Below are 57,671 nucleotides of genomic sequence, written 5' to 3' on the forward strand. Positions count from 1 at the left end.
AGGCACGGACGCGCTACCACTCCGGTGATGCCTTGCGTTCTCTTCTTGAGCTCGGTGCGAAGGACGCAATCCTCGTTGAAGGAAACGGCTCGGATCGCCAGTTCCGCACCATCCCCGCAGCTGAACTTCGCGTCGGAGACCTCTTCCAGGTTCGCCCCGGAGACAAGGTTGCAACCGACGGCATTGTTGAAGAGGGCTCCAGCGCCTTGGATACCTCGCTCATGACGGGTGAATCTCTTCCCCGCGAAGTATCCCCTGGTAGCGCGGTCACCGGAGGGACCCTCAACACCTCGGGAGCATTGATCGTCCGCGCAACCGCCGTTGGATCCGAAACCCAGCTGGCTCACATCGGTCAGATGATTACCGAGGCTCAGGCAACAAAGGCCCCCGTCCAACGTCTTGCGGACCGTATTTCTTCGGTGTTCGTTCCGACGATCATTGTGCTTTCCCTACTGACTTTGGCGGGATGGCTCATTGCCGGAGCTGGCGTTCAAAGCGCAATCACCGCAGCCGTTGCCGTCCTGGTTGTTGCCTGCCCCTGTGCTCTTGGTCTGGCTACGCCAACCGCACTCCTTGTAGGTTCGGGCAAGGCCGCGCAGATGGGTATCCTCATTTCTTCCGCTGAGGTCCTTGAGCGCACGCGCAGCATCGACACGATCCTCCTTGATAAGACCGGCACCTTAACAAAGGGGGCCATGTCTTTGGAGTCCGTGATCCTTCCCGATGGAAGCGCAAATTCTCCCGATGCCCAGGCCAGCGAGGATGCGCTCAGCGTGACCGCCTCGCTGGAATCTGCCTCGGAGCACCCGATTGCCCGCGCGCTTACTGCGGCTGCCCACGAGCGCGAGCTTCCCTCGCACCCGGTTCGCGAGCTGCGCAACCACCCCGGACTTGGGGTTTCCGCGCTCGCCGAGGACGGCGCACTCCTTCTGGCCGGCCGCGTGAGCTGGCTGGGTGAGCTTGGCATTTCCCTTCCTCAGTCTGCGCTTTCCGCGATCTCCGAGGCCGAGGCCACGGGAGCGACCGTTGTGGCCAGCGCGCGCGTTGAGGGCTGGCAGGAAACTTCCTCCGCTGGTGATACGGACCCGACGCAGGCTTCGGAGCCCACGCAAGAGAACGAGGATGGCGGAATCATCGTCGATATGGCCGTGGGCGGCATGACCTGTGCTTCCTGCGTTCGCAGAGTTGAGCGCAAGTTGGGCAAGCTCGATGGCGTTCACGCCCAGGTCAACCTGGCAACTGAGAGCGCTCGAATCACCCTTTCACACGATTACAGCGATGCGCAGCTTGAAGAGGTTGTGAAGGCAGCGGGCTACGAGCCTCAGGTACGTTCGCGTCGGCTTGCTTCCGCTCAAGCACCCACAGCGACACTCACACCTCAAACGCGCGAACTTCCCGAGCACCTCGATGGCGTGCTTCTGGGTGCCTTCGTTGTGCGTGACACGGTGAAGGAGTCATCGAAGGATGCGATTGCCCAACTTAAGGCCTTGGGTATCACTCCGACCTTGCTCACTGGTGATCACGAATCTGCAGCACGTTTTGTCGCTTCGCAGGTTGGGATTGACTCGGTTATTGCAGGAGTTCTTCCCGCAGATAAGCGCGATGCGGTGATGCGCCTTCAAGAAGAAGGCCACCAGGTAGCCATGGTGGGTGACGGCGTTAATGACGCGGCTGCTCTGGCACAGGCCTCGACTCAGGGCTTGGGTATTGCCATGGGTTCGGGTGCCGATAGTGCGATCGCTGTCGCTGATATGACGCTGGTGAGCTCAGACCCAACGATGGCTGCCGCTGCGATTCGTATTTCGCGCGCAACGCTGAAGGTCATCAAAGAGAACCTCTTCTGGGCCTTCTTCTACAACGTCCTCGTGATTCCGCTCGCGATTTTCGGGCTTCTCAACCCGATGCTCGCTTCGGCTGCGATGGCCATGTCCTCGGTGTGTGTTGTCCTCAACTCCATGAGGCTGCGCCGCGCGCACTGAGGTGCCACTCTCATACACGGTGCCCCCGCGATTTCTCGCGGGGGCACCGTACGTCTTGACCGATATAACGCTCAATCAATTCCAGTCAAGCGCGTTAGCTGCTGCGTTTAACGACCTGGAAACCGCCCTGGTTATACACCAATTCGAAACTATGCCCTGGATGCGCGCCCTGCGCGTAGGCCACGGCATCGACATTCTTCTGATCTCCCCACGCGGCTCCACGTTGGTCGACAACGACATAGTCGACGTCAACATTCTTAGCGGATCCCACCCAATACACCTCGTGGCGTGGAACCAAGTAGGCCAGGAGGGTGAGATCAGTTTCGACCTGTGAATTCTCAGGGATGAGCTCATTGATCTCTTGAGCCTGGGCCATTCGAGGACTCAGAGTTCCAAAACCCGGATTCGTCATCTGCCACATCGGAAGCTGCGGAGCGGTCACAAAAGCCGCAGCGCAGGGCAGTGCCAATGCAATTGTTGCCACCACAGGACGCTGCGCGCTGGTTACCCAGCCCAAGCCTCGGGAAATCGAGGAATCCTGCTGCGAAGACCACCGGCGATGCACATCCAACAAGGCACCCAAGAGGATGGGGATCAAAATCGCGTTGTAGTGCCAGTGCTTCCAATCCCAGTAGTAGTCAACAGAACCCAAGAAACGCCACGCAATTGTCGGCATGATGACCCAGAACCAGGGAGATGCCATACCAATGATGCCGGCCCCCAAAATCACCATGGCAATCACGCCGTACTTTTGGGCAGGCCACAGCGCACGCTCGATCAGAGTGACATCCCCCTGATTACTGTTTCCATCCAAGCTGTAGGCCCAGGTACCTGAGGCATTAAAGGCGGGCAGAAGCAGCTTCACCGTCACGAAGAAGGCAAGAAGTCCAAAGACCGCGAAGAACAAGGGATAGGTGAAGGACTTTTCGCTCTCCCGGCCTCGCCACGCCAACACAATGCCAATCATCATGACGGTGAGGCCAAGGTCTTCCTTCACCAAGACCAAAGGCGCTGACCATGCCATAACGGCAACCCAGCGACCCTCAACAAATGCGGCAGAGGCCCAGGCAAGAAGGGGAACAGCAAAGGCAACCTCATGGAACTGCGAGGCAACAGCACCCTGGAATCCCCATGCGGTGACATACCCAATCCCAACGAATGTTCCAAGAAGCCACCCGGCTTGCTTGCTGGCTAGACGAACCAGCGGCCACGCCGAAACCGCAATCAACAGATCTTGAACGATCAGAAGGGTCAGTCCCGACGGGAAGAAGCGATAAACCAGGCCCAGAAGAACCAAGATGGGGTGGAAGTGATCGCCCAGAAGGTTGTAGCCCGGTCCCTTCACGGGAACGATCGGCGCAGAGAAGTGAGAATAGGACTTCGCCGCCTCGGTGAAAATAGCCAGATCCCACGAAGGGACGGTCAGCGAACGCCACTGGCCAACCGAGAAGGTGATGTACAGGCAGGCGCCCAGGACAACGGAAAGGGCAGCGGGAAGATAGGCCGCAAGCGCGCGGGATGTACGCAAACGGGTACCTTTTTCAGACATTAACTGGTTTCTCCTGCAGGTGATTGGGATACGGGAGTGTGCTCGGGATCAGGGTAGGGGGCACCCAAGCGTTGAAGAGAGACAGGGGTTCGGAAGCGACGGCGCAGGCGCACTTTGCGCAGCGCAAGCATCGTCGAGGTCCATACGACATCGGCTAGGCTCGCCGACCGGTTGAGAGCGACCAAGCTGTGATCATCACCTGTGTGCTCAAAAGCGCAGGGCAGTTCAACAGCTGTCATCCCCAAAGCGAGCAGCCGGACCTTCATGTCCAATTCGAGGCCGTAGCCATTGGCGAAAGGCATGATCGCGTTGAGTGCCTCGCGGGTAATACACAGCTGTTCGGACAGGGGTGCTTGACAATTCCAACCCGTTTGGCGCCGAATCGTATTGTGTGCGAGGCGTTGCGCGGCGATCTCTTTGCGCGCACTGCTCGGATCTTCACTGCCGAGGCCCGCGGGAACAGCGCAGGCAAGGTCCGCGCGGCCACTGCTGATAGCCTCGACAAGGAAAGCCGCATCCACGGCGCTCTCCCCCAGGTCTCCCGAGAGGAAGAGAATGTGTCGACCGGGTGCATCCACGCGATCGCGCATTGCTGCGACTTTCACTCCCGTTTCGCGTGCCGAGGCCCGGCCTCGGGGAACGGAATGACGAACGACAACCGCACCGGCGGCGCGCGCATACTTCCCGGTTTCGTCGTCCGAGCCGTCGTCAATGACAATCAGCAGGTCAACGCCAGGGATTGCACGGCATGCACGAACAGTTGAGGCGATCTGCCGACCCACATTGTGGGCACAGATGATCGCAGCGACCTTCTGGGAAGGTGAGGGTTCGACGGATTGAACGGGAGTCACTCTGTTAGTCTATCCCGCTTAAGTGCCGCCTCTCCTTAGCGAATCGTGACCTGGCGGGAAACGAGGCCTTGGCGCGCGCGACGTTCGTCTGCACTCAGCGGGGTGGTTTCCTTCAGCGCCTTCTCAACGCTTTCCGCAAGAGCCTTCGCATCTGCGGCAACATCTTCTGCAGAAGCGCCCTCAGCGAGCTCAAAAACCGGAATTGCCAGACCGCATGCGCGGAATGCACCGACGAAACGAGAGCCTTCTCCCAATCGAGCATTTCCCGCTGCCTGCAGGCGAGCCAGCGCATCAAAAAGCTTGTGTTCAGGGGCGGCAGACACGTAACGAACAAAGTTGCGGTTCATTTCGCACCAGTACATGCCTTCGGTACCTGGTACTGCAGCAGTGGGAACAACGTCAGCGCGGTTTTGCTCAAGAGCATCACGCATTTCGGGGGTGAGTTCCTGATTCGGATCGAACCAGTAACCGAAATCAGCAACGATCTCCATATCGCCAAATGCCTTCGGATCAACAATGTCCTGGAGGCGAGGGGCAGGCTCGCGCACATCAATATCGATGACGCCGTCAACACCGTCGGACTGTGCCTGAAGGGCAGCAAGAAGAGCTGCGGCAACATCGTGTGAAAGATCGCCCGAGTTCGAGCGAGTCTGCAGGCCGACGAGGATACGTCCATCGGGACGAATCATTGCGGGATGGCCATCGGGCAGCAGGGTAACGATGTCGAAGTCTGCACCGCCGTGTTCTTCAGTGGTGCGCCCGCTCAGCGTTGCGCAGGGGATGATTTCGCGCATTGCGACAAGTTCGACCTCGTTAGGAAGTCCTTCAAAAGGACGTTCCACGAAGGGGATCGGGGGGCGGTATGCCGGGCGATCTGCGCTGACTGCTACTTTTTTACGACGTGAGGCTTTTCCCATGGGGCTATCGTAGCGGTTTTCTTCCCCTTCACGAGGCCGTGGCTGCGCACCTGCGCAAAATTGCCTGCATGACGGCGGCCGCACCATCGTTTTCGACTGCTGCCGCAACGAAATCACTGTGGACGCGAATCTCCTCGGTGGCGCCGCCCATAGCAACCCCGAAGGCCGCCCATTCGATCATGGCAATGTCGTTTGTGCCATCACCAATGGCGACCGTTCCTTGAGTGGGAAGCGAAAGATCCCGTCGGAGTTCATCAAGCCCACTGGCTTTCGTCACCCCTAGTGAACTGATATCTGCCCAGGACGTCCAACCGACGAAAACCTCGTGAGTCTTCGCAAAGGGCAGGGCACACAAAATGCTTTCGAAAGAATCGCGATCCAAAGCGGGTTCACGAATGACAAGCTTAGGCGTGCGCATTGCTTTGAGTTCATCGATACTTACCAGCTCGGTGTCTTCAACGATTTCCCCTTCGGGAAAACCCGTTGAAATCAAGCGAAGGTCATGGTCTTCGACGGCGAAACGCGCATGTGGAAGAGTCTTTAACGCCTCGTCGATCACCTCGGCGGGGAAAAACTCATGGCGATGCACAATCTCGTACCCGGCCTCGTGAATGCGAGCAAGAACCGCACCATTGGACGCGACAATCCATCCGCAGCGGAAGCCCAGTAGTGGGAGAACGGGCAGGACCGCACCCATTGAGCGGCCGGTCGCGATAACGACCTGCGCACCGGCGCGGCTGAGCGCTGCAATCGATTCAACGACCTGCGTGCTGGCACCGCTGGGACTCAAAATCGTCCCGTCGATGTCTAGGGCGACCATCACCTGCGTGATATCACGCGGGAAAGTGGAAGGAAGCGCATCGTGCGCCTCCCCCACCAGCTCCTCGAAAGGACGAGGGGCTTCACCGCTCAGCGGTGCCGTTAAGTAGCTGGTCACGCAGCCTCATTACTTTGCGGCAACGGGCTCAAGAACCTCGAGGCCACCCAGGTAGGGGCGCATCGCTTCAGGAACGTAGATTGAGCCATCAGAGCGCTGGTGGTTCTCAAGGATTGCAACCAGCCAACGGGTCGTAGCAAGGGTGCCATTGAGGGTTGCAACAGCGGTCATGCCATCTTCGCGACGCTCACGGATACCCAGTCGACGTGCCTGGAAGGTCGTGCAATTCGAGGTCGAGGTGACCTCCATATAGCGTTCCTGAGTGGGCAGCCAAGCCTCGCAGTCAAACTTACGAGCAGCAGAAGTACCGAGGTCACCGGCAGCCGTATCAATCACGCGGTAGGGCAACTCAACCTTGGCCAGCATCTCTTCTTCCCAAGCCAGGAAGCGTGCGTGCTCTTCTTCTGCATCCTCGGGACGGCAGTAGGAGAACATCTCAGCCTTGTTGAACTGGTGGACGCGGATGATACCGCGAGTATCCTTACCGGCCGAACCGGCTTCGCGACGGTAGCAGGTCGACCAACCCATGTAGCGCTTGGGGCCATCCGACAGATCAAGGATCTCATCGGCGTGGTAGCCGGCGAGCGCAACCTCGGAGGTACCCGTGAGGTACAGGTCATCGGCGGGCAGGTAGTAGATCTCTTCGGAGTGCTCGTTGAGGAAGCCGGTACCGCCCATGACCTGCGGGGTTACCAGGGTCGGGGTCATCATGGGCACGAAGCCGTTGGCGAGTGCCTGATCCATGGCCATGGTCATCAGAGCCAGCTCGAGGCGGGCACCAATTCCCTTGAGGTAGTAGAAGCGTGCGCCAGAAACCTTCGCGCCGCGCTTGGTATCGATCGCATCAAGGCCTTCGCCCAGTGCTAAGTGGTCCTGGGGTTCAAAGCCTTCGGCGGCAAAGTCACGACGCTCCGGGCCTGCGTGGCGCAGGACAACGTAGTCATCCTCGCCGCCAACGGGAACTCCGTCGAGGACCAGGTTCGGGAGCAGGCGGGCCAGGCGATCGGCCTCGGCATCGGCAGCATTTGCAGCGGCCTCGGCTGCCTTCACTTCCTCAGCGAGTTCCTTTGCCTGCGCAAGAATGGCGGGGCGTTCTTCCTTGGACGCGCGACCCACGGACTTGGACACCTCTTTTTGCGTCGCGCGCAGGGCCTCAAAGTTCTGGAGGGCCTCGCGACGGGCAACGTCGGCTTCAAGAATCTGGTCAACAAGGGCGGGATCAGCTCCGCGAGCGCGCTGTGAGGCGCGTGCGGGCTCGGGGTTTTCACGCAGTGAACGCACATCAATCATGGGGCCATCTTAGTTCACCAAAGCATGTCAGTGCCGACAAATATCTGTGCTGTGAGCTCAGTGCCCTTTACACTTTGAGTATGCGAAAGTTTCGTGCACCATCACCGTACCTGATTGCCCTCGCTGGAATTGCCGGAGCAGGCGTCACAGCAGGTGCAAAGTACTTCATTCAGTCACGGTCACGTCGTGCGCATCGTTCGGCAATTTCACTGCCTCCGAGCATTGCCGAAAACATTCGCCCTTGGGTGGTTTTTAATCCTTCCAAGCATGATGATCCGCAGGAATTTCGCAACTCCCTCACAATGGATGCACGTGCGCTTGGCGTGCGTGACATTCATTTCATCGAGACAAGCATTGCCGACCCAGGTGTTTCTCAGGCGCGCAAGGCTGTGCGAGCTGGCGCAACGCATGTCATTGCCGCCGGCGGAGACGGAACGGTTCGCGCCGTTGCCGCCGGCTTGGCCCACACCGGAGTGCGCATGGGTATTCTTCCCGAGGGCACCGGCAATGTTTTGGCCCGTAATCTTGGGCTTCCGCTGGATTCCCCCCTTGATGCACTCGCGGTTGCGCTTGGGGAGTCAACCCACCGAGTTGATCTCGCCTGGCTTCGCATGGTTGATCCCGAGGAGCGTTTTGACCTTCCCTGTGAAGGAAAGCTGCTGGCAGGCGTGACCTCCTCGCATCCTTCCTCCTCTGACGAGGCCGCGCTGGCCTTAGACGATGAATTCCCCTTTGTGACCTTGGCTGGGATGGGCTTCGATGGTGAGACCATGTCGAAGACAGATCCTGAGCTCAAGAAGAATATCGGCTGGGCTGCCTACGTACTTTCGGCAATTAATTCACTGGATGTTCCTCGCATGGGTGCCCGTCTTCGTGGACAGGCCGCTCACGGTGGCGATGATTCTTCAGAGTTCACCGCCCGTTGCGTACTCTTTGCGAACTGCGGAGATCTACCGGTGATCACCTTGGCTCCCGAGGCCTCGTTGCATGACGGATTGCTTGATGTCATCGCTGTGGATACGCAAGCTGGTTTGGTCGGTTGGGCCGATCTGTCCTTGAAAGTCTTCAGCCAGAGCCTTGGACTTCCACAGGTTAATACACCTGTCTCCCCCGCTGACCTCTCGATCAGGCAGGTACGAGAGTGCGAGCTTGAACTGGATCAACCTGCGGTTGTTGAGGTCGATGGGGATGCTATTGGCCGCAGCACGAAGGTTGCTGTGCGCATCGATCAGGGCGCGCTGTTGATTGCGGGGTAAGCACCGGCTAAATGCCGCCTCCTCATATTCCTGGTTTAGCTCACATATTCCGGGTCTATTACCGTTTTAAGGCGGTAGGTGTGTGAGCTAAACCAGGAATGAGTGAGCTAAAACCGTCCGACGTGCGTGTGATCTCGGTGCGCGGCGAGCTATGCGCGATGCGCGTTAGCCGCGTGCGGCGTTAAACGTGGTACTACATGCGCGGTTCCCGAATACCAAGCAAGAAACCATAGACAACAAAAAGGTCCAGCCGAAGCTGGACCTTTGGTTGTGGAGCTAACGGGACTCGAACCCGTAACCCCCTGCTTGCAAAGCAGGTGCGCTACCAATTGCGCCATAGCCCCAAAGGGGTTCCCCCAAGCTTACGCCTGCGAGATGTCATCCGTAACGGATGTCCACAGTTCCTCATTGCCGGAAAGATCCTGGCAAACCTGCCGGATCACGAGCCCCACAACAGCAGCACATGCCACTAGCGAAAGAGTTTTCACAAACTTCTTCATGAGAGCCTCCGCTCAATTGTTCCTGCGGATGGTGGGCCTAGGTGGGCTCGAACCACCGACCTCAGTCTTATCAGGACTGCGCTCTAACCTACTGAGCTATAGGCCCATTGCCATGCCGAAAGGCACGCGTTAAATAGTACATGCGCATGGTGACTCACGCAAAATTGTTTTCTGGTGACGTCGCCCACTCATTAGCCTTCCCGCGTTGAACCACCATAAGAACGCCATTGAACCACCATAAGAACGGCCTGAATACACGTGTGGGGGTCGGTGCCGCGCACCAACCCCCACATAGTGGAACTTAAAGCTCACTCATCCATCAGTGTCACCTTGATGCCACCGACCAGCGAGGCGACCAAGTTGTACAGGAAGGTTCCCAAGGCCGACAGTGCAGTGAGCAGAACGACGTTCATGACCGCAACGAGAGTCGTGTAGGCCATGACCTTCGGAAGCCTGACATAATCCAGAAGCGAAACCATCTGTGATGCGCCAATGGACTGCAGGAAGCTTTCCGCTGAGGCGAAGACATGCATGGCGTTGAGCATGAGCCACAGGATCATGACTGCAACGACCAATGCGATACCCAATGCCACGCTGAGCAGGAAGGCAACCTTCATGACTCCCCAGGGGTCCACTCGCACGATGGCGAGGTCGACCTGGCGGGGAAGGTCATCGCGGTCGTTCGATGCGTGATCACTCATTCCTGGACCTCCTGTGAGTCGTCATGCTCTGACGCTACATCCTCAGCAGGGGTTTCGTCATTACTTTGCGAAGAATTGTCCTGTGCTTGTGCGTCTTCGGGCTCCTCTTCATCAATGTCGCGCTCGGGGTTACGAGTCACAGCAATGATGCGATCGTTCTCATCGGGACGAGCAAAGATCACACCCATGGTGTTACGCGCAGTCGGGCGCACATCCGAGGCATTGACCTGGACAAGCTTGCCGGACTCGGTGATCACCATGATGTCTTCTTCAGGATCAACAACCAACGCGCCAACAAGCCCGCCACGCTCTTCAACCAGACGACCCACGCGTACACCCATGGTTCCACGACCCTTGGTCGGGTATTCCTCAATGGGAGTGCGCTTGGCGTAACCGGAATCGGTCACGATCAGCAGGTCCGTTCCCTCGCGAGGAACATCCATGGTCAAGAGCTCATCATCGCCGCGGAACTTCATACCGCGAACGCCGGAGGTCGAACGACCCATGGGTCGCAGCTGCTCGTCCGTTGCGGCGAAGCGCACGGCCTGGCCATCGCGAGACACCAGCAGCAGATCGTCATCGGCATTAGCCAGCTGAGCCGAAACCAGCTCATCCGGCTTGCCCTCTTCGTCCTCACGCAGGTTAACAGCAATGATGCCGCCGCTTCGCGGAGAGTTGTACATCTCCAGCGGGGTCTTCTTCACGAGGCCGGACTTCGTTGCCAGCACCAGGTACTGTGCGTCCTCGTAGGTGCGGATTGCCAGGACCTGCGCAATGCGCTCTTCCGGCTGGAATGCCAGAAGATTTGCAACGTGCTGACCCTTGGCATCGCGACCGCCTTCGGGAATCTCGTAGGCCTTCGCACGGTAAACGCGACCGAGGTTCGTGAAGAACAACAGCCAATGGTGCGTGGTCGTGACGAAGAAGTGCTCAACCACATCATCGCCGCGCAGCTGAGTTCCGCGAACGCCCTTACCGCCTCGTTTCTGAGAACGGTAGTTATCAGTACGAGTTCGCTTTGCGAAACCATCGCGGGTGATGGTGACGACAACATCCTCTTCGGGGATGAGGTCTTCCATCGACATTTCCCCATCGAAGGGAACGATGGTTGTACGACGTTCATCACCGAACTTCTCAACGATTTCGCCAAGTTCTTCGGAGATGATCGCGCGCTGACGCTCAGGCTTAGCCAAGATATCCTGCAAATCTTCAACGCGTGCGCGCAGTTCCGCGTGCTCGTTCAAGATCTTCTGACGTTCCAGTGCTGCCAGTCGGCGCAGCTGCAGGGCTAGGATTGCGTCGGCTTGGATCTCATCAACATCCAGAAGCTCCATCAAGCCGCTGCGTGCCTCATCGACCGTGGGTGAGCGACGGATCAAGGCAATAACCTCATCCAAGGCATCGAGGGCCTTGAGGTAACCGTCCAAGATGTGCAGACGCTCTTGAGCCTTACGCAGGCGGAACTGCGTGCGGCGCACAATCACTTCGATCTGGTGGGCAACCCAGTGGCGGATAAAGCCGTCAATCGACAGGGTTCGCGGAACACCATCGACCAGCGCAAGCATGTTTGCTGAGAAGTTCTCTTGCAGAGAGGTGCGCTTGTACAGGTTGTTCAAAACGACCTTGGCAACCGCATCACGCTTGAGAACAATGACCAGTCGCTGACCGGTACGGCCCGAAGTTTCATCGCGAATATCCGCAATACCCTGGATCTGACCGTCACGAACCAGCTGAGCAATCTTATCTGCCAGGTTGTCGGGGTTGACCTGATAGGGAAGCTCGGTGACCACCAGGCACTGGCGTCCATGGATTTCCTCCACGTTGACAACCGCGCGCTGGGTGATGGACCCGCGTCCCGTACGGTATGCGTCTTCAATTCCACGACGTCCCAAAATGGTTGCGCCCGTTGGGAAGTCGGGACCGGGGATCAGCTTGAGGAGGGCCTCAAGGAGTTCCTCTCGCGAGGCCTCGGGGTGCTCAAGCGCCCACTGCACGCCGCGTGCAACCTCACGCAGGTTGTGCGGAGGAATGCGGGTCGCCATACCGACGGCGATACCTTCCGAGCCATTCACCAAGACGTTGGGGAAACGCGAGGGAAGAATGGTTGGTTCCTGGTTGCGGCCATCGTAGTTGTCCTGGAAATCAACGCATTCTTCGTCGATATCACGGACCATTTCCATGGCCAGAGGCGCCATCTTACATTCGGTGTAACGAGGTGCTGCGGGGCCCAGGTTACCGGGGGTACCGAAGTTACCCTGACCGGCGACCAAGGGGTAGCGCAAAGACCAGGGCTGCACCAAGCGCGCAAGTGCATCGTAGATCGCTGCGTCGCCGTGCGGGTGGTAGTTACCCATGACGTCACCGACGATACGCGATGACTTCGAGAATGAAGAGGTGGGACGGTAACCGCCGTCGTACATCGCGTAGAGGATGCGGCGGTGGACGGGCTTAAGTCCGTCACGAACATCGGGCAGCGCGCGTCCGACAATAACGCTCATGGCGTAGTCGAGGTAGGAGCGCTGCATTTCCTTCTGCAGGTCGACCTGGCGAATACGTTCGACGTCACGGATGTGTCCGGCATCGACTGTTTGTTCGTCGCTCACTTTGGTCCTTCGTTTCGTTTTCTACTGACGAAGCCGCACGTGGGTCGCGGCCTCATCGCTGGGCTTTAGATGTCGAGGAAGCGCACGTCGGTGGCGTTGCGCTGGATAAACGTGCGGCGCCTCTCGACGTCGTCGCCCATCAAAATGGTGAAGGTTTCATCGGCATCTGCTGCATCTTCGAGAGTGACCTGCTTGAGGATGCGGTGCTCGGGATCCATGGTGGTTTCCCACAGCTCGTGATCATTCATCTCACCCAGACCCTTGTAGCGCTGGATGCCACCTTCCTTGGGAAGCCTGCGATTTGCTGCGGCTCCCGCGGCAAGCATGTCGTCGCGTTCCTTGTCTGAGTAAGCGAATTCGTGCTCTGCATTGGACCACTTGATGCGGTACAGCGGAGGCATAGCAATGAAGGTGTGTCCCTGTTCAACCAGGGGACGCATGTAGCGGAACAGCAGAGTGAGCAACAGGGTTGCAATGTGCTGACCGTCAACGTCGGCGTCGGCCATGATGACGATCTTGCCGTAGCGCAGTTTCGCCAGGTCGAAGTCTTCACCGATTCCCGTTCCGAATGCGGTGATCAGGGAGCGAATCGTATCCGAGCTCAGTGCGCGGTCGAGGCGAGCCTTTTCCACGTTCAAAATCTTGCCTCGGATTGGCAAAATTGCCTGGTGTTCGGGGTCGCGTCCGCCGACGGCTGAGCCGCCTGCGGAGTCGCCCTCGACGATGAAGATTTCACATTCTTCGGGAACTCGCGAGGAGCAGTCGCGCAGCTTACCGGGCATCGAGGCCGATTCCAGTACGCCCTTACGACGAGTAGCTTCGCGCGCCTTTCGAGCGGCAACACGCGCTGCCTGAGCTGCCTGGCCCTTCTGGATAATTGCCTTGGCATCCGCCGGGTGTGCATCGAACCAGTCGGTGAGCTTGGAATAGACCTGCTGCTGAACGAAGGTTCGCGCTTCGGTATTACCCAGCTTGGTCTTGGTCTGGCCTTCGAACTGGGGCTCGGTGAGCTTGATCGAAATAACGGCCGTCAGACCTTCGCGCACGTCATCACCGGTCAGGTTGTCATCTTTTTCGCGGATGATGCCCTTTTCGCGACCGTAGCGGTTTACCAACGAGGTCAGCGCTGTACGGAAACCTTCTTCGTGCATGCCACCTTCGGTGGTATTGATGGTGTTTGCGAAGGTGTGAACCGACGAGGAATACGCCGTGGTCCACTGCATGGCAATTTCTACGCTCATGGTGCCTTCGTCGTTTTCCGCTTCGAAGTCAATGATGTCAGCGTTGATCGTTTCGATCTTCTTTGCCGAATCCAGGTATTCCACGTAGTCACGCAGGCCGTGCTCATACATGTAGGAAACCTGGCGGAATCCCTTGTGCTTTTTTTCTGAGGCCTGCTCGTCTCCGGCGATTTCGTCGCCTTCATCCGTGGCAGTTTCGCGCTCATCGGTCAAGGTAATACGCAGTCCCTTGTTGAGGAATGCCATCTGCTGGAAGCGCTGACGCAGGGTTTCGAAATCGAAGACGGTGGTCTCAAAGATTTCGGGATCCGGGTAGAAGGTTTGCGTCGTTCCGGTTTCAGTGGTTTCTTCACCACGAACCAATTCGGTAATGGGGTGGCCGCCGTTAGCAAAGGACATCCGCCATACGTGCCCCTGCCTGCGGATCTCCGTGTCAACACGCGTGGACAGGGCATTCACAACCGAAATACCCACACCGTGAAGACCGCCGGAAACCGCGTAACCGCCACCGCCGAACTTACCGCCCGCGTGCAGGATGGTCATGACAACCTCGACTGTTGGCTTGTGTTCAGTCGGGTGCTCGTCAACGGGAATACCGCGTCCGTTATCGACAACGCGAACGCCACCATCGGCCAGGATCGTGACCTCAATGTGGTCCGCGTAGCCAGCCAAGGCCTCGTCAACGGAGTTATCTACAACCTCATACACCAGGTGATGTAAGCCGCGCTCACCGGTTGACCCGATGTACATACCGGGGCGCTTACGCACCGCCTCCAAACCTTCGAGGACGGTGATATCTGACGCGCCGTAGCCGTCGGATCCGTCATCGACTGTTGGTTCTTGCGTTTCAGCCACCTAATGGCTCCCCTCATTCTTCACCCGCATGGGTGTGCACTGCCCGAAAATGGCGCAGTAGCAATAAAACAACCGTTACCATTCTACCGAAAAGGCAGGGGGAAAGCCCTGATTGACACCGCTATGAGGAAGATTCACTCACAGGAATTATCCGCGAAATATAGCCGTTTTTGAGGCTGTGACCAGTCACACGTTCAGAAACTAGGCGTAGGTATCGCGAGGACCCCTCCCGGGCACCGATAAACGGCCCTTTTTCCATGAAGGAGAGGCCGGTGGACGCAAGATCACCTGCTGCACGACGCCTTCACCCACGGCCTCGGCAATCGTACGTTCTAGGCGCGGCAGAAGTAGCTGAAGTTGCTTAAACCACGCGGTGGAATCACATTGAACAATCAGACGGTGATCATCAATTGTTTCAATGGAGCAGTGCTCAGCGACTTCATCACCGACGATATCGCTCCATCGCGCCATCAGATCTCCCGCCCGCGTGTGTTCCTGCCACCCGCGCGAGGCGATTAAAGAATCAATTGTCAGGCCCAGCTTTTTCGGCTCACGGTATTTTCGCCGCATCGGAGCCATTCCAGGCATTTTGATCCAACGACTTCCAGCCCGAGAAACGACCGTTGACAGCGCACTCAATTCGCCATCGGGATCAGCTTGAGGATCAAGGTTGACCTCCGAAGCTTCCTGCTCATCATCGAGCAAAATTTCCTCGGCAAATTCTTCACTTTGTCCACTTACGCTTCTGCGCCGTGAGCGCAGAGGAATGCGGTAGTGGCCCTGGGCCTGCGCTCTGGCTTGTACACGTCGTAGTGCAGCAGAGGCATATTCGAAATCGGAAAATTCACTCATCACCGACCACCGTTCCAAGCTCAGGATCCCAATGGACTGCATGAACCTGAGCATGTAATTCTTGCGGAACATCATCGGCGACCGCTGCCGTGATTAATACTTGCTCCGCTGCGGTAATCATACGGGTTAATCCCGCTCTGCGCGACGAATCAAGCTCTGCGAATACATCATCGAGAATAAGAATCGGGGTATCCCCATCTCGAGAAAGAAGCTCGAATGCGCCCAAACGTAGTGAAAGAGCAACCGACCATGTCTCGCCGTGGCTTGCATAACCTTTCACGGGCATCCCACCAAGGGTGAGCTTTAAATCATCGCGGTGTGCACCGAATAAATTCACTCCCCTCTCGGCTTCCTTCATGCGTGACGAGGCCAAAATTTCCCTGAGTTCGCCCGCAGTCGTGGCCAAATCCCCACCCACCGGGCAATTACCCTGGGAAGCAATGAATTCGATATCCAATTTCCGAGGCGATCCACCGATTTCCTCATAGGCGTGGGCCGCGGGATCACGAAGTTCGTCGACTAGTCCCACGCGCGCAAGACTGAGCTGCGCGGAGAGCTGAGCAAAGGTATCGTCCCAAACTTCTACTGTTGAAAAGTCGGGAGTAAAACCCCGGCGCAACTGCGATTGAGCACTCTTCATCAAGGCCGCACGTTGACGTGCAACCTTGTCGAAATCGTTTTTTACCTGCGCAATGAGCGGGTGCTGCTGAATGAGGAGATCATCCAAGAACTGGCGACGAACCTGTGGGTCGCCGCGAACAATTTGAAGATCTTCCGGCGAAAACACCACGCTTTTGAGTAGGCCAAGAACTTCGCGCGGTCGAACTTGAGTGCGATTGACCTTCGCCCTATTCGCTTTTCCACGAACAATCTCAAGTTCAATAACTGTTTCGCGTTCACCTGCCGTCACCAGCCTGACCCGAACAACCGCCCCACCGGGCTGAGGTTCATCAGGGGAAAGGGGTAAACGCACCAGGGCTTGTTCTGCACTCACGCGGTGAGAAGAGAACGCGGAAAGGTAGGAAACAGCCTCGACAAGATTGGTTTTCCCCTGGCCATTTGAGCCCAAAAGAACTGTCGTTCCCGGCGCAAACTCCACTACCGCATGACGGTATGAACGAAAGTCATCCAGCGCAACGTGCGAAACTCGCACACAAACTCCAGATCAGATTCCGTAGCGGATCGGCATCAGCAGGTAGCGGAAGTCAGTCGACTCTCCACCATCAGCCTTTTCTTGGCCGGTGATCACAGCGGGCTTCGTTGGGTGGGTGAAACCGAAGCGAACATACTCGGTATCCATAACCGACAAACCTTCGCTGAGGTACTGCGGGTTAAACGCGGTCGCAATGTCATCGCCCATGAGCTGCGCCTGAACAACTTCAGAAGCCTGGGCGTTATCACCTTGGCCGGCTTCAAGAACAAGCTGGCCATCGGAGAAGGACAGGCGAACACTGGTCTTGCGCTCGGCAACCAAGGAGACACGCTTAACTGCCTCGAACAACGTGTGACGCTCGACGATTGCTTGGATGGTGGTCGTTTCCGGGAACAAACGGCGAACCGGAGGGTAGTCACCATCCATCAGGGTCGATGTCGTGCGACGTCCACCGGCCTGGAAGCCGATCAGCGAAGAAGCGCCCGGCTGAGATTCCTGCGACAGACCGATCTCAACCTTTGCACCCGAGGTCATGGACTTTGCGACGTCCTGAAGAATGCGTGCCTTGACCAGTGCGGCTTCGGACATATCGGAAACCGAATCCCACTTGAGCTCGCGCATGGCCAGACGGTAGCGGTCAGTTGCCAAAAGCGTGATGTTATCGCCGTCAATTTCGACGCGGACAGCGGTAAGAAGCGGAAGGGTTTCATCGCGAGAAGCTGCGATTGATACCTGAGCAACTGCCTGCTGGAAAACCTGCGAATCTACAGAACCTGCAACCTGAGGCTGTGCGGGAAGAAGCGGGTATTCGTCGATAGGCATGACTGCCAAGGTGAAGTGCGAAGAACCGCAGGAAAGAGAAACTTTTTGTCCATCAACTTCGATGGTGACCGGCTTGTTGGGCAGGGACTTTGAAATATCTGCAAGAAGTCGACCGGAAACCAGAACTTCGCCTTCTTCATCAACCGAGGCGGGAATGCGCGAGTTTCCAGAAACTTCGTAGTCGAAGGAGGACAGAGTCAGTTCCTGACCCTGAGCCGAGATTCGCATACCAGCAAGGATGGGGCTTGCGGGACGGGTGGGAAGTACACGCGCTGTCCATGAAACAGCTTCTGCAAGCACGTCGCGGGCGACGGTGAACTTCATGGATTCTCCTTGGAACTGAATGTAGATATACCGTGGTCAGTTTACCTAGCTGTAGGCGTAAAGGAAACTGAGAATTACACCTTAACCAGTTAGAGCTCGAGGCCTATCTGATGTTGGTGATTTTTTGTTATTTGTCTTGAACTAAAGTTCATCGTCATCATCGGCTATGTGGATTGTGTGGAAAACCCATTTTTACCGTGAAATGACAGCACTTCTTTCGTGGATGAATATGTGAATCTGTGTGTGAACGAACTACATGTTTTTGTGGACGAAAATTATTCTGTTGTTTTTCTCCACAAATTGCTCTGCCTCATACACAAGCGATCGGAGGTGTTTCACCACAGTTTCCACAGCTTCTGTGGAAAGGAAGTTCGCACCCCCCAACGTCCAGTTTTTAGCTGAGACTTGCTGACTGACGTGCGGCCTGCTTAATGCGGTTGGTCAATTCGGTGACGTAGTTAAAGGTCTCCCTCTTCTCCGCCATCAACCCCACAATCTTCTTATTCGCGTGCATCACGGTTGTGTGGTCACGTCCGCCAAATGCAGCGCCAATCTTCGGAAGCGAAAGATCAGTGAGTTCGCGACACAGGTACATCGCGATCTGACGTGCCTCGACGACGACATGCGAACGGTCTGAGGACGACAATTGATCAATCGTTACGCCGAAATACGTCGCGGTCTGACTCATAATCAGTGTTGGTGTTACTTCGGTGTCCTGCGGGTCAGAAGCAAAGTCCTTCAAGAGCATCTCTGCCATCGAAACGGTGACCGGTTCTTTCGACAGGGATTCGAAGGCAGCAACTCGCACCAGGGCGCCTTCAAGTTCGCGAATATTCGAGGAAATTCGCTGGGCAATGTATTCCAGAACCCGAGGATCAACTTCGATATTTTCCGCACTGGCCTTCTTTTGCAAGATTGCGATACGGGTTTCCAGGTCGGGAGGAAGGACGTCGACCAAAAGGCCCGCTGCGAAGCGCGAACGGATTCGATCTTCCAGATCGAGTTCGCGAGGCGGGACGTCTGAGGTCAAAACGATCTGCTTTCCCGCGTTGTACAGAGAGTTAAAGGTGTGGAAGAACTCTTCGACCGTACGCTCTTTGCCCTGAATGAATTGGATATCGTCAATGAGCAGAACGTCGACCTCGCGGTAGCGCCTCTGGAATTCCTCAATGCTTTCCTCGCGCACAGAGTTAATGAAGTCGTTGGTAAATTCCTCTGAGTTCACGTAGCGCACGCGCATCTGCGGGAAGAGTGACAGCGTGTAGTGGCCAATTGCGTGGATTAAGTGGGTCTTCCCCAGCCCGGAACCACCGTGAATGAACAGCGGGTTGTAGGCACGTCCCGGGCTTTCCGATACCGCAAAAGCTGCAGCGTGAGCGAAGCGGTTCGAAGGACCAATGACGAAGGTGTCAAAAGTGTGCTTGGGATTGAGATGCGTGCTGGCGGTATCGATTGCCAGTTGTGGGCTTCCAGTGCTGCCGGAAGTTTGACTGATCTGTGAAGAAGCCTGAGAAGAAGAGGATGAATGGGCGGGCTCGGCCTGTGAGGTAGGCGCTGAGTTATCCGCAATTTCCGAGGTCGTGGAGGAACTTTCCTCTACCGCTTCTTCTTGTGCATCCATAGTGGGGTCGATGGTTACTGCCAGTCGAACACTTCGACCAAGAATTGCAGCAAGTGCTTGCGTGAGGTCATTTGCACCGTTGTTTTCAATCCACTTCTTGGCGAAGTCATTGGGAACTGCGATGAGGATCGTGCCGTCAATATCGCCCAGCGGCTTTGCTGAACGCAGGTACGACATGGCTACGGGTCCCAGCAGATCTGAGTTTTGCGACAGTGCCTCAGACCAAGCCTGAGTAAGGGCATCGATCGACACGGGAACCTCCGAAAGCTGACGTGAGATAGGACACGAGAAATGATATCGGTTGCGAATCATTATCCACCGATAACTTTACAAGCATGTCATGTTTTCCACAGCTGGGGATAGACCTGTGGATATTTAATCCCCAAATGACATTTGTGTAGTTACAACACCTCACCCTTGTGCCAAAAAGAAAAGACCTCTGTCCACAGCTCTGTGGATAACTTCGCATGTGGATAACTAACCCCCAATTTATCCACACCTGCTTCCACAGGTGTGGATTCAGTGTGGTACGGCGCTCTTTCGTTGACGGAACGGCCAAAAACCCGTAGGCTGTCAGTTCGTATGTGTGCCTAATTGCGGCGCACACTGTCCATGACCAATTCGAGGAGATATCAGTGACCACCAAGCGGACTTATCAGCCGAACAACCGTCGTCGTTCGAAGACGCACGGCTTCCGCCTGCGTATGAGCACCCGCGCTGGCCGCGCAATCCTGGCTGCACGCCGTCGCAAGGGCCGCGCCCGCCTCTCCGCCTGAGCTTTCGCGAGGTGTTGCCCCGCTCGAACCGCATGGTGAATCCAGCGGACTTCCGCCTCGCAATCCGAAGCGGATCGCGCGCGGGTCAGCAAAGGCTCATTGTGCATTGTCGAACCGACGAGGATAGTGATTCACGCCTCGTCGGTTTCGTCGTACCTAAAAGCCAAATTAAACGTGCGGTTGGACGTAACCGAGTTAAGCGGCAATTGCGTCACCTCATGAAAGAACGCTTGGGTGCACTTCCTCAGGGCGCACGCGTTGTTGTTCGCGTTAAGCATGACGCCCTGGGTGCAAGCTCGTGCGAACTTGGGGAAGAATTAGACCAAGTTCTTCGCCGTGCATGGAAGAAATGGGATCATCGGGAGGGAGGTCGCCTGTGAGCTCTCCTTTTGCCTACATTGCCATTCTTCCCGTGCGCTTCTATCAGCGTTTCATCTCCCCCATGTGTGCCCCGCGTTGTCGCTACTACCCCACCTGCTCAAGCTATGCCGTGGGCGCCTTGCACACCCACGGCCTCGTCAAAGGGACAATCCTGGCCGTGTGGCGCATTCTTCGTTGTAATCCGTGGAGCCTCGGTGGGGTCGATGAAGTTCCCACTCGCGGCAAGTGGACTGGCGAGGCCTGGGTCCCTCCGGCAGATTGGGCCGGATACGACGACCCTTGGGCACGGCCCGTCATGGGCATGAATAATCAAGACTTCTCGGCAGGAGCCGAGCACCACGCGGACACGAGCGGTGTCCCCCGCGCATCATAAGGAGATCTCCTGTGGATTCCATTCTCTATCCCTTCGTTGTCGCAGTCGCATGGCTGTGGATTCGAATTCACGACTTGCTTCTGCTTGTTGGAATGAGTTCAGGTGCAGGACTTGCATGGATTATCTCCATCATCCTGCTGACCGTCCTTGTGCGCGTGCTCATCATCCCGCTGTACCTCAAGCAGCTGAAGAGTATGAGGGGCACCTCCATTGTTCAGCCCCAAATGCAGAAGATTCAGGCGAAGTACAAGGGAAAGACCGACGTCGCCTCGCGCCAACGGATGCAGCAGGAAATTTCCGAACTCAATAAGAAGTACGGAGTCAACCCCTTCGCGTCCTGCCTGCCGATGCTGGTTCAGCTGCCAGTTCTTTTCGCAATGTACCGCGCGATCTACGCGATCCATGCACTTGCTGAAAACACCTACTCGGTCGGTTCGCGCCACATCGATTCACTGGGTCCGATCACTCAGTCGGTCGCAAGCGAGATCGATGCATCCCAGGTCTTCGGCGTCCCGCTGTCACACACCATCCGCGACTCGCAGCTCATGTCGCTGCCGACCCTGGTCTTCGTCATCTTCATCATCGTTATGGTCGTCAGCCAGTTCCTGACCATCCGCCTGACGATGTCGAAGAACATGCCGCTGAACCAGGACCCGAACAACCCGATGGTCCGTTCGCAGCGCATGATGATGTACTTCATGCCCTTTATGTTCATCTTCTCGGGCCTCTTCTTCCAGATGGGTGTTGTTATCTACACGACCACCGCTGGTATCTGGGCCTACTTGCAGATGCTGTGGGTCATTCGCAATATGCCGAACCCGAACTCAGCTGCCTACAACGAACTCCTGGCCAAGCGTCAGGATGCCTACCAGTCGTGGGCACGTCCCTTCTTTGCGGACTACGACGAGAAGCGTCGCGAACTGGCCGATGGTTCGGATGAACTCAAGGCTCTTAACGAGACCACGCTGACCGAGGTTCGTAGCCGTGCCAAGCGTCAGAAGATCGCTTCTGATTTCCCCGAGGCCATGAGCGCCGGAGAGATCGTTTCTGTTTACCGCAACCTGTCCATGCAAGAGTGGACGACCCTTCCCGATGAGGTCTGGATGAAGGGTGTGAAGGTTGCAACTGAGCGCGCAGCAGAACGTCGTGAGGCCGCTGCTAAGCGTGAAGAGGCCCAGCGTCAGGTTCGCGCTCGTGGCGGACAGGCTGCTTCTTCCGAGGCCTCGTCAGATGCTGAAGCCGCAGAGCTCGAGCGCAAGCGCCAGGAACGCCGCAAGGCTCGCCGCGCCGCTGCAAAGAAGAAGAAGCGCTGAGGCGCCCATAGACCATTAGATGCCTGAGGCATCAAACCCCTACGGAGGATAAATATGAGCGAAGAAACGACAAACGAGCTCTCGCGCCTTGAGGAAGAAGGCGAGCTCGCTGCCGATTACTTGGAAGAACTGCTGGATATTGCCGACCTCGACGGCGACATTGAAATTGATGTCGAGAATGGCCGCGCATCAGTAGAAATCATTTCGGAAGATCCCTCTGCTCTGGATCACCTTGTTGGCGAAGATGGCGAAGTTGTCGACGCCCTTCAGGAACTCACGCGCCTTGCCGTCCAGACCGAGACCGGCGAGCGTTCGCGCCTGATGCTCGATATCGCGGGCTTCCGTGCCGATCGTAAGGCGGATCTTCAGGACCTCACTCACGAGGCAATTGCGCGACTTCGTGCGACTGGTGAGCCTCAGAAGCTTGAGCCCATGAACCCCTTCGAGCGCAAGGTCTGCCACGACGTTGTTGCTTCCGAGGGTCTTCGCAGTGAGTCCGAGGGTGTTGAGCCCCGTCGTCGCGTTGTGATCCTTCCTGTTGAGGATGCTGACGCCGATTCTGACTCCGCCGACGAGGCCGAGGAGGCCTGAGTGGACGCGCTCGGTAATTCCCTTCGCGAGGCCGAAGATGACCTTGAGCTTGAGGTTCCCGGACCCGAAGTTCGAGAGCTTTTCGGTCTGGCCTACCCAGACATTGCCGAGTTAGCGAACATGCTTGTTGAGGAAGGTGAGCTCCGCGGGCTGATCGGTCCGCGTGAGCTCCCCCGACTCTGGTCGAGGCACCTGGTGAACTCTGCCGCGGTCTTGGATTTTCTTCCCAAGAAGGGGCAGATTTTGGATGTCGGTTCTGGGGCAGGTTTCCCTGGCATCGTCATTGCGATTTGTCGCCCAGATCTTGATGTCCATCTTGCTGAGCCCATGGCGCGACGTTGCGAATGGCTCGCTGATGTTGTGGATACTCTTGGTTTGGACAATGTCAGTATTCATCAGGCTCGAGCAGAGGAACTTCGCGGTAAGGGCAAGGCCGATGTGGTGACCTCACGTGCATTGGCGAATATGACGAAACTCGTGCGTATGACTTCAAAGCTTATTGCTCCCGGTGGTTCTCTTGTTGCTCTTAAGGGACGCCGTGCTGGTGAAGAGGTCGAGGCTGCCGCAGCCGAGTTGAAGCGTCATCATCTGAGTGCTCAGATCCATGAGGTTCCCTCGGTGATGGAAGACGATTCAACTTACGTCGTTGTCGCGAAGAGACTTCGTTCCTAATTCCTCATTTCTTTTCCACGGGTGTGTCCTCGGTTTTCTCCCGCGGACATGACTGCCTACACTTGTGTCATTGACGTGTGAGAAAGGCTTGTGTTTTATGGCCGGCGATACCCCACTTTCGGACCAAATTACGCGGAATTTTCAGGATCGAGAGTTCCTTGAGACGGCTGAGTTTGGCGTACCCGCGTCGACACGTGTCATTGCGGTAGCGAATCAAAAGGGTGGCGTTGGTAAGACGACCTCGGTTGTCAATCTTGCGGCTTCTTTTGCGCAGGCCGGTCTGAAGGTTGTTGTTATCGACGCTGACGCTCAAGGCAACGCCTCGAGTGCTCTGGGCGTTGCTCATGGTCCCGGGACGCCTTCGACGTATGAGGTCATTACCGGTCAATTGACGATCGGTGAAGTTCTTCAAGCCTGCCCCGAGATGGATAACCTGTGGGTCTGCCCGGCTACCATCGATCTTTCTGGCGCGGAAATTGAGCTTGTTGATCTTGAGCGTAGAGAGTTTCGTCTTGCCGATGCTGTTGAGTACTTCGTTCAGGCGTATCAGCAAATCGATCTTATCCTTATTGATTGCCCGCCCTCGCTTGGCCTGGTGACTTTGAACGTCATGGTTGCAGCTGACGAGGTTTTGATTCCTATTCAGACCGAGTACTACGCGCTTGAAGGTTTGAGTCAGCTGTGGTCAACCATCGATCGGATCAGCGCAGACCTCAATCCAAAACTACATGTTTCAACTATGCTGCTTACGATGGCCGACAAGCGTACGCGCTTATCCGAGGAAGTTGAGAATGAGGTACGTTCACACTTCCCTGAGCAGACGCTGCAGACTGTCATTCCTCGTTCAGTTCGCGTCTCTGAGGCGCCAAGCTATGGTCAGAGCGTTATCACTTACGATCCGAACGGTGCCGGTTCACTTGCCTATCGCAAGGCTGCGTACGAGCTGAGCCATCGTCTGGCGAAGTAATTTCGCTTTTCGTTCACTAAAATCATTTTTTCAGGGTTCGATCGTCTTATAGAGGCGATCGAACCCTGATTCTATTTCTCAGGAGAACGCGTCTGTGAAAACGCGTTTTTGCTGGCTCGATACACATTTTGCTGTTTCACGTGAAACAATGGACTCAATATTCGGTATTCGCGAGATTGGTAAGTGAGAATGGCCGAGCAATCAGAATCGACTCATAAGTCCCAACGACGTACTGGTTTAGGGCGCGGTTTGGGTGCACTCATTCCCCCTGCTCAAACTGAGAAGCCTGAAGATGTTGCTAAGCGACCCCTCGATGTTCTATTCCCAGGCGAGCGTAAAACGTCAGGTACAGTGCGCGGTGGTTCCGCTCGTGAATTACTGGAACCGAAATCTCGGACCGCTAAGTCTGCGTCAGCGAAAATCAAGTCATCAGCTCAGACTAAAGCGCGTGCGCACACGGCAGCGAGTATCAGTTCTGATGATGAAAAGGTCGCGGCCACGTCCGGTGCGTCTCTAACTACTGCTTCGTCTCGATCTTCCGGCTCTTCTCGTTCCACGCGAAAGGAAGTGCATGAGTCTGATGGGAACGCTTCAGCGCATGTGAGTGACGATGTTTCACGTGAAACATCGGAATTGATGCAAGTGCCTGGTGCCACGTTTGCAGAAATACCGCTTGAGCAGATCGTTCCAAATACCCGTCAGCCTCGCCAAGTATTCGATGAAGACGACCTGAATGAACTTGCGGCTTCGATTCGAGAAGTTGGCGTATTGCAGCCAATAGTTGTTCGACGCATTCCCCTAAATGAGCAACCTTCTGAGACACTCAAGGGGTTCCTTGAGGAAAAGCCCGAAGCTCGTTATGAGCTGATTATGGGCGAACGACGTTTGCGCGCAAGTGAACTTGCGGGCCTAAATACAATTCCTGCCATCGTTCGACACACTGAAGACGAAGACCTGCTCCGTGATGCACTTCTTGAAAATCTCCATCGAGCACAGCTGAATCCTCTTGAAGAAGCATTTGCGTATCAGCAGCTCATGGCGGATTTCGGGGCCACACAGGAGGAGCTGTCGAAGAAGATCGCACGGTCTCGTCCGCAAATTGCAAATACTCTTCGCCTGCTCAAGCTCCCGGCTTCCGTGCAAAAGAAGGTTTCGGCACAGGTCTTGTCCGCAGGACACGCGCGTGCACTTCTCGGCCTACCTACGCCTGAAGATATGGAAATCCTCGCCAATAGGATCATCGCAGAAGGCTTATCGGTTCGAACAACCGAAGAATTAGTTCGTCTTGGCGCAGTACAGCGTCCGTCGAAGCCTTCCCTGAAACGTATTAAGGTTTCATCCCCGCTCGGAGAGCACATGAGCCAGGTACTCGCAGATGCCTGGGATACGCGCGTAACCGTTTCTGAAGGTAAGAGGAAGGGAAAGATCATCATCGAGTTTGCTGGCTCGGATGATCTGCAACGGCTTGCTGATCTTCTCCTGCCTCACGCAGACAGGCAATAGCATGGCTAAAAATTCGGAGCTGAACGGGTAGTAACTGATTCTAGATACCTAGACTCCGCGATGACGAACTGGTGGGCGATGTTTCACGTGAAACATCGCCCACTGTGTTTGATATGAGCGCGAGTCGTAGCTTCCCAAAATTATGCTTCGTATGAAGCTATGAAGCTATGAAGCTATGAAGCTATGAAGCTATGAAGCTGGACGATGGGACGATCTGCGTAAGTAGGTATCACTACAGCTACTGGGTCGCAGCCACGCTGTAAAAACAAAAGCGATCATCAAGCGGGCGCCAACAAGTCGCGCGAGTATTCCAAATAAATGCAGAGAAATTGCAACAGTATTGAACGCGAGAGATACTCTGGCCAATTTTGTTGAATCAGCAGTCATGGGAGAGAATAGAGGCGGAGGTTGACATACATGACTGACGAGCTCAATACCGAACTGATTTTCTTCGATGTTGGAGGAGTATTAGTTAGTCAACGTCCAGACCCACGAGAATTTGCGTCGATCATTGGCCTTGATGACTCTGCAGAATGCGTGTCGCTGGTCGACAAAGCCGTGTGGGCACATCGCGACACATATGACGAAGGAATGTCGGATCTAGACTTCTGGGATTCGGTTTCAGGAGATTGCGGCCTACCTCAACCCTCAGAAGATCAAGTCCGCAAGCTGGTGACCGCTGATGCTTCGCGAATGCACGCTATCGACGAAGCGGCGGCGCATCTACTCAGCGACCTGAGAAGTGCGGGGTATCACCTAGGCTTGCTCGCGAATATGCCCGCAACGCACGCATCGGTAGTGATGGAAAGCGTCTGGGCTCAACGGTATATCAATGGTCCGATGATCTTTTCCTCGCATGTCGGTATCACCAAACCGAATAGAGCAATCTATCGAGAGGCACTTGCTTCGGCCCAAAGAGAGCCGCAGAAACTCCTCTACATTGACGATCGCTCCGAGTACGTCAAGGCTGCAGAATATCTTGATATACCCGCTCTGACCTGGGAAAACGCAGATACCATCCGGGAAGATTTGAAGAAGCTGGGCATTCTTTAAAAGCTTGAGAATAAAGTTTGGGGCTACACCATCGCGGTGTAGCCCCAAACTTGTAGCTCGAAACTATAAAGCTAGATTCGCCTGGCAGAGTGCAGTTACCTGCGCTGCGCGACGTACTCGACAATAGATGCACAGATCTCGTCGAAAGAACCCGTTGCCTCGGCAGCCTGAGGGAATAGCGAGGTATCAGTCATACCGGGTGAAACATTCGCATCGATAAACCAGAAGTTTCCGTCTTCATCAGCAATGAAGTCAATACGGGAAAGATCACGCAGGCCCAAAAGCTCGTGAATCTGGATGGCTGCGGACTGCACATCCGTCATCTCATCGTTGCTCAGGCGAGCGGGAACGAAGTATTCACTCTCATCAGTTGTGTAGCGAGCTTCGTAGTCATAGTGCCCATCATCTGTGGCCACTTCGACGGGAGGCAAGGCGATGGGGCCATCTTCTAAATCGATCACCGAAACCGCAATGTCACGTCCGGCAACGTAGCGCTCAAGCATGACATGCTCCTCATAAGAGAAGGCATCAACCATCGCTGAACGAAGATCGCCCGCGTCGTATGCCTTTGACATACCCAGGGCGGATCCGCCAGAGGAAGGCTTAACGACCAAGGGGAAGGTCAGTCCGGCCTCGATCATCTTCAGGACATTCTGTGCACCAAGCTGACGGAAAAGCAGCTGGGGAAGGGCAATCCACCCGGGGGTATCAAGCCCCGCGGAACCAACCAAAGCCTTCGCAGTGGGCTTGTTCGAAGCGACCATCGCCTGGGCAGGCGTTGAACCCACGTAAGGAATTCCGGTTCCTTCAAGCAGGGTTTGCAAAGATCCATCTTCACCGATGGAGCCATGCACGAGCGGCCAAATAACATCGGGCCGAAAATCCGAAATTGCAGAGGGAAGGTTTTGATCGAAATCAACAACCTTGGCTGCAAAACCCTGATTGACCAGCGAATTTGCAACACGTCGCCCCGAACGTACGGAAACATCACGTTCGTGGGTCAGACCTCCGGCGACAATAAGGACCTTCAAAGATTGAGCGGACATGAGGGTATCTCCTTGTCAGTCTTCGGTATGAACGGAACCGTCATGACGGTTAGTTAAAAATTCAGCATCTTCTTCGGGGGCAACGCCGAACATGTCGACCAATTGCTTTTCGGCATTAACAACCCCAGCAAGGCGACGGATACCCTCGCGAATACGATCCGGTTCCGGATAGCAGAAGGACAGACGCATGTGGTCAGTGCCGCGACCGTCATAGTAGAACGCGGTACCCGAAACGTAGGCAACCTGGGCCTTTACGGCGCGGGGAAGCATGCTGCGAGCATTCAAGCCTTCTGGCAAAGTGACCCAGGTGTAGAAACCACCGACAGGCTTCGTCCACGAGCACTCGGGCATGTACTCATCAAGAGCATCCAACATCGCCTTGCAGCGCTCGGCGTACATGGCCCGGTAGACCTTGACCTGGCCATACCAGTCGTAATTGTTCAGATAGCTGGACAAGAACATCTGCCCGAACATGCCCGGAGACAAAATGGCTGCTTCCGAGGCCAAGATCAGCTTTGCGCGGATAGCGTGGGGAGCGAGTGCCCATCCAATACGCATACCGGGAGCAAACATCTTCGAAACCGAGCCCAGGTAGACAACACCCTCGGGGGAGAAAGAATGAATAGCGGGCAGAGGATCCGAATGGAAGCCAAGCAAACCGTAGGGATTATCTTCCAAAATCAGCACGTGCTCCCGCATGCAAATCTCCGCGATGCGTTGGCGCCTCTCAAGGGTCAAGGTCACGCCAGCAGGGTTCTGGAAATTTGGAATCGTGTAGAGGAACTTAATGGCGCGACCGGCCAACTTCAGGCGACGGATCGTCTCTTCCAAGGCCTCGGGAATCAGACCATCTTCATCCATATCAACGTGAACAACATCGGCTTGGCGAGCGCGGAAACACCCCAGAGCGCCGACATACGAAGGAGACTCGGCCAAAACAACATCGCCCGCGTTGATGAAGAGCTCTGCCATCAGGTCCAGGGCTTGCTGTGAACCGGTAGTGATCACCACGTCATCGGGATCGGCGCCAATGATCCCGTCATAGGTCATCACGCTGACCAGTTGCTCACGCAGGGGCTCCCAGCCTTGGCCGGAACCGTACTGCAGGGCCTGAGCGCCAGAGGTCAAGATCAAGCTCTTTGCAGTTTCAGCGAGGCTTTCAAGGGGAAGGTCCTTCAAATTCGGCATACCGCCGGCAAGGGAAACAACCTCAGGTCGAGAGACAACAGAAAACAGTGCGCGAATCTCAGAAGCTCGCAGGTTATGAGCTCGATCTGCGTAGGCATCAAACCACGGGTCGAGTCGATTTCCCTGTGACTGAGGATCCTGAGACATTAGCGAACCTTTCTATATAAGTATGTCGAAGGACACACGTATCTAAGTGTGCCACTAAAACGACTGTTGTGACATAAGCGCCGAGGCCGTGGACGCTTAGTCTGCGCCGTGAGGGTCCGCTTCCTCAACGGAATAGATGCCGGGAAGATCAGAGATTGTGGCGATCAGTGCGGGCAGCGCGACACGGTCGGCGGTCGTCGTCTCAATGAATGCATGTCCGCGCTTACCCTCGGTGTCAGATCGAACTTCGGAAACGCGCCACTTTGAATCTGTCATCACGCTCAATACGCGACGCATGACCCCTTGACCGGGATCGAAAACCAACTCCAAAACAATAGTGTTGGGACGGCGGGGCGCATGGGGACCGATGTGGCGTGAAAGGGGTGTCAGGGCGAAAACAATAATGAAGTGCATCAATGTGACAGCGGTTCCCGCGATCCACAAACCTGCGCCACATGCCATACCAATTCCGGCAGTCTCCCAGACGGTTGCGGCTGTGGTCAGGCCTCGGACTGCTCCCGAGCGGGTCAGAATAATACCCGCGCCAAGGAAGCCAATTCCGGAAACGATCTGCGCGGCGACGCGAGAGGGATCGACGCGCACAAGATCAGCCGCAAGCACGTCATTAAAACCGTACTTCGAAACGACCATGAGAAGGGCTGAGGTCATACCGACAATCGCATCAGTACGAAGACCAGCGCTCTTTCCGCGGGCCTGACGCTCCAAACCGATCAGAGAGGAAAGGAATAGAGCAAGTAAGATCCCGAGGATCTGGTCGATATGTTGGCTCAGAGTGAGCACTGGCCCTCCTTGGCAGCGGCGCGGTGATGGTGTGTCATTGATTGTTTACAAGGGTACATCCCCTAGGAAAAACCAGGGGCCAATCAGGGCCTTACCTCATGGTACAAAAGGCCAGCAAAGCGCAGACTTAAACCATGACTTCACCACTGCAGCAGGGCGCAGGCGCGCCACAAGCTCCTTATGCATCCACGGCCTCGGGAATGGTTGTCAACGGGCTGACAAAACTCTATCAACGCGGCGGAAATACGGTTCAGGCGCTCGCGGGAGTCAGCCTATCGATCCCCCAGGGCAGTCAACTGGCAATTATGGGGCCCTCGGGCTGCGGAAAGACCACGCTTTTACACTGCTTGGCGGGAGTGCTGCGACCGACGACGGGAAGTATCACCCTGGATGGTACTGAAATCACACAACTGAGTGAGGGAGCAATTTCAGAACTCCGCCTCAAGCACTTTGGTTTCGTGTTCCAAGATGGGCAGCTGCTTCCAGAACTTCCATGCCAGGAAAATATTGCAATGCCCCTGATGCTGGCGGGAGTTGCGCGTAAAGAGGCCATTGCCCGCGCACAGCAGATCCTGGTGAATCTGGGGCTGGAGGGTGCAGGTCCATACCGGCCCGGCCAACTCTCCGGTGGTCAGGCACAGCGCGTAGCGATTGGGCGCGCGCTGATTACCAATCCAAAAGTTGTCTTTGCCGATGAACCGACGGGCGCTTTGGATCAAAGCACCGGCGCGGAGGTCATGGGTGTACTGACCTATGCCTGCCAAAGCACCAGGGCGAGCTTGATTCTGGTGACCCATGATCCTTCGGTGGCCGCGCGGCTTCCGCATGAAATCCACATGCGAGACGGCCTGATCGATCAGCAGGTGTCTCGATGAGCACAATACTCACTGCGGCACGCGCAGTCCTGGGTTCTCGTGATCGCGCGACCTCAATTCTGACAGTTTTGGCTTTCGCCCTTCCCCACGCAATTCTTCTATCCGTCACAGGTGGGGTTCTGATGTTCTTTACGCGTACCTATGACCTGCCAGAAGGCTTCGAGGGAATGGGTGGCTTTTATGTCTTGCTGGCGTGCTTTGCGGGACTTTTGATGATCGTCCCGACTCTGAGCATGGGCGCGGCCGCTGCGCGTCTGGGAATGAGTCGACGTGCACGGGATTTAGCGGTTCTCCGCCTCATGGGATTAGGGCCTGCAAAAACGCATCTTGCGTGTCTGATCGAGACCGCGGTCTATGCAGCGGTTGGTGTTGTGTGTGGTACCGCTCTATACGGCGCACTTTTGCCGGTTTGGCAATTGATTTCTTTCCAGGGTGAGCGCATCGGGGTTCACGAGATGTGGGTCGGTCCCCTTGTCCTCCTTGCCGAGGCCGTACTGATGATTGTGCTGGCCGCCGCTTCGTCGATGCTTGCGATGCGTAAAGTGGCAATTACGCCCTTGGGTGTTACGCGTCGAACTGAGGGAGCGAAGCTTTCACCACTGTGGCTGGCCTTGATGCTTGTGCTGATCGTAGGCTGGGTGATTGTTGCTCAGTTTATGATGCAGCTGGGGTCGGCGATTGCCTTCGGGTTGTTCTTGGGATTCCTTGGCGTGATTTTTGCGCTGGTTAATGTCGTGGGAGCTTTTTCGGTATCCCTTCTGGGCAATGCCATGGCAAGTCTTGCGCGCACTCCTCAGATGCTTCTTGCGGGTCGTCGTATCGCTGATGATCCAAAGAGCGTTTGGAGGTCTTTCGGTGCGCTTGCCCTGGTCGCCTTCATTGTCGGTGTGCTCATGCCAATCTTCAGCTCGATCGTGAGCAGTACGGGGGATATGCAGGACGTCGAGAGGATCCTCGTGTCGGATATTCGCACGGGAATGCTTCTGACTTTTGGTATCACTATGGCTTTGGGTGCAATTTCGACTGCGATCAATCAAGGCATTCGCGTTATTGATTCCGTTGAGCAGATGAAAGCCTTGGAATTCATGGGCTCGCCCCGAAACTTTATGGATCGTGCGCGCAGGATTGAAATTCTGCTTCCGGCACTGCTCATGATCGGCGGAGCAATGAGTTTGGGCATTGTCTTTATGTCTCCGATCATGGCTCTGAGTGCTGGACTCGCCCCGATGTTGATTTTGGTGGGTATGACTGTGCTGGGCATCGGGCTGATTATGTTGGCTTCCGAGGCCACAGGACCCTTGCGTCGTAAACTATTGAGTGATCTTCACGAGGGGAATAACTGAATTAATACGGTGCTAATACGGCGCTTTAAGGTTGCACCTTAATCAGCTTTAAACAGCCTCTGACCTGGGAAAATGTGCATCGCACAGTGCACATTTTCCCGGGTTTTATCGTTTGGTCGGGATTAAAATAAAGGCACTGGTTGGGAGGTCAGGGTTTCGACCGGGCTGAGCTTCCACTTGCAATGGCGCTGGTGGAATGACGTGCCGGTGCTTTTGCCCCTACAAAAGCACCGGCAAGTCAGCCGTCCAGAGACCTCAGCTTTCGCAGGCAGATGTCTTATCTGGGACTCCGCGATAGCTAAGTGCCACGGACTTAATCAATTGGGTAGCTCGTTGGAAGACCCTGATCAGCAGGAACCCAACCGAGCTCAGGTGCCACATATTTGGCGAAGTTGCTGATGATCGACAGATTTTCCTGGAATCCCAACTTGACTATTGGTCAGCCATCACTGTATAGTTCAGTGCATGCTGACTATTGCTTCGCGCCTCGACGTCATGAACCGGCTCGGCCGGGCCATGGCCGACCCGACGCGCTCCCGGATCCTGATGTCCCTGCTTGACGGCCCGAGCCACCCCGCCGTGCTCTCGCGCGAGCTGGGGCTGACCCGCTCGAACGTGTCCAACCATCTGACCTGTCTGCGCGACTGCGGCATCGTGGTCGCTGAGCCCGAGGGGCGGCAGACCCGCTACGAGATCGCCGACCCGCACCTGGCCGCGGCGCTGACGGCGCTGATGGACGTGACGCTGGCGGTGGACGAGAGCGCCCCGTGCATCGACCCGCACTGCTCGGTGCCCGGCTGCTGCGGTCCGAGCGGCTCCGAGGACGCCTCGTGAGCGCCGCATGCGGCTGCGACAAGCCGACCACCAACGCCGCTGAAGAGGCAGAGGAGACCGAGCGCCCGTGGTGGCGCGACCCGGGCCTGGTGGTGCCGATCCTCTCCGGGGTCGCGTTCGGCACCGGCCTGGTGCTGGAGTGGTCGGGGCTGTACGTTGCGGCGCTGGTCGCGTTCTGGGCGGGCCTGCTGCTGGGCGCGTACACGTTCGTGCCCGGCGCGCTGCGGAACCTGTTCGCTAAGCGGAAGCTTGGGATCGCGCTGCTGATGACGATCAGTGCCGTCGGAGCGGTCATCCTCGGCTACGTGGAGGAGGCCGCCGCGCTGGCGTTCCTGTACTCGATCGCCGAGGCCCTGGAGGACAAGGCGATGGACCGCGCCCGTGGCGGCCTGCGCGCGCTGCTCAAGCTCGTGCCGGAGACCGCGACCGTGCTGCGCGACGGTGCCTCGGTGGAGGTCCCGGCCAAGGAGATCGCCATCGGCGACGTGCTGCTGGTCCGTCCGGGCGAGCGGGTCGTCACCGACGGGATCGTCCGCGTCGGACGCTCCAGCCTGGACACCTCCGCGATCACCGGCGAGTCGATCCCGGTCGAGGTCGCCCCCGATGACGCGGTCTCGGCGGGGGCGATCAATACCGCCGGCGTGCTGGAGGTCGAGGCGACCGCCCCGGGCACCGACAACTCGCTGACCACCATCGTGGAGCTCGTCGAGCAGGCCCAGGCAGAGAAGGGCGAGCGAGCCCGGATCGCTGACCGGATCGCCCGCCCGCTGGTGCCCGGCGTGATGGTCCTCGCCGTCCTGGTCGGCGTGCTCGGATCGCTGCTTGGCGACCCCGAGACCTGGATCACCCGCGCCCTGGTCGTCCTCGTCGCCGCCAGCCCGTGCGCGATGGCGATCGCGGTGCCGGTCACCGTGGTGTCCGCGATTGGCGCGGCGACGAAGTTCGGCGTCGTCATCAAGAGCGGTGCCGCGTTCGAGCGCCTCGGCGGCATCCGCCACCTCGCCGTGGACAAGACCGGCACTCTGACCCGCAACCGGCCCGAGGTCATCGCCGTCGTCGCCGCCGACGGGTTCGACGACGCGCAGGTGCTCGCCTGGGCGGCTTCCGTCGAGCAGCACTCGACGCACCCTCTCGCCGCCGCCATCGCCGCCGCGGGCCAGGGGGCCCTCGCCGCGCAGGACGTGACGGAGGAGGCCGGGCACGGCATCGACGGCATCGTCGACGGCCGCCGGGTGACGGTGGGCAGCCCCCGCTGGATCGACGCCGGACCGCTCAAGGCCCGGGTCAAGGACCTGGAGGCCGAGGGCCAGACCTGCGTGCTCGTGGCCGTCGACGGCCGCCTGGCCGGGGCGATCGGCGTCCGCGACGAGCTGCGCCCCGAGGTCCCCGAGGTCGTGCGGACCCTGCGTGACCAGGGCGTCGAGGTGAGCATGCTCACCGGCGACAACTCTCGCACCGCAGCTGCGCTGGCGAAGCTGGCCGGGATCGGCGACGTGCACGCCGAGCTGCGGCCCGAGGACAAAGCCCGCATCGTCGCCCAGCTCTCCGAGGCCTCACCGACGGCGATGATCGGCGACGGCATCAACGACGCCCCCGCCCTGGCCGGTGCGACTGTGGGCATCGCGATGGGCGCGACCGGCTCCGACGCCGCGATCGAGTCTGCCGACGTCGCCTTCACCGGGCGCGACCTTGGCCTGATCCCGCAGGCGCTGCGGCATGCCCGCCGCGGCCGGGTGATCATGAACCAGAACATCGTGCTGTCCCTGGCGATCATCGCCGTGCTGCCGCCGCTGGCCATCACCGGCGTGCTCGGCCTGGCCGCGGTCGTCCTCGTCCACGAGGTCGCCGAGGTCGTCGTTATCGCCAACGGGCTGCGCGCAGCGCGTGCCCACAAACGATAGGGGTGGCATCGAACGTCATAACTCAGACATTTGCTAGCGCATATCGATAACGCCAGTACCCACTTCGATATGTGCCGTCCGTGCTGCAACCGCAGAAAGAAGCGGTATAGGCGAAGCCCCCTGGGGCGCAAAGTGATGCACCCTGAAGTAGGCTCCATTCACTCCAAGATCATCAGCAGCAACAGATAACTCGATTGCCTGATGAAGGGCATCGCGGCCGCTCAGTCCGTGCCTTCCGTCCCGTGCATAATGTCCAAAGCTCAGGAAACCGAAGGCCTTCAATACTTACACCTGAGATTCGAGCCAGTGCTGCGCATCAAGAGCAGCGCGGCAACCGGAACCCGCAGCAGTAATTGCCTGGCGATAGGTGTGATCAACAGCGTCGCCACAGGCGAAGACACCCGGAAGGTTCGTTGCGGTACCCGGGTCATTGACCAGGATGTAACCGGCCTCGTCCAAAGCAACCTGACCGGAAACTACGGCGGTGCGGGGAAGGTGACCGATGGCAACGAAAACGCCATCGGCATCAAGAACGCGAGTCGAATCATCAACGGTGGAACGCAAGCGAACACCGGTGACAGCCGAATCGCCCAGAACCTCTTCGACAACAGAGTTCCATGCGAATTCGATCTTCTCATTGGCCAGTGCGCGATCGGCCATCGCCTTAGATGCACGCAGCTGATCGCGGCGGTGAACGACAGTGACCTTTGAAGCGAACTTCGTCAAGAAGGTTGCCTCTTCCATTGCGGAGTCACCGCCACCGACGACGATGACGTGCTTATCGCGGAAGAAGAAACCATCGCAGGTCGCGCAGAAGGAGACGCCTCGACCAGAGAACTCTTCTTCTCCGGGAACATTCATATGACGGTATTCCGAACCGGTTGCCAAGATGACGCTGCGAGCCAAGAGGGTTTCATCCTCAAGGGTGATCTTCTTAATATCACCTTCGAGCTCCAGCGTGTAGGCATCCTCGTAGCGAACATCAGCACCAAACTTTTCGGCCTGCTGACGCATATTGTCCATCAGCTCCGGGCCAAGGACACCCTCGGGGAAACCGGGGAAATTCTCAACTTCAGTCGTGTTCATCAGCGCGCCACCTGCAGCCAGGGCACCGGCAACGACAACAGGCTTGAATCCAGCGCGCGCAGTGTAAATAGCCGCAGTGTATCCCGCAGGACCGGAGCCGACGATGACAACGTCGTGGATAGTTTCAGACATGATGTCTCCTTTTGAGCAGGTAACGGTTACTTCACTGACAATTCGCTGACCCACGCCCAGGCGCGGCCATCTTGCGATGTTGGCATCTTACGGAAGGTGATGCTGATCGCTTCTGTTTCCACGGGATGTGCCAGTTTGATGTCCGTCTTGGGAGAGAACGTCGTCGTAGCGATTTCTGTTCCCTCTCGAGGCGTATTGGGATTTACAGCACGTACCACGCCTTCACCACCGGTGGTCGACGGATCCATATCCAAGGTGATCTCAGAGACCGTTGCCTTCTTTTCGAGCTTCACCAAGATGGTGACCGCGGTTTGGTCCAGGAACTGGTTGTAATCGAAGTAGCGCGAGTGCCAATTCGTCTTTGCGTCGCCGTCAATCATATTGACGGCCATTTCCTCGTGGTCACCCTTATCGTTTTGCCAGGACAACACGGAAACACTGGAAATTACGGGCTTCTCCGTCGCTGCCTGAGTGGCTTCTTGGGTGGGCTGCGCCGATGCTGAGGCAGATGCCGATGCCGAAGAGCTTGCCTTGCTGGACGAGCTGGCGATATCGCTGTGCTTAACCGGGCTGAGGGCGGTTGCACCCGCCCAAATCGTGGCAATGACAGTCAGAACTGCAGCAAAGATAATCGTGGGTCGCGTGGGGTCAATTCCCTTTTCGCCCCCATTTCCCGAGGCCGAAGCGCGTGAGTGTTCATCGTGGCCGTGAGCGTCGCCGGAGTTTCCACGGCCACCGCCAGAGCCTCCTTGAGCGCCACCGCCGGCCTCGGAATGACCGTGACCGGAGGAGCGAGTCGGGGTGGCAGCCGCGCTAGAGCCCGCAACGGATGCTGCGGCCCCTCCGACAACCGCGCCCTCGGCGAAACCGTGGGGAAGCGGTGCGGGGATACGAGAAGATGATTCCTGATGCTGAGCCTTAGCGGCGGCCGTCTCAGCCGAGGCCTCGGCAGCTGCAGCGCCCAAGGGAATACCGGCGGGTGCAGTTGCGTCGACGTCGTACATGCGCGCGGTTGCGGGCAGGGTCGGGACGATGGGGTGTTCGGGCTTTGCTTGGCTCATCTGGACGCTCTCTTGGGAACCGCGATTGCTGTGAGGAAGGGTTGGGACATTCGCAGGTGTGTCCTGCTGGGGTGAATGAGACGACGGCGCAGGATGGCTCTCGCCGTCGGGATGAACAACATCATCGAAGGTTGGCACCGAAAGGTCAACAGAAAGGGGAACCCATTGTGGCGTTCCTTCACGGGGGATGTGCTGGTCCTCGGTAGCCATAGTTTCCTCCTGAGGTGACGGTGCCACACCATTATGAGCGCTTTGTCGTTCACGTGTAGGCTGCGCGGCCGAAAGCAGGTCACATAGCGCGATCGGAAGGTGTAAACGCTCGAGCAGGGGACGAATACTGGTTGAAGATTCTTGGGGATTGATCACACGCATTGCGACCATGTACACGGCGGTGACGATGATGGCCACCACACCAAACTTCACGCCCGAAAGCAGCCAGCGCAGGATCTTTGAAGACAGAGTCGTGTAGATTCCCATGAGCCAAAGAGCGCCAAAACCGATACCGCCGGCGATGATCGCACACCCGACGTAGGTGAGGTAGGATCGCGTGATTTCCGAGGAATTCACGTAGCTGTTGCGCTGTCCGACCCAGCGCATCGCAATCAAACCCTGAACGATTCGGCAGACGGTTTCGCCAAGAGCCGCGCCGATTACCCACCAGCGCACGCCGGTTGCGAAGTAGATCGACCAACCGACAATGATCTGCAAGATCGTCGGAACAATGCCCATGAGGAAGACGGGCTTGGCGTCCTCGTAGGCAAAGAAGACGCGCTGGCTCATCAGAACAATGCCCGTGGAAGCCACACCGGGCATGAGCGAGACCAGGATCAGCGCGTAGGAAGAAATGAGTTCGGGGCGGGCGGTGTTCGTGACAACCAGCTGCATCATGGGAGCCGCGCCCGCCATGAAAATCGCGGCCGCAAGAACCGTCAGTGAGGTAATCAGGCGAATACCTGTGTGGTAGTGCTCGGCGACTTCCTGGTCATTGTCGTCGGCAACTGCGTAGTTCAATCGCGTAAAGATCGCGGTTGCAAGAGAAACAGTGATAACCGACTGCGGCAGCATGAAAATCAAGAAGGCTGCCGAATACCCCGCCAGACCCGCGATGGGCATAGGGTTCTGGTTCAGGTAGTTATCCGCAATTGAAGCGATCGCGTTCGTCGAAAGAACCCCAACCTGAGACACACCCAAGGTTGCAAAGGTCCAACCCGCAACCTTTGAGGCGGAACCAAAAGACGTTCCGCGGAAGTGGAAATCAGGCTTGAAGGAGACTCCCGCGCGCCGCATGGGAATGAAGAGCACCAGAGCCTGACAGACCACGCCCAAAGTGGTGGTGATCGACAGCAGCCAGAACTGAGGGGACGTAAAGTCAGAAATTACGAAATCTTCGTGAGCACCCCACAGAATGAGGAAAGCCACCAGACCCGCGATTGCAATGATGTTGTTGAGTACCGGCGCCCACATGTAGGGACCGAAGACACCGCGGGCATTGAGCAGCTCGCCCAAGAGGTTGTACAGGCCGTAGAAGAAAATCTGCGGGAGACACAAGAATGCGAAAGCAACGGCAAGTGAGCGGATGTCTTGGCTGTATCCCGGTGCCATGATGACGATGAGTACCGGTGCCAAGAGAGTTGAAACGAAGGCGACCAGGAACAGAATTGTTCCGGCCAGAGTAATCAGCCGGTTGATGTAGACCTGCCCCTCGTCGCGTTTGAGTGCGCGCACGATCTGGGGAACCAGGACTGCATCAAAAACGCCCGATGCCAGCAGGTTGAAGATTGTGTTGGGAAGAGTATTTGCCGTTTGGAAAGCCGCGGAGACCGCGCCACCGGCAGAACCCAGGGCCGCCAAAAGCATGGCGGCTTTAATGAAGCCAAGGACTCGGGAAACCATTGTTCCCGAGGCCATCAGTACGCTGGCTCGAAGAAGTGAGCCGTTGCGGGCCTGGCTTTCACTCATTCTGATCCTCTACATCTGGTTTGGGTGAATCCGAGCTTTCCGGATGATCTGGGCGACGCGGGGGACGTCCTGCGTGGACAAAACCGCCGCTGGAAAGTGGAACGTTCACTGTGCCCTTTTCGACGCCGCCCACACCGGGAAGATGCGAAGATTCCTCGGTCTGCGAGGACTTCAAACGGCGTCGAATGGTCCGGATGATGCCGCCAAGGAAGGCAATTCCGACAATGACGGTCACGACCGCGGTGGCTGCGTCTTCCCATCCCGCGCGCATTCGCACCAGGACTTTTTGGGAATCATCAAGGACAGCTCCGCTGGGCGTTGACACCTTATAGGTCACGCGAATATCACCCGAACCAATTGCCGTGACGGGCACATCCACATTCGAGGAGGAATTCGCGGGGATCGTGGCCGTTCCCGTGCTGGTCACGCGCAGGCGGGGGTCACTGGGAAGCAAAGTCACTTTGACATTCACTGGCCAGGGAAGTGAGTTACGCACGCGCACGGGGAAATTCGCGCTCTTGTTAATCAGGTTGACAGCATTCGAGGATTCAACCGAGACGGAGGACCTAAATGCATCAAGCGCCTGCGTATTCGCAGTGATCGTTTGGCTTTGTTGGTCACCCGCATCCGCTTGGAGTGCACTGGCTACGGCCGAATTCAATTGAAGGCGCGCGGCATCAACATTTTCTGTGGCATCGGCCAAAGGAAGAGCGTTCGAGTATGCTCCGCTCAGTCCTGCCGTTTGTGAGCGCAGTGAGTCAGAAAAATGAGCATCCTCGACGGGATTACGTTCAATATCGGTGGCCTCGGAATCCACGAGTTCACTGAAACTGGTCCCCTTGACCCAGCGGTTATCAAGGATCGCACGAACACGCTCGACACGATTCTCATCTAGCGAGGATCCGCGCTGAAGCGGAACGAATAAGGTACGCGAGAAGTTTGGGCGCTCGCGGGTGATCATCGCAGTTAAAGCTGTCAGGAATTGCTGAGTATCCAGCTCATCATCAACGCTTTGCGCATCCCATGACAAAAGCTCACTGAGGTTGTCGATTGAGGCAAGAGCAGTGACCGTGTCCCCGGGCTGAGCAGAGTCACCCGTGTGGGTCTGGCCGTCGGATGAGAGCTTGACCTTGGCCATCGAGGTGAAGTTCTGCTCTGAGCTTGGCGCTAGTTGCCCGGGAGGGGCAATCACGGTTGAGGCGTATTTGCTGTTCAGCGCTTGAGTACCCCAGCTTTGCGAGGCAGGCCAGGAAACATTTGAGATCAGTGTTGGCCCGGAGTTGTCCTTATCTGACGAGGCCGAGCTTGAGTCCGGCGAGGCAGTGGCGCTCGGTGATTGCGAACTTTCGCTTGTGGGGCTCGCATTTGAGGAAGAAGCAGAGCTCGAGGGAGAAGTAGAGGCTTTTGAACGCGAGGAAGGCAGGAGAGCCTTGACCTTGCTGACGGAGGTTGGGACCGAGGCGCGCGATGAGGCCAGGTAGTCCATGACCGCGTCATTGTTGAGCGTGGTTGCCAAGGAAAGGTCAGCGTCGTGGCTGGGCAGAGCAACCAATTCTTTTGTGCGCTCGAAGAAGGTTTGGATAAAGGCTGCGCGAGTATTGCGATCTGCCGTGATCTCGGCCTCGGAACGCACAGTCGGCGAGGAAGAAGCGCTGGGCGAGGCGGAGGCCTCGGAAGAAGAGGAAGTCGAAGGAGAAGCGGCTGAGGGGGATACGGAAGGAAAAGCGCGAGATGAACTTTGGTCCTCGGGGACCGTGAGCTCGCGGAGCAAAGTATCTGAATCGGTCGCAAAAGTGACACCGGTCATCGATGCCGCGGACAGGATTGAATAGGAGTCGGTGGGGGTTTGCGGCGTTGACTCGGTCCATGGGAGCAGAACATTTGCGCGAGTGGGTTCAAGGGAATAACCCGAATCCCACACGAGGATTGAACGATCAGACCCACGAGTTTCATCGCCTTCAACAACGATGGTGATTCCACGCGGTCCCCACTCGAAATCTGATCCGAAGGGAAGAGATTCAAACGGGATTGTGATGTGGAAGGTCTGCTCGGTGTGAGGAGCAATCGTTGCCTCGAGGGTCCCCGCGTGGACACGCCGACCCTGCCAGCTCTGACCAGAAAGGTATGAGGAAAGCTCCGGTGCGGTCACGGGTGAATAGGTCTGGACGTAGGCATCCAGCGATGGGTTCGTGACGGGCTTATCTGACAGGTTTCGAACGACGCCCGATACCTGCAGGTTGTGCTGCGAGGTAATGACCCGTGGTTCCAGCCTGTTGATTCGTACGTCAATTCCCGAGGCCTGACCTGCATCTCCCAATATCTGCGGTCGCGTTGTTGATTGGGGCGCGAGCCCTAAGAGCGACGCGGAGGGCGCAGAAGCTGAGGCCTGCGCTCTTTGGGTTCCCTGAATGTGTGTGGGTAGCGCTTGAGCGCTCGCGGGGGTGGCCCCCAGGAGTAGTGCGCTCAGAGGCAGAAGAGTCAGTGCGTATCGAGCTGCTGGCGGCTTGATCATGATGCATCCCGGTAGAGCAAGTCCAAAGCGATACCGACAATGCGCCTTTCATTGGGATAGGCCAGCTCACGAGTGAGGTCGCGCAAGGGAACCCACGCGGCGTCTTCGGCCTCGTGATCGGGGTCGCCCTCGACGGTGATGGAGCCTGAGATGTAGCCCATTAAGTAGTGGTGAACGACCTTGTGAATCCGTCGATCTGCACCTGAGAACCAGTAGTCGATCGATGCCAGGTGACGAATAATTCGCCCGTGGATTCCGGTCTCTTCGGCGACTTCGCGCAGAGCCGCTTCCTCGGGAGACTCACGGCCTTCAAGATGTCCCTTTGGGAGGCACCATTCGATCTTTCCCGACCGATTACGGCGAGCAATGATTGCCGCATAGGGCTGACCATCGCGAACATCGACAACGATGCCGCCCGCGGAGGTTTCGGAAGAAACGGGAAGGAAATGGGGTGTCGGCTGGACCGTGCGCAAAGAAGGATTGCGACGCGGAGGCCGGGGCACTCCGGGTCGTAAGGCTTCAGAAGGCACAGTCATACCTCCACTTTAGGCGGGATTGGGGCTCTTGGTCAGGTCGCACCATCGGTCAAGTGGGAATTACCGCAATTTTCGTGTGTTAGAAGGTCAATTGGTGCGACCTTCGGCGCATGTCAACCGAAGACGAGGCCGTGGTGCGGATACATCAAAGATGCGGAAATCATGGCATGCTGGAGGGGATGAGTACACAACTTTCGCGAACGATGGGTCAATCCCGCTCACACGCTCCTCTTCCCAGCGGTCTGGGCGAGGGCAATCTGGGTCTATTAATGGCTCAGGCGCAGCAGGCTTTTTCCCACCTTCCCAAGGAAATCCTCGAGCTCGGTGAAATTTTCGCCGAAGCTGGAGAAGAAATCAGCCTGGTCGGTGGACCGGTTCGCGATGCCTTCTTGGGACTCACTCCCCACGATTTTGATTGCACGACTTCTGCGCGTCCGGAGAAAACTGAGAAACTACTGGCGCAGTGGGGGAATGCAACCTGGGATATTGGCCGCGAGTTCGGGACCATTGGTGGTCGCCGCGGAAAGCTGGTCGTTGAAGTCACAACCTACCGCACGGATTCGTATGAAGTTGGTTCGCGCAAGCCCGAGGTCGAGTATGGCGACACCCTGGAAGGCGATCTGACGCGGCGTGATTTCACCGTCAATGCCATGGCCATGCGATTGCCTCAGATGGCTCTGGTTGATCCCCACGATGGCCTTGGTGATTTGGCTTCGGGCCGTCTGCGTACCCCCGTCAGTGCTCTGCAGTCCTTTGATGACGATCCGCTGCGGATCATGCGTGCTGCGCGCTTCAGTGCCCAACTGGGTATCGATGTTGACGAAGACGTCATGGATGCCATGGAGTCAATGGCCGGACGCCTTGAGATCGTTTCAGCTGAACGCATCCGCGCTGAACTTGAACGACTCATCATTTCGCCGTGGCCCAGGCGCGGTTTGGAATTGATGGTCCACACCGGGGTTGCAAATAACGTCTTGCCTGAGCTGTCTGCTCTGGTGTCGACCGTTGATGAGCATCATCGTCACAAGGATGTTTACCAACATACGCTGACCGTTTTGGATCAAGCGATCGATTTGGAAACGGATGCTGACGGTCCTGTTCCCGGTCCGGATTTTATTTTGCGTTTCGCGGCACTCATGCACGACGTGGGCAAACCGGCTACGCGTCGCTTCGAATCCAATGGCACGGTGTCATTCCATCACCATGAGTTAGTGGGAGCGAAGCTCACGCGTAAGCGGATGAAAGCCCTGCGTTTTGACAAGGCAACGATTGATGCCGTTTCAGAACTGGTTGCCCTGCACCTGCGTTTCCACGGCTACGGGGAAGCGAAATGGACGGATTCGGCAGTGCGCCGCTACGTTGCCGATGCGGGAGAGCTTCTTGAGCGCCTGCATCGCCTGACGCGCGCTGATTGCACAACGCGTAACAAGCGTAAGGCCGCCTACTTGTCCGCTGCATATGACGACCTAGAAGAGCGTATTGCTGCTCTTCGCACCCAAGAAGAACTCGACGCTATTCGCCCCGATCTCGATGGCGATCAGATCATGGAAATCCTTGGTCTGCGTCCTTCGAAGGCCGTGAAGATGGCCCGCGATTATCTTCTGGATCTTCGAATGGAACAGGGTCCTTTGGGAGAAGAAGCGGCGCGCGAGGCACTCCTTGCCTGGTGGGCATCTGATGAAGTTCGAGAGATTGCCGCGGAGTATCAGGCACAGCAGGAACGCTGGGAAGCAAAGGCGGCCGAAAAGAAGGCGCGCAAGCGCCGTTCTGCCAGCGAAAACTAAGTCGATCCGGAGCTTGCTTTAGGCAATACGCCCGCTTTCTGCGTAGGCTAGACACGATCACCTATGCTGAAAGGCTGGTTTTTCGTGGCACCTTCTAACGCAAACGACGACCGCGGACGTCGACCTCTTCCCTCGCGGGCCGAGGCTACTCGACGTCGGCTCGCAGAGCAGGCCCGTCGCGATGGAGAGGGAACGATTCCCAAGACTTCCGCATCCTCGGCGTCCTCTGCACCCAAGCGGACTTCCGCAGCTGCACGGGTCTCAGGCGGGGCCTCGGCGCGCACAGGAAGCAGCAGCGAGGCTCGACGCACAGGCACCCAAGGCGCTAGCTCCTCCTCGGCAAGTAGTGCGCGTAAGCGTCCTACTCGCCCACAAAGCGATCGCGAGGCCTCGGCAGCAGCAAGCCGCGCGCGCGCGAAGAAGGGCCCAGCTAAGGGCGCTAAGGCAAATAAGGGGAAGAAGAAGCGGAGTCTGGGCGCACGTATCGGCCGCGGAATCCTCTTTACTTTCCTTGGGCTGATCATCGCGGGGCTGGGGACCTTCTTGGTTGCCTATGCCGCGTTGACGGTTCCCCAGGCTGATCAGGTTGCGCTCGCGCAGACCACGACTGTCTACTACGCCGATGGCACCACCGAAATGGGACGGATGTCGCAGGTTAATAGGAAGATCATTGATTCATCGACCCTTCCGGACTATGTTGCGCATGCTGTTGTTGCCTCGGAAGACCGGACTTTCTACACGAACTCCGGCGTTGATCTTAAAGGTATTGGACGCGCACTGGTCAACAATATTAGGGGCGGGGCGCGCCAGGGTGCATCGACCCTGACCCAGCAATATGTTGAGCGCTACTACGTTGGGGAAACAACCGGCTATGTGGGTAAGGCCAAGGAAGCAATTCTTGCCCTCAAGATCAACCGCGAACAGTCCAAAGACCAGATCATCGGCAACTACCTCAACACCATTTACTTCGGGCGTGGAGCCTACGGAATCGAGGCCGCATCTCAGGCTTACTTCGGTCATGAAGCAAAGGACCTGACCCTTTCCGAGGCCGCAATGATTGCCGGCATCATTCCCGCTCCTTCCGCGTGGGACCCGGCGGTTGATGAAGAGAAAGCGCGCTCGCGGTGGACTCGTGTCATCAATCTGATGGTCGAAGACGGGTGGATTTCCCAGGCCGATGCGAACGCGGCTGAATTCCCCAAGACCATTGACCCCGATACTTTGAGCGGGCCGACAATGGAAGGTCCGACCGGTTATCTCATGGAGCAGATCCGTACGGAACTTGCCCAAGAGGGCGGTTTCACGGCCGATCAGCTGGCAACCGGTGGATACCGAATCATTTCCACAATTGATAAGGAGAAGCAGGATCAGGCGGTTGAGGCTGCCGAGTACATGTACACGGTGCGTGGGTGGAATGAAGACTCCATGCACGTGGTTTTGACGTCATTGGATCCCGCTACCGGTGAAATCGTTGCCGAATACGGCGGCAAGGACTATCTCAAGCGCCAGCAAAATGGCGCGACGCAGGACATTATGGCTGCCGGTTCGACCTTTAAGCCCTTCGCCTTGATTGCTCATGTCGAACAGGGCGGGTCGATCTACGACACCTACGACGGTTCCTCGCCGAAGACCTTCAGTGGATTGGCACGTCCGGTGAGTAATGACTCGGGTGTGTCCTGGGGTCGTCAGAACCTGGTCAATGCAACGAAGAATTCGATTAACACGGTTTTCGTTGGACTCAACCAGGAAGTTGGATCCGCAACGACCAAGCAGGTTGCCATTGAGCTGGGTATCCCCGAAGACACCAATGGCTTGGACGACTCCCTGCTGAACGTTCTGGGCTTCGCGGCGCCTCACAATATCGACCTGGCTCACGCGTATTCGACCATTGCTTCTGGCGGTCAGCGGACCACCCCGCACATCGTCCGCGAGGTTCAAAACTCTGATGGTTCGAAGGTCTTCCAGACCACCGTAAACCCGAAGCAGGTTTTCGACACGAAGACCATGTCAACGGTCCTTCCGGCGCTGCAGGCCGTGACCGCTTCAGGTGGTACAGCCGAGGCCGCCGCAGTTCTCAAGCAGGATAGCGGCGGAAAGACAGGTACCTCGGAAGAGCAGAAGACCGCACAGTTCGTTGGGTTTACCCCGAGCTTGGTCACTGCCGTTAGCATGTACCAGCTCGATGAGAATGGTAGCCCCGTGTCGCTGACGAATATTGGCGGTTTGGGCCAATCCCACGGCGGTGACTGGCCGGTAACCGTGTGGGTGCGCTACATGAAGGCGGCGACCGCGAACGATACGAAGCTCCACTTCGACTGGTATAAGCGTCAAACCGCGACTCCGGTGAATCCCGCACCGGTCGCGACGACCACTCCCACTCCAACTGAGGAAACACCAACACCGACTCCCGAGGCGACCCAAGAAACCCCTGGAGCAGAGGTTCAGCCAACCGTTACTCCTTCCACCCAAAACAATGGCGGCAATGGTGGAAACGGCGGCGGTTCTAACGGCGGGGGCTCATCGAATGGTGGTGGCGGACGCCCCGGTGGCGGTGGCGGTCCGGAGTAAAGCCTATTCGGGTATACAAAAGCCGGGGCAATCCCTTTCGGGATACCCCGGCTTTTGTATAAGCCTTGTCAGACTGTCACTTCACGGCCAGAACGCGAACCTTGAGGTTTGCGCGAACATCGGCGTGGAGGTTGACCGTCACGGTGTGGTCACCGGTGGTCTTGATCGGGTCGGTGATGATCACGCGACGACGATCGATGGTCTGGTTCAGCTGTTCCTTCACTGCGTCAGCAATCTGAGCGGCAGAAACGGAACCGAAGAGGCGTCCGTGTGCACCGACCTTGCTGTTCACGGTCACAACCGCGGCCTGCAGGGCGTCGCGCACGAGGCGTGCATCGTCGACGGAAGCGATCTCACGACGGCGGCGAGCTGCTGCCATCTGATCGATCTGTGCCTGTGCACCCTTGGTCCACTTGGTAGCGAAGCCACGGGGAACCAGGTAGTTACGGGCGTATCCAGACTTGACCTCGACGACATCGCCTGCGGAACCGAGACGTTCCACATCGTGGGTGAGGATGAGCTTGGTAGTTGCCATTTTTCAGTCCTTCCCTTCGAATCAGCGGCCGGTAGAAGTGTAGGGCAGCAGAGCCATCTCTCGCGCATTCTTGATGGCGCGAGCAATGCGACGCTGCTCCTGGACGGAGACACCGGTGACGCGGCGAGCGCGGATCTTGCCACGGTCCGAGATGAACTTACGCAGCAGAGCGGTGTCCTTGTAGTCGATCGATTCGATCTTGGCCGACTTCAGCGGGTTGGCCTTCTTCTTAATGGGCTTATTGCGAAGTTGAGGCTTCGCCATGATGTTCTCCTTGATGATCTGAGCGAGTGAACGCTCCCAAGCATGTGTTCAGCGTGTGTCAGCGTGGTGCTGACGAAGCGCTATTTAGAAGGGCGGATCTTCGGCGAAAGAGGTCGCAGCACCGGAATCGGATGTGCGCCACGGATCGTCTTGAGAGCCGCCGGCGGGTGCGCCATAGCTGGCCTGGCCCTGTGAGTAACCACCTTGGTTTCCGTAGCCCTGCTGCTGTCCGTAGCCGCCACCTTGGGAGTAGCCTCCCTGGGGTGCTCCGCCTTGCGAGGCCGGGCCGCCCGTGCGGGTGACCTGTGCCTTTGCGCGGCGCAGTGAGGGGCCGACCTCGTCAACTTGAAGTTCGACGACGGTGCGACGTTCGCCCTCGCGGGTTTCGAAAGAGCGCTGCACGAGGCGACCGGTGACAATGACGCGCATTCCCTTACGCAGGGATTCGCCGACATTTTCAGCCATTTCGCGCCAAACAGAGCAGCGCATGAACAGGGTTTCCCCGTCCTTCCATTCGCCGCTTTGACGGTCGAAGGAACGCGGGGTAGATGCCACCGTGAAGTCGGCGACGGGTGCTCCGCTCTGCGTCCAACGCAGTTCCGGATCATTGGTCAAATTGCCAATGATCGTAATGACGGTTTCTCCAGCCATTGGATCTCCTTGGTGGGCTGTATGAGGTGATTGCTCAGGCGAGCAAAGGTCAGTGGGCGTCCGGACGCAGGAGCTTCGTGCGCAGGATGGACTCGTTCAGAGTCATCAAGCGGTTGATTTCCAGCGCAATTTCGGGGGTGGTCGTCATGTTGATGACGACGTAGATGCCCTCGGAACGCTTGAGAATGTCGTAGGCAAGACGACGCTTGCCCCAGATGTCGACCTTTTCGACGGAGCCGCCATTAGCGGTGACCTGCTCGAGGTACTTCTCCATCTGCGGGGCGACGGTGCGCTCGTCGATCGAAGGATCGAGGATCACCATCAGTTCGTATTCACGCACGTTGATACCCACCTCCTGTGGTCTTCGCGGTCACGGTATTTCCGTGACAGGAGGGTCATGCGTTGCAATTACCGGAGTTTCACCGGCTTTTGCACATGGACACATGGGTGTCCATGGGACTCATTTCTTGCCCGGGTGGGTAGAAACAGTCCAGCGTCAAAGTCTAGCGTTTTTTCAGTTTTCTGTCACTACCTGTCACGCAGTTCAAAGCCTGATTTATTCGGCGCCTTGGGCAGCGGCCTCGTGGCGAGGAATTAGCGCGTGTTTGGGCGAGAACCAGGTGATCCACGAATTGGTCAGCGCGCGCGTGAGCATGTACAAACCGGTGACCAAACCGATGAGGACAGCAACTGCCTGAGTTTCTGTAAGAGCGGGGCGCGCAACCGAGAAAAGCCACAGTGCGGGAAGCAGAATCGCCAGGTTGAGGAATGCAGCCTTTGCCAGGGATGCCCCGCGTCCGGCTCCGATCAGGACGCCATCGAGCAAGAATGCGTGAGATTGAGCGGGGAAGAAGACTGCGTTGACGATCACCGCGGGGATCGCCATGTTTCGCACCACGGCCTCGGAAACGAAGAAGGAAGGGATCCAGGGGGACAGGGCCGCGGTCAATGCGCCGATGATGATCCCCGCAAAAATTCCCCACCACGAGAGGGTGCGAAGCAGAGTGCGCAGCTGTGAGCGATCGCCCGAACCGATAGCGAAACCGACCAGGGTTTGCGAGGCGATCGCAAGGGAATCGAGAAGGAAAAGTGGGATTTGCCAGGCGGACATGACAACTTGGTAGGCGGCCAGGCCGTTGACGCTGATTGCCGTCGCGCTCCAGATCGAGGTGAGGAAGGCCAGACGAATTGCGATCGAACGTGCCAAGAGGGGGCCTCCGACACGGGCGGATTGGTGGATTCCCCTGATCGAGGGCCGCAAGGAGACTCCCAAGGTGCGCGCCGGTCGGGCAAGGATGATGGCCAAGCTGATCGCCATGATTGTTGAGACGATCGAGGTTCCAATACCGCTACCGACAATCCCCAGGTTGATCCCGTAAATGAGGAAGGCGTTGAGGCCGACGTTCAGTGCCGCACCCGCTCCAGCCGCGATGAGAGGAGTGGTGGTGTCCTTCATTCCGCGCAGGACACCCGTGGCCGCCATGGTGATGAGCGAGGCCGCAAGTCCGGGTAGGGATGCGTAGAGGAAGGATTGGGCGTAGGGCATGATTTCGGGTGCTGCGCCCAATGCGTGAAGCAGTGGAATTCCGCAGATTGCCAAGAGGAGAGCTAAGGAAACGCCGATGATGGCTGCGAGCCACATGGCATGTACTCCCAGTTCGCGTGCCCTGCGTTCGTTTCCGGCTCCCATTGCTTGGGCAGTTTCGGCAGTGGTTGAGTAGGCCAGGAAGATCGACATTCCGTAGACGGTGTTGACGATGATCATGGCCAGGGACATGCCGGCGATTTTCTCTGCACCCAAGTGTCCGACCATCGCGGAGTCAATGGTGAGGAAGAGCGGTTGGGCGATTGTTGCGCCCAGGGTTGGGATGGCGAGCGCCAGGATTTGTCTGGTGAGGCTTGTTTTTTTCGTCACCACGGGGGCGCTGTCACCTGTCTTTTCTGAAGGAATGCTGGGAATGGGATCGGATGCTTCGGTAAGTGTGTGCCTATCCACTGAAGTGGATTCATCTGTGGATAGAGCCTGTTCAGAGTGCTCATTTGCAGTTGGTGTCGGTTCATTGTGGATAGAAATATCTGACGCGCGTAAACCTTCAATCTCCGCTTGAGGCTTATGTTTGCGCTGGTCATCGTTATCCACTGATTCTCGCTCCACTTTTTATCCACAGTCTGTGTACACATCTGTGGAAAGATCTTACTCGGAAAATGGCGTGATTCTAGGGAAACTCGAAACTGAGGATAGCCTGAGAGAGGGCTTGGGAAATGCCTGTTATCCACACCTTTCCACAGGACATGTGGATGACACGCGGCCAAATCCACAAGATATCCACATGTCATCCACATTCGTGTTGAACTTGAGGGTGGCACGCTTCCTCACTTGGCAGTACTCTCGCGTGTACGCGCTTTGCGTCGGTAGCTCGAATCGACGCGGCATGCCAATCCCGTCCACATACGCACATTCGCCTAGGAGAGCCCTTAATGGCATCGGAAGATTTTGATCGCACCCCACCTCAGGACATCGACGCTGAGATGTCCGTTTTGGGGTCCATGATGCTCTCCAAGGAAGCTATTGCCGATGTCACCGAAGAAATTCGAGGGACGGATTACTACAAGCCCGCTCACGAAATCATCCACAACACGATCATTGATCTGATGGGGCGCGGAGAACCCGCAGATGCCGTGACGGTGGTAGGCGAACTCCAAAGGCAGGGCGACCTGTCCAGGGTGGGCGGGGCCTCGTATATCCATTCGATTATTGCTGCAGTTCCTACCGCGGCGAACGCCGGCTACTACGCGCGAATTGTTAAGGAGCGCGCGATCTTGCGTCGACTGGTGACTGCGGGAACGCGAGTTGTTCAGCTGGGTTACGCAGATGCCGGTGGTGACGTCGATGAGATCGTTGACCAGGCGCAGGCTGAGATCTTCGCAGTTGCCGAACGTCAGTCGCAAACTGACTACGTGTCGATGGCAGAGATGTCAGAGAACATTCTGGGCGAACTGGAGCAGATTGAACTCAATCAGGGCAAGCTCGCTGGCGTGCCCACGGGATTCGTTGACCTTGATCGAATAACCGGTGGCCTGCGAGGTGGGCAGATGATCATTGTCGCGGCCCGTCCCGCAATGGGTAAGTCGACTTTGGCTCTGGACTTTTGCCGTTCGGCCTCGATCAAACATGGAGTTACCTCGGTCATTTTCTCGTTGGAAATGTCGCAAAACGATATTGCGATGCGCATGCTTTCCGCTGAGTCTTCAGTGTTTATGAGCAAGATGATGAAGGGCGAAATGACCGAGCGTGACTGGCGAAAGGTCTCTGAAACAACCGGCAAGATTTCCGAGGCTCCGGTTTATGTTGATGATTCGGCGAACGTCACCATGACGGAAATTCGTTCAAAGTGTCACCGCCTCAAGCAACAGCACAATCTGGGCCTCGTTGTTGTCGACTACCTGCAGCTGATGACAACGGGTAAGCAGGTTGAATCTCGACAGCAGGAAGTTTCAGTTCTGTCGCGAAACCTCAAGCTTCTTGCGAAGGACCTCGATATTCCAGTCGTTGCTGTCGCCCAGCTGAACCGTGGTCCCGAAGCGCGAACCGACAAGAAACCGATGATGAGTGACCTGCGTGAATCCGGTTCGCTAGAACAGGACGCGGATATCATCATGCTCTTGCATCGTCCCGAATACTACAATTCTGAAGATCGTCCGGGTGAAGCCGATATTATTTTGGCCAAGCATCGTAATGGTGAAACGGGAACTATTCGTGTGCTTTTCCAGGGGCACATGGCTCGCTTCGCGAACTTTACTTCGCGCGAAGAACCTGTGTAGTTTGAAGAGTCAGGAGGGATATGTACGACTTAAATGCTTTCACACCTGCACAAGCGGCTGATCCCTCTTTACCTGCCGAACTGATCGCCCAACTTGCTGCCGCACGCCCTGATTTGCATGCCGTGCTCTTGGAAAACCCTAGTATGTACCCGCAGTTGCGCCAGTGGATTATTGATACGAATGCTCAGCGCGAACCTCAGTTCGTCTACGGTTCGGGAGTAGCCGCGGCAAATGGAGAATTTCCCTCCCAGCCTCAGGCTGACTACTTCCCAGTCCCCGGAACTGACCGTGCACCGCAGGCTCAGTTCTCGCAGCACAGTGAGGCACCGGTCGCAGGACAGTACGCCTCGGCGCAGGTTCAGGCGCCGGCCTCGGCAGTGGGAGAAGCGGTGGACTGGAGTTGGCGGGAAACGGCGAATAGCGGGCCACTTCAAGACCTCGAGGCCTTTGCAAATGGAAAGCGCGTGCGCGAACCCGGACAGGGTAGGGGCGGGTCTGCTCTTGTGTGGGGAATTGGGGCCTTTATAGCGCTCTGCGCGGGTGTGATCGCTATTGTTTGGAGCGGCGTACTTTAAGCAGACCGTCCACGCTGAGTAAAGCCAATGCAACCCAGACGATGCCAGTTGCAATCCAGCGCGTGGGCTCCATGTGCTCGTGGAAGATGCACACGCCGATGATCAGCTGAATGCTGGGCGAGATGTACTGCAAGAACCCCAGAAGTCCAAGAGGTAGGCCCTGCGAAGCTTTGGCGAAAGTGAGCAGCGGGATGACGGTGAGGATTCCCGAACCAATCAGAAGAGCCAGGTGAAGCTGCCACGACATCGCTGCGTCTCCCGAGCGAGCAAGCGCATGGAAAGAAGTTGCTTGGTGTGCAGCAAGGTAGATGTAGTAACCCAGAAGAATTGGGATGACCACGGCAGTTTCGATCGTCATTCCATCAAGGGGACGGACCTTGAGTGCGACCTGTTTCTTGACAAGGGAATACAGGCCAAATGATGCGGGTAGGGCCAGCGAGATCCACGGCAAGCGCCCGAGGCCAACAATAATGACCGCGACAGCGATCACCCCCAAAACTAATGCGACTCCCTGAAGGCGCGAGATCTTCTCGTGCAGGACGATCATGCCCAGGGCGACTGTGAAGAGGGGATTGATGTAATAGCCAAGCGCGGCATCGGTCGTGTGGCCGATGAGGATCGCGTAAATATAGGTGGTCCAGTTGATAACGACAAGGAATCCCGCTGCGACTAGAGGCCATGCGATCGAGGGGTCGTGGACAATGCGCCACACTCGCGGCAATGAGCGGGTCATAGCCAAGGTGAGAAAGCACGCAAGGAAGGCCCACAGTGCTCGGTGAACGATGATCTCTAGAGAACCTGCGGGATCAAGCAGGTGGAAATAGAGCGGGAAGAAACCCCATAAGACATGGGTACCAATACCTAGTGCAAGGTACTTACCGAAGTGCTCGTGTCGTGTGGGATGTTCGCTGGCCATAGATGCAGGGTATCGGTTTGGGTAGGGAGGTGCCCGGTGGCGCGTTCGATTTTTGTGCGGGCTACCCTGATGACATGTTCATACGCCCCGCCACTTCCGAGGATCTGAATTTCATCGAGTCTGCTTTTGACCAGGCCCGCGAATTCATGCGGGCGAACGGTAACCCAACGCAGTGGCCCAGCGATTACCCCAACCGCAGCGATGCGCTCAGGGACATTGAAAGAGGCGAGTGCTTCCTTGTTTGTGATGAACAGGGACCTTTAGCAGTGTTTAGTTTCGCTCGCGGGCCAGAAGAGGATTATTCCCAGATTGACGGGGCCTGGCACTTCGATGATGAGTATGGCGTGATCCATCGCCTTGCCAGCGTCCGAGGCCGTGGGGTCACTCGCGTGGTCATGGACTTTTGCGCGGGACAAGTCCCGTATTTGCGCTGCGATACGCACCTTGATAACGGACCGATGCGTCGAGCGCTGGAGGCTTATGGCTTTGAGCCGTGCGGGATGATTTCGGTACGAGGCCAGTGCCCGCGAATTGCCTACGATGGGTTGTTTTCTCAAATATCGAAATAGCGTCGAGTAATTACTTGCTGAATCAGCTTTCTTCGTTAGGCTGAGGTTGACCTCAACGACGGCGAGGAGGTGTGGTGGTGTCTGATTCGCAGTCCACGTGTGGAGCACAAAGGCGGCGTGTGAAGCATTTTTGGCGTGTGGTTGTGGTGCTTGCGTGCGCTGTTGTGGTTTTTTTGTGTTTTCGTTTTATGCGTTGTTGCATGATGATGGTTTGCCGTCGATGGATGGGCGGCTTCCTTTGGAGAAGCGTGTGTCGATTGAGGCGTTTCAGCGTGATGTGGAGCCTCATATTCTCTCTGCTCGGCAGGCGCTGTTTGAAGATACCGGTGGAGTACGCCCCTATTCGGAGGGCAGTAGGATAAGTACGGCTGTGGGTGAATCGTGGACTTTGTATAGCCAGAACACCGATGGGGCTAAAGTGTCTGTGGACGCAGTCTACGAGGTCATGCGTGATTATGTGGAACCTAATGGTTATGTTCTTGCTTTGGATAAGACTTACAAAGACGGTTCACGCAGCTTGGTATGGCGCGACTATGACAATGGCGGAACAGTCGATGTGAATATCAATGGGGATTGGACGAGTTTTGCTTATGAGAGTGGTGCTCGTCCTTCTGATGGTTCTGTGCCTGATCCGCGGGTGTTGATTCCCAATGATTCTCGGGATATTGCTGGATACGTGAGTGATAGTCTTCCCAGTATTTGGGATTTCGATAGGGACGCGCCTAGATTTCCAGAGACTGATGGCAGTGAGTGGGCGGAGAAGCGTCAGTCGATTGAGGTATTTCAGCGTGATGTTGAACCGGGGATTTTGAGTTTCAGAGACGAAATTGTTGGTGATTCACCGTATTACGTGGCTCGTAGACCTAGTGAGATAGATGCGGATGAGAAGGATCTTCTTGTTAAGCGGTATTGGTTTAAGAGCCAGCGTGTTCAGTGTGGTCCGCGTGATGTGGAGCGGGTAATTGAGATGGGGAATGCTCATTTGAATCCACTGGGCTATGAGTTGGTGTATGACTATGCCAGTCCGCTACCTGGGGTCGGCCACTATCTGGCGTGGAAGGATGAGAAGAATGGCGGGATTGTGACGGTTATTCTTCGCCAGGAGAACACGGAATTTAGTTACAAGAGTGGGGCTCGTCCTTCTGATGGTTCTGTGCCTGACCCGACGGTGTTGATTCCCAACGATCACCGCGACCTACCAGACCCTCTTGCGTAGCAGCGACCGCGGCCTCGGCTATTCCCTAATACCGACGTGGATGGTGGGAATATAGACCGGTATGGCCAGTGACGCAAGAAGCTCCTCAAGGCTACTGCGTAAAACCCCTAGATCTGCATACTGCATACCCTGATGCGCCTCACCCGGAAGACGAGAGGGAAGATAGCGCAAAACCTCGTACTGATCGCCTTCATAGTCCGTATACAATCCGGTTTCGACGAAGCCATTGCGCTGATAGAAGGCCAGTCGCCTTTCGCGCTGATGGAAATTAGAAGCATCGGTAGTCATTGGCTCGATTTCCAAAGCAATGGCAAAACCGGGGAAACGCTCCTTCAACTGGTCAAGAATTCGCGTTCCATATCCCCGCGAGCGAAGCGCGGGATTCGTCGCTAAAAACACGACAAAAAGCAAATCATCTGAGTGAATAGTAAAAGTCACTCCGCAAAAGCCCGAGGGCTCTTCCGGATCAAAATACGCAGTGAAATCAATAGAACGGCGTAGTGCAAGCGCATTCATCACCCATTCAGGAATGAGTTCGGCGGGTGGAAAGGCCTCGGCAAGGAGGCGACGAACCTGCGGGTAGAAGTGGGAATGACGGCGGACGGGCAAAGTGATAAGAGGTGACTCGCTTGAACTCACCCTTCCATACTAAATTTCACCCGCATCGGCTGCCTCATGACAATTGTCATGTGAAACTTCGTAAAAACGACACTGTTGTCGATGTCCCTCACAGGCTTGACTTAAAGCATGAACACGGACACTCAAACCACGACCCCAGTGATCCTTGCGAAAGACCTGGTGAAGACCTACGGGAATGTGCACGCGCTCAAGGGCATGAACCTGCGCGTTGATTCCGGTGAAATCGTTGCTTTCCTTGGCCGAAATGGCGCAGGAAAAAGCACAACAATTGACATCATTCTTGGCCTTCAGCAAGCAGATAGCGGAAGCGTTGAAGTTTTTGGCATGAGCGCCAAAGAAGCAATCCGCCGCGGATTGATCGGTGTCGTTCTCCAATCGGGTTCGCTTCCTGGGGACTACAGCGTCGCAGAAATCCTCAAACTCTTCTCGCGCGTCTACAAGCGCACCGAGTCCATTGACCCCCTTGTCGAAGAAACCCACCTTCGACACCTTCTTGGCCGCAAAATCCGCAAGCTATCCGGTGGTGAGCAGCAACGCGTTCGCCTAGCAATGGCACTCATTCCTGACCCAGAACTCATCATTCTCGACGAACCGACCGCCGGAATGGACGTCACCATGCGCAAGGAGTTCTGGGATCTCATGAGTACCCAGGCCTCGAAAGGTAAGACGATCCTTTTCGCCACTCACTACCTGGCCGAGGCGCAGGACTACGCTCAGCGTACGGTCATCGTCAATGCGGGCCGCGTGAGTGCCGACGCCCCCACCGAAGAAATCCGCCGAGCGCACTCGTCGACGCGCCTGGCCTTCTCTATCCCTGCTTCCTCTCTTGAGGGTGTGCGTGCAGGACTGGCCGCGCGTGCGGCTGAGCTTGGGACAGTGTGGGAGCTTTCCGATATTGCCGAGGTCGATTCCACCGATTCCTCCCCCGCTGCCTTGGGCGAAGAGGACTTGGCTGCCGATCACTGGCTACGCGTGGAGTTCCACACGACCTTCTCTGACGAGGCCGCTCGACACATCGTCGCCATTCCCCAGGCATGCGAATTCGAGGTTGTTTTCTCGAGCCTCGAGGATGTTTTCGCCGAGCTCACGCAGTAGAACGCAGGGCACGAAGTCCTGTCTTTCACTTTGGCCACCTCGCACCTCTTCTTTAAGGATTCACAATGACGACTCACACTCACGCAGCAACAAACCCCTGGATCAGCCGCCGGGCACTGAGCTCCTGGCAGGGATTTGGGCTTCTCACCTGGAAGTCATTCCTGAAGCTGGTTCTCAATCCCGCTATGTTCGCCTTCGCGCTGATCCTTCCGATCTTCATGTACATGATGTTTGGAGCAGGACAGGAGTACTCGAAAGAGTGGGCGATCAATGCAAATATTGGCGCAACGGTTTTGGTGTCAATGACCCTGTACGGCGTAATGATCGCTGCCGCATCGGCTGCAACCGTTGTCGCACTTGAGCGAACCTCTGGAATCTCCAGGCTCTTTGCACTGTCCCCCGTGGGTTCGGGCGCCTTCATCTTTTCCCGTTTGATCGCGGCGATTTCCATGAGTGCCCTGGTTATTGTCATTACCTATACCTTCGGATACGCGACCGGAGCACGAATGAGACCCGAGGCCTGGGTTGAAAGTGGG

At 56.9% G+C, this 57,671-nt stretch carries 50 protein-coding genes, 2 tRNA genes and 1 pseudogene (2 of these 53 running past the window's edge); 23 read left to right on the plus strand and 30 right to left on the minus strand.

The window, feature by feature from the left end; all coding sequences use genetic code 11:
- Nucleotides 1-1,979: the 3' portion of an HAD-IC family P-type ATPase gene (locus tag KHW85_RS03080; RefSeq protein WP_291458759.1), read on the plus strand. It extends 466 nt beyond the left edge of the window; the window shows 1,979 of its 2,445 coding nt (coding positions 467-2,445); its start codon lies beyond the left edge, outside the window; the stop codon is at nt 1,977-1,979.
- A 94-nt stretch (nt 1,980-2,073) separates the two neighbouring features.
- On the opposite strand, the gene KHW85_RS03085 is transcribed toward KHW85_RS03080, so the two are convergent.
- Genes KHW85_RS03085 through serS form a run of 5 tightly spaced genes read right to left on the minus strand, consistent with a single transcriptional unit; the run spans nt 2,074 to nt 7,523 of the window.
- Nucleotides 2,074-3,528 (minus strand): DUF2079 domain-containing protein, encoded by a 1,455-nt coding sequence (locus tag KHW85_RS03085; RefSeq protein WP_178705085.1) that lies wholly within the window; start codon nt 3,526-3,528, stop codon nt 2,074-2,076.
- Entirely contained in the window at nt 3,528-4,379 is an 852-nt protein-coding gene (locus KHW85_RS03090) for a glycosyltransferase (protein ID WP_291458760.1), read from the minus strand. The genes KHW85_RS03085 and KHW85_RS03090 overlap by 1 nt, the downstream gene beginning before the upstream one ends.
- 35 nt (nt 4,380-4,414) lie before the next feature.
- Entirely contained in the window at nt 4,415-5,296 is an 882-nt protein-coding gene (locus KHW85_RS03095) for a DUF5926 family protein (protein ID WP_291458761.1), read from the minus strand.
- Between the two features lie 28 nt (nt 5,297-5,324).
- On the minus strand, nt 5,325-6,233 hold the full coding sequence (locus tag KHW85_RS03100) for an HAD family hydrolase (RefSeq protein ID WP_291458762.1): 909 nt from the start codon (nt 6,231-6,233) through the stop codon (nt 5,325-5,327).
- Nucleotides 6,234-6,242: 9 nt separating this feature from the next.
- On the minus strand, nt 6,243-7,523 hold the full coding sequence (gene serS / locus KHW85_RS03105; RefSeq protein WP_009748192.1) for a serine--tRNA ligase: 1,281 nt from the start codon (nt 7,521-7,523) through the stop codon (nt 6,243-6,245).
- An 80-nt stretch (nt 7,524-7,603) separates the two neighbouring features.
- On the opposite strand from serS, the gene KHW85_RS03110 reads away from it, so the two are divergent.
- The gene (locus KHW85_RS03110) at nt 7,604-8,779 is read left to right on the plus strand and encodes a diacylglycerol kinase family protein (RefSeq protein WP_291458763.1); all 1,176 of its coding nucleotides are present in this window, start codon (nt 7,604-7,606) and stop codon (nt 8,777-8,779) included.
- Nucleotides 8,780-9,050: 271 nt separating this feature from the next.
- Here the strand turns inward: KHW85_RS03110 and KHW85_RS03115 are convergent.
- The 10 genes from KHW85_RS03115 to dnaA all read right to left on the minus strand — a co-directional run bounded on the left by KHW85_RS03115 (nt 9,051) and on the right by dnaA (nt 19,703).
- Nucleotides 9,051-9,123, minus strand: a tRNA-Ala gene (locus KHW85_RS03115).
- Between the two features lie 18 nt (nt 9,124-9,141).
- Complete coding sequence (locus tag KHW85_RS03120; protein WP_291458764.1) at nt 9,142-9,279, minus strand: DLW-39 family protein; 138 nt, start codon at nt 9,277-9,279, stop codon at nt 9,142-9,144.
- A gap of 29 nt (nt 9,280-9,308) precedes the next feature.
- Nucleotides 9,309-9,385, minus strand: a tRNA-Ile gene (locus KHW85_RS03125).
- A gap of 202 nt (nt 9,386-9,587) precedes the next feature.
- Nucleotides 9,588-9,980 carry a DUF3566 domain-containing protein gene (locus KHW85_RS03130; protein WP_291458765.1) on the minus strand — a complete coding sequence of 131 codons (393 nt, stop codon included), beginning with the start codon at nt 9,978-9,980 and terminating at the stop codon, nt 9,588-9,590.
- Nucleotides 9,977-12,583: a DNA gyrase subunit A gene (gene gyrA, locus KHW85_RS03135; RefSeq protein ID WP_291458766.1), complete on the minus strand. Its 2,607-nt coding sequence runs from the start codon at nt 12,581-12,583 to the stop codon at nt 9,977-9,979. Before gyrA ends, KHW85_RS03130 begins: the two co-directional genes overlap by 4 nt.
- Nucleotides 12,584-12,648: 65 nt before the next feature.
- Nucleotides 12,649-14,679, minus strand: coding sequence for a DNA topoisomerase (ATP-hydrolyzing) subunit B (gyrB, locus tag KHW85_RS03140; RefSeq protein WP_291458767.1), 2,031 nt, complete (start codon nt 14,677-14,679; stop codon nt 12,649-12,651).
- A gap of 201 nt (nt 14,680-14,880) precedes the next feature.
- The gene (locus KHW85_RS03145) at nt 14,881-15,531 is read right to left on the minus strand and encodes a DciA family protein (protein ID WP_291458768.1); all 651 of its coding nucleotides are present in this window, start codon (nt 15,529-15,531) and stop codon (nt 14,881-14,883) included.
- The gene (recF, locus tag KHW85_RS03150; protein WP_291458769.1) at nt 15,524-16,684 is read right to left on the minus strand and encodes a DNA replication/repair protein RecF; all 1,161 of its coding nucleotides are present in this window, start codon (nt 16,682-16,684) and stop codon (nt 15,524-15,526) included. The genes KHW85_RS03145 and recF overlap by 8 nt, the downstream gene beginning before the upstream one ends.
- 12 nt (nt 16,685-16,696) lie before the next feature.
- On the minus strand, nt 16,697-17,830 hold the full coding sequence (gene dnaN, locus KHW85_RS03155; RefSeq protein ID WP_291458770.1) for a DNA polymerase III subunit beta: 1,134 nt from the start codon (nt 17,828-17,830) through the stop codon (nt 16,697-16,699).
- Between the two features lie 394 nt (nt 17,831-18,224).
- Nucleotides 18,225-19,703: a chromosomal replication initiator protein DnaA gene (gene dnaA, locus KHW85_RS03160; protein WP_291458771.1), complete on the minus strand. Its 1,479-nt coding sequence runs from the start codon at nt 19,701-19,703 to the stop codon at nt 18,225-18,227.
- A 383-nt stretch (nt 19,704-20,086) separates the two neighbouring features.
- On the opposite strand from dnaA, the gene rpmH reads away from it, so the two are divergent.
- From rpmH to KHW85_RS03205, 9 genes are all read left to right on the plus strand, one after another.
- Nucleotides 20,087-20,227, plus strand: a complete 141-nt coding sequence (gene rpmH, locus KHW85_RS03165; protein ID WP_009748181.1) for a 50S ribosomal protein L34 — start codon at nt 20,087-20,089, stop codon at nt 20,225-20,227.
- 11 nt (nt 20,228-20,238) lie between these two features.
- Nucleotides 20,239-20,607: a ribonuclease P protein component gene (gene rnpA / locus KHW85_RS03170; RefSeq protein WP_034251174.1), complete on the plus strand. Its 369-nt coding sequence runs from the start codon at nt 20,239-20,241 to the stop codon at nt 20,605-20,607.
- Nucleotides 20,604-20,981: a membrane protein insertion efficiency factor YidD gene (gene yidD, locus KHW85_RS03175; RefSeq protein WP_291458772.1), complete on the plus strand. Its 378-nt coding sequence runs from the start codon at nt 20,604-20,606 to the stop codon at nt 20,979-20,981. Before rnpA ends, yidD begins: the two co-directional genes overlap by 4 nt.
- 11 nt (nt 20,982-20,992) lie before the next feature.
- Nucleotides 20,993-22,294 carry a membrane protein insertase YidC gene (gene yidC, locus KHW85_RS03180; RefSeq protein ID WP_291458773.1) on the plus strand — a complete coding sequence of 434 codons (1,302 nt, stop codon included), beginning with the start codon at nt 20,993-20,995 and terminating at the stop codon, nt 22,292-22,294.
- Nucleotides 22,295-22,348: 54 nt separating this feature from the next.
- Nucleotides 22,349-22,885 carry a R3H domain-containing nucleic acid-binding protein gene (locus tag KHW85_RS03185; protein WP_009748177.1) on the plus strand — a complete coding sequence of 179 codons (537 nt, stop codon included), beginning with the start codon at nt 22,349-22,351 and terminating at the stop codon, nt 22,883-22,885.
- Nucleotides 22,886-23,557 (plus strand): 16S rRNA (guanine(527)-N(7))-methyltransferase RsmG, encoded by a 672-nt coding sequence (gene rsmG, locus KHW85_RS03190; RefSeq protein ID WP_291458774.1) that lies wholly within the window; start codon nt 22,886-22,888, stop codon nt 23,555-23,557.
- 97 nt (nt 23,558-23,654) lie between these two features.
- Nucleotides 23,655-24,524, plus strand: coding sequence for an AAA family ATPase (locus KHW85_RS03195; RefSeq protein ID WP_291458775.1), 870 nt, complete (start codon nt 23,655-23,657; stop codon nt 24,522-24,524).
- A gap of 189 nt (nt 24,525-24,713) precedes the next feature.
- Entirely contained in the window at nt 24,714-26,027 is a 1,314-nt protein-coding gene (locus KHW85_RS03200) for a ParB/RepB/Spo0J family partition protein (protein WP_291458776.1), read from the plus strand.
- A gap of 417 nt (nt 26,028-26,444) precedes the next feature.
- The gene (locus KHW85_RS03205) at nt 26,445-27,080 is read left to right on the plus strand and encodes an HAD family hydrolase (protein ID WP_291458777.1); all 636 of its coding nucleotides are present in this window, start codon (nt 26,445-26,447) and stop codon (nt 27,078-27,080) included.
- Between the two features lie 95 nt (nt 27,081-27,175).
- Here the strand turns inward: KHW85_RS03205 and KHW85_RS03210 are convergent, their stop codons facing one another.
- The 3 genes from KHW85_RS03210 to KHW85_RS03220 form a co-directional block, all read right to left on the minus strand.
- The gene (locus tag KHW85_RS03210; protein WP_291458778.1) at nt 27,176-28,126 is read right to left on the minus strand and encodes a D-alanine--D-alanine ligase; all 951 of its coding nucleotides are present in this window, start codon (nt 28,124-28,126) and stop codon (nt 27,176-27,178) included.
- 15 nt (nt 28,127-28,141) lie between these two features.
- The gene (locus tag KHW85_RS03215) at nt 28,142-29,461 is read right to left on the minus strand and encodes a PLP-dependent aminotransferase family protein (protein ID WP_291458779.1); all 1,320 of its coding nucleotides are present in this window, start codon (nt 29,459-29,461) and stop codon (nt 28,142-28,144) included.
- A 96-nt stretch (nt 29,462-29,557) separates the two neighbouring features.
- Complete coding sequence (locus KHW85_RS03220) at nt 29,558-30,262, minus strand: MgtC/SapB family protein (RefSeq protein WP_291458780.1); 705 nt, start codon at nt 30,260-30,262, stop codon at nt 29,558-29,560.
- A gap of 200 nt (nt 30,263-30,462) precedes the next feature.
- On the opposite strand from KHW85_RS03220, the gene KHW85_RS03225 reads away from it, so the two are divergent.
- From KHW85_RS03225 to KHW85_RS03240, 4 genes are all read left to right on the plus strand, one after another.
- Nucleotides 30,463-31,137, plus strand: a complete 675-nt coding sequence (locus KHW85_RS03225) for an ABC transporter ATP-binding protein (protein ID WP_048713062.1) — start codon at nt 30,463-30,465, stop codon at nt 31,135-31,137.
- On the plus strand, nt 31,134-32,480 hold the full coding sequence (locus KHW85_RS03230) for an FtsX-like permease family protein (RefSeq protein ID WP_291458781.1): 1,347 nt from the start codon (nt 31,134-31,136) through the stop codon (nt 32,478-32,480). The genes KHW85_RS03225 and KHW85_RS03230 overlap by 4 nt, the downstream gene beginning before the upstream one ends.
- A gap of 465 nt (nt 32,481-32,945) precedes the next feature.
- Complete coding sequence (locus tag KHW85_RS03235) at nt 32,946-33,314, plus strand: metalloregulator ArsR/SmtB family transcription factor (RefSeq protein WP_019126703.1); 369 nt, start codon at nt 32,946-32,948, stop codon at nt 33,312-33,314.
- A complete protein-coding gene (locus KHW85_RS03240; protein WP_291458782.1) occupies nt 33,311-35,215 on the plus strand; it encodes a cation-translocating P-type ATPase in 1,905 nt (634 codons plus the stop codon). Before KHW85_RS03235 ends, KHW85_RS03240 begins: the two co-directional genes overlap by 4 nt.
- Before the next feature lie 36 nt (nt 35,216-35,251).
- On the opposite strand, the pseudogene KHW85_RS03245 reads toward KHW85_RS03240, so the two are convergent.
- The 5 genes and pseudogenes from KHW85_RS03245 to KHW85_RS03265 all read right to left on the minus strand — a co-directional run.
- Nucleotides 35,252-35,497, minus strand: a pseudogene (locus KHW85_RS03245) (LLM class flavin-dependent oxidoreductase); the annotation flags it as partial.
- 3 nt (nt 35,498-35,500) lie between these two features.
- On the minus strand, nt 35,501-36,433 hold the full coding sequence (trxB, locus tag KHW85_RS03250) for a thioredoxin-disulfide reductase (protein ID WP_009748164.1): 933 nt from the start codon (nt 36,431-36,433) through the stop codon (nt 35,501-35,503).
- Nucleotides 36,434-36,459: 26 nt separating this feature from the next.
- A complete protein-coding gene (gene murJ, locus KHW85_RS03255; RefSeq protein WP_291458783.1) occupies nt 36,460-39,453 on the minus strand; it encodes a murein biosynthesis integral membrane protein MurJ in 2,994 nt (997 codons plus the stop codon).
- Nucleotides 39,446-41,965 carry a DUF6049 family protein gene (locus KHW85_RS03260; protein WP_291458784.1) on the minus strand — a complete coding sequence of 840 codons (2,520 nt, stop codon included), beginning with the start codon at nt 41,963-41,965 and terminating at the stop codon, nt 39,446-39,448. Before KHW85_RS03260 ends, murJ begins: the two co-directional genes overlap by 8 nt.
- Nucleotides 41,962-42,501 carry an NUDIX hydrolase gene (locus KHW85_RS03265; RefSeq protein ID WP_291458785.1) on the minus strand — a complete coding sequence of 180 codons (540 nt, stop codon included), beginning with the start codon at nt 42,499-42,501 and terminating at the stop codon, nt 41,962-41,964. The genes KHW85_RS03260 and KHW85_RS03265 overlap by 4 nt, the downstream gene beginning before the upstream one ends.
- Nucleotides 42,502-42,770: 269 nt before the next feature.
- Between KHW85_RS03265 and KHW85_RS03270 the strand changes: the two genes are divergently transcribed.
- Together KHW85_RS03270 and KHW85_RS03275 are read left to right on the plus strand one after the other, a co-directional pair.
- Nucleotides 42,771-44,285, plus strand: coding sequence for a CCA tRNA nucleotidyltransferase (locus tag KHW85_RS03270; protein WP_291458802.1), 1,515 nt, complete (start codon nt 42,771-42,773; stop codon nt 44,283-44,285).
- Nucleotides 44,286-44,348: 63 nt separating this feature from the next.
- Complete coding sequence (locus KHW85_RS03275) at nt 44,349-46,853, plus strand: transglycosylase domain-containing protein (RefSeq protein ID WP_291458786.1); 2,505 nt, start codon at nt 44,349-44,351, stop codon at nt 46,851-46,853.
- A 76-nt stretch (nt 46,854-46,929) separates the two neighbouring features.
- Here the strand turns inward: KHW85_RS03275 and rplI are convergent, their stop codons facing one another.
- From rplI to KHW85_RS03300, 5 genes are all read right to left on the minus strand, one after another.
- Nucleotides 46,930-47,388, minus strand: a complete 459-nt coding sequence (rplI, locus tag KHW85_RS03280; RefSeq protein WP_009748155.1) for a 50S ribosomal protein L9 — start codon at nt 47,386-47,388, stop codon at nt 46,930-46,932.
- Between the two features lie 21 nt (nt 47,389-47,409).
- Nucleotides 47,410-47,652 carry a 30S ribosomal protein S18 gene (gene rpsR / locus KHW85_RS03285; protein ID WP_009748154.1) on the minus strand — a complete coding sequence of 81 codons (243 nt, stop codon included), beginning with the start codon at nt 47,650-47,652 and terminating at the stop codon, nt 47,410-47,412.
- Between the two features lie 84 nt (nt 47,653-47,736).
- The gene (locus tag KHW85_RS03290; RefSeq protein ID WP_009748153.1) at nt 47,737-48,303 is read right to left on the minus strand and encodes a single-stranded DNA-binding protein; all 567 of its coding nucleotides are present in this window, start codon (nt 48,301-48,303) and stop codon (nt 47,737-47,739) included.
- Nucleotides 48,304-48,352: 49 nt separating this feature from the next.
- Nucleotides 48,353-48,643 carry a 30S ribosomal protein S6 gene (gene rpsF / locus KHW85_RS03295; RefSeq protein ID WP_026066645.1) on the minus strand — a complete coding sequence of 97 codons (291 nt, stop codon included), beginning with the start codon at nt 48,641-48,643 and terminating at the stop codon, nt 48,353-48,355.
- Between the two features lie 216 nt (nt 48,644-48,859).
- Complete coding sequence (locus KHW85_RS03300; protein ID WP_291458787.1) at nt 48,860-50,458, minus strand: MATE family efflux transporter; 1,599 nt, start codon at nt 50,456-50,458, stop codon at nt 48,860-48,862.
- Nucleotides 50,459-50,781: 323 nt separating this feature from the next.
- Here KHW85_RS03300 and dnaB point away from each other — a divergent pair, with 323 nt between their 5' ends.
- A complete protein-coding gene (gene dnaB, locus KHW85_RS03305; RefSeq protein ID WP_178704420.1) occupies nt 50,782-52,125 on the plus strand; it encodes a replicative DNA helicase in 1,344 nt (447 codons plus the stop codon).
- A gap of 20 nt (nt 52,126-52,145) precedes the next feature.
- Nucleotides 52,146-52,700: a hypothetical protein gene (locus tag KHW85_RS03310; protein WP_291458788.1), complete on the plus strand. Its 555-nt coding sequence runs from the start codon at nt 52,146-52,148 to the stop codon at nt 52,698-52,700.
- On the opposite strand, the gene rarD is transcribed toward KHW85_RS03310, so the two are convergent.
- On the minus strand, nt 52,675-53,616 hold the full coding sequence (gene rarD / locus KHW85_RS03315) for an EamA family transporter RarD (protein WP_291458789.1): 942 nt from the start codon (nt 53,614-53,616) through the stop codon (nt 52,675-52,677). The genes KHW85_RS03310 and rarD overlap by 26 nt on opposite strands.
- 74 nt (nt 53,617-53,690) lie before the next feature.
- Here rarD and KHW85_RS03320 point away from each other — a divergent pair, with 74 nt between their 5' ends.
- Entirely contained in the window at nt 53,691-54,185 is a 495-nt protein-coding gene (locus KHW85_RS03320; protein WP_291458790.1) for a GNAT family N-acetyltransferase, read from the plus strand.
- Nucleotides 54,186-54,282: 97 nt separating this feature from the next.
- Nucleotides 54,283-55,401, plus strand: a complete 1,119-nt coding sequence (locus tag KHW85_RS03325) for a DUF4853 domain-containing protein (protein WP_291458791.1) — start codon at nt 54,283-54,285, stop codon at nt 55,399-55,401.
- 18 nt (nt 55,402-55,419) lie between these two features.
- On the opposite strand, the gene KHW85_RS03330 is transcribed toward KHW85_RS03325, so the two are convergent.
- Complete coding sequence (locus KHW85_RS03330) at nt 55,420-56,040, minus strand: GNAT family N-acetyltransferase (RefSeq protein ID WP_019126689.1); 621 nt, start codon at nt 56,038-56,040, stop codon at nt 55,420-55,422.
- A gap of 108 nt (nt 56,041-56,148) precedes the next feature.
- Between KHW85_RS03330 and KHW85_RS03335 the strand changes: the two genes are divergently transcribed.
- Together KHW85_RS03335 and KHW85_RS03340 are read left to right on the plus strand one after the other, a co-directional pair.
- A complete protein-coding gene (locus KHW85_RS03335; protein ID WP_026066642.1) occupies nt 56,149-57,135 on the plus strand; it encodes an ABC transporter ATP-binding protein in 987 nt (328 codons plus the stop codon).
- Between the two features lie 65 nt (nt 57,136-57,200).
- On the plus strand, nt 57,201-57,671 hold the 5' portion of the coding sequence (locus tag KHW85_RS03340) for an ABC transporter permease (protein ID WP_019126687.1). Its footprint extends 330 nt past the window's final position; the window shows 471 of its 801 coding nt (coding positions 1-471); its start codon is at nt 57,201-57,203; its stop codon lies off the right edge, out of view.

The organism is Actinomyces sp. oral taxon 181 (assembly GCF_018370895.1).
In the GTDB taxonomy this organism is placed as follows: Bacteria; Actinomycetota; Actinomycetes; order Actinomycetales; family Actinomycetaceae; genus Pauljensenia.

What these genes read in the sequence shown, in the direction of transcription:
- KHW85_RS03205 (WP_291458777.1), top strand. Translation starts at nt 26,445, where the DNA reads ATGACTGACGAGCTCAATACCGAACTGATTTTCTTCGATGTTGGAGGA.
- trxB (WP_009748164.1), bottom strand. Translation starts at nt 36,433, where the DNA reads ATGTCTGAAACTATCCACGACGTTGTCATCGTCGGCTCCGGTCCTGCG.
- dnaN (WP_291458770.1), bottom strand. Translation starts at nt 17,830, where the DNA reads ATGAAGTTCACCGTCGCCCGCGACGTGCTTGCAGAAGCTGTTTCATGG.
- KHW85_RS03275 (WP_291458786.1), top strand. Translation starts at nt 44,349, where the DNA reads ATGCTGAAAGGCTGGTTTTTCGTGGCACCTTCTAACGCAAACGACGAC.
- KHW85_RS03270 (WP_291458802.1), top strand. Translation starts at nt 42,771, where the DNA reads ATGGCTCAGGCGCAGCAGGCTTTTTCCCACCTTCCCAAGGAAATCCTC.
- KHW85_RS03130 (WP_291458765.1), bottom strand. Translation starts at nt 9,980, where the DNA reads ATGAGTGATCACGCATCGAACGACCGCGATGACCTTCCCCGCCAGGTC.
- dnaB (WP_178704420.1), top strand. Translation starts at nt 50,782, where the DNA reads ATGGCATCGGAAGATTTTGATCGCACCCCACCTCAGGACATCGACGCT.
- KHW85_RS03195 (WP_291458775.1), top strand. Translation starts at nt 23,655, where the DNA reads ATGGCCGGCGATACCCCACTTTCGGACCAAATTACGCGGAATTTTCAG.
- KHW85_RS03260 (WP_291458784.1), bottom strand. Translation starts at nt 41,965, where the DNA reads ATGATCAAGCCGCCAGCAGCTCGATACGCACTGACTCTTCTGCCTCTG.
- rpsR (WP_009748154.1), bottom strand. Translation starts at nt 47,652, where the DNA reads ATGGCGAAGCCTCAACTTCGCAATAAGCCCATTAAGAAGAAGGCCAAC.
- KHW85_RS03185 (WP_009748177.1), top strand. Translation starts at nt 22,349, where the DNA reads ATGAGCGAAGAAACGACAAACGAGCTCTCGCGCCTTGAGGAAGAAGGC.
- KHW85_RS03310 (WP_291458788.1), top strand. Translation starts at nt 52,146, where the DNA reads ATGTACGACTTAAATGCTTTCACACCTGCACAAGCGGCTGATCCCTCT.
- KHW85_RS03235 (WP_019126703.1), top strand. Translation starts at nt 32,946, where the DNA reads ATGCTGACTATTGCTTCGCGCCTCGACGTCATGAACCGGCTCGGCCGG.
- KHW85_RS03230 (WP_291458781.1), top strand. Translation starts at nt 31,134, where the DNA reads ATGAGCACAATACTCACTGCGGCACGCGCAGTCCTGGGTTCTCGTGAT.
- KHW85_RS03210 (WP_291458778.1), bottom strand. Translation starts at nt 28,126, where the DNA reads ATGTCCGCTCAATCTTTGAAGGTCCTTATTGTCGCCGGAGGTCTGACC.
- serS (WP_009748192.1), bottom strand. Translation starts at nt 7,523, where the DNA reads ATGATTGATGTGCGTTCACTGCGTGAAAACCCCGAGCCCGCACGCGCC.
- murJ (WP_291458783.1), bottom strand. Translation starts at nt 39,453, where the DNA reads ATGAGTGAAAGCCAGGCCCGCAACGGCTCACTTCTTCGAGCCAGCGTA.
- rarD (WP_291458789.1), bottom strand. Translation starts at nt 53,616, where the DNA reads ATGGCCAGCGAACATCCCACACGACACGAGCACTTCGGTAAGTACCTT.
- KHW85_RS03215 (WP_291458779.1), bottom strand. Translation starts at nt 29,461, where the DNA reads ATGTCTCAGGATCCTCAGTCACAGGGAAATCGACTCGACCCGTGGTTT.
- KHW85_RS03085 (WP_178705085.1), bottom strand. Translation starts at nt 3,528, where the DNA reads ATGTCTGAAAAAGGTACCCGTTTGCGTACATCCCGCGCGCTTGCGGCC.
- KHW85_RS03145 (WP_291458768.1), bottom strand. Translation starts at nt 15,531, where the DNA reads ATGAGTGAATTTTCCGATTTCGAATATGCCTCTGCTGCACTACGACGT.
- KHW85_RS03265 (WP_291458785.1), bottom strand. Translation starts at nt 42,501, where the DNA reads ATGACTGTGCCTTCTGAAGCCTTACGACCCGGAGTGCCCCGGCCTCCG.
- KHW85_RS03320 (WP_291458790.1), top strand. Translation starts at nt 53,691, where the DNA reads ATGTTCATACGCCCCGCCACTTCCGAGGATCTGAATTTCATCGAGTCT.
- rplI (WP_009748155.1), bottom strand. Translation starts at nt 47,388, where the DNA reads ATGGCAACTACCAAGCTCATCCTCACCCACGATGTGGAACGTCTCGGT.
- KHW85_RS03110 (WP_291458763.1), top strand. Translation starts at nt 7,604, where the DNA reads ATGCGAAAGTTTCGTGCACCATCACCGTACCTGATTGCCCTCGCTGGA.
- KHW85_RS03290 (WP_009748153.1), bottom strand. Translation starts at nt 48,303, where the DNA reads ATGGCTGGAGAAACCGTCATTACGATCATTGGCAATTTGACCAATGAT.
- KHW85_RS03200 (WP_291458776.1), top strand. Translation starts at nt 24,714, where the DNA reads ATGGCCGAGCAATCAGAATCGACTCATAAGTCCCAACGACGTACTGGT.
- KHW85_RS03225 (WP_048713062.1), top strand. Translation starts at nt 30,463, where the DNA reads ATGGTTGTCAACGGGCTGACAAAACTCTATCAACGCGGCGGAAATACG.
- KHW85_RS03335 (WP_026066642.1), top strand. Translation starts at nt 56,149, where the DNA reads ATGAACACGGACACTCAAACCACGACCCCAGTGATCCTTGCGAAAGAC.
- KHW85_RS03120 (WP_291458764.1), bottom strand. Translation starts at nt 9,279, where the DNA reads ATGAAGAAGTTTGTGAAAACTCTTTCGCTAGTGGCATGTGCTGCTGTT.
- KHW85_RS03095 (WP_291458761.1), bottom strand. Translation starts at nt 5,296, where the DNA reads ATGGGAAAAGCCTCACGTCGTAAAAAAGTAGCAGTCAGCGCAGATCGC.